This window comes from Pseudomonas syringae (genome assembly GCF_001698815.1).
Lineage (GTDB): Bacteria > Pseudomonadota > Gammaproteobacteria > Pseudomonadales > Pseudomonadaceae > Aquipseudomonas > Aquipseudomonas syringae_A.
The window spans coordinates 57,672-115,342 of sequence record NZ_LGSI01000049.1 but is presented as its reverse complement, the minus strand read 5'-3'; the positions used below and the strand labels follow the sequence as shown (position 1 = coordinate 115,342).

Annotated in this window: 39 protein-coding genes and 4 pseudogenes (1 of these 43 only partly in view); 28 read left to right on the top strand and 15 right to left on the bottom strand. The window is 57.5% G+C overall.

The window, feature by feature from the left end; all coding sequences use genetic code 11:
* Nucleotides 1–204: 204 nt before the first annotated feature.
* From AFK24_RS15625 to AFK24_RS15595, 6 genes are all read right to left on the bottom strand, one after another.
* Nucleotides 205–429 carry a hypothetical protein gene (locus AFK24_RS15625; protein WP_065834058.1) on the bottom strand — a complete coding sequence of 75 codons (225 nt, stop codon included), beginning with the start codon at nt 427–429 and terminating at the stop codon, nt 205–207.
* A 12-nt stretch (nt 430–441) separates the two neighbouring features.
* On the bottom strand, nt 442–2,388 hold the full coding sequence (locus AFK24_RS15620; protein ID WP_065834057.1) for an ATP-binding protein: 1,947 nt from the start codon (nt 2,386–2,388) through the stop codon (nt 442–444).
* Nucleotides 2,385–3,707: a DUF4255 domain-containing protein gene (locus AFK24_RS15615; RefSeq protein ID WP_065834056.1), complete on the bottom strand. Its 1,323-nt coding sequence runs from the start codon at nt 3,705–3,707 to the stop codon at nt 2,385–2,387. The genes AFK24_RS15620 and AFK24_RS15615 overlap by 4 nt, the downstream gene beginning before the upstream one ends.
* A 731-nt stretch (nt 3,708–4,438) precedes the next feature.
* The gene (locus AFK24_RS15605; RefSeq protein WP_065834054.1) at nt 4,439–5,236 is read right to left on the bottom strand and encodes a hypothetical protein; all 798 of its coding nucleotides are present in this window, start codon (nt 5,234–5,236) and stop codon (nt 4,439–4,441) included.
* Nucleotides 5,237–5,284: 48 nt separating this feature from the next.
* Nucleotides 5,285–5,809, bottom strand: a complete 525-nt coding sequence (locus AFK24_RS15600) for a phage tail protein (RefSeq protein WP_065834087.1) — start codon at nt 5,807–5,809, stop codon at nt 5,285–5,287.
* Between the two features lie 13 nt (nt 5,810–5,822).
* Entirely contained in the window at nt 5,823–7,835 is a 2,013-nt protein-coding gene (locus AFK24_RS15595) for a phage tail sheath family protein (RefSeq protein WP_065834053.1), read from the bottom strand.
* Nucleotides 7,836–8,078: 243 nt separating this feature from the next.
* Here AFK24_RS15595 and AFK24_RS15590 point away from each other — a divergent pair, with 243 nt between their 5' ends.
* The 10 genes from AFK24_RS15590 to AFK24_RS15540 all read left to right on the top strand — a co-directional run bounded on the left by AFK24_RS15590 (nt 8,079) and on the right by AFK24_RS15540 (nt 22,768).
* Nucleotides 8,079–8,735, top strand: coding sequence for a hypothetical protein (locus AFK24_RS15590; RefSeq protein WP_065834052.1), 657 nt, complete (start codon nt 8,079–8,081; stop codon nt 8,733–8,735).
* 297 nt (nt 8,736–9,032) lie between these two features.
* Nucleotides 9,033–10,166, top strand: coding sequence for a phage late control D family protein (locus tag AFK24_RS15580; RefSeq protein ID WP_065834050.1), 1,134 nt, complete (start codon nt 9,033–9,035; stop codon nt 10,164–10,166).
* A 59-nt stretch (nt 10,167–10,225) separates the two neighbouring features.
* Nucleotides 10,226–10,942, top strand: a complete 717-nt coding sequence (locus tag AFK24_RS15575; RefSeq protein ID WP_065834049.1) for a phage baseplate assembly protein V — start codon at nt 10,226–10,228, stop codon at nt 10,940–10,942.
* A gap of 5 nt (nt 10,943–10,947) precedes the next feature.
* Entirely contained in the window at nt 10,948–11,220 is a 273-nt protein-coding gene (locus AFK24_RS15570; RefSeq protein WP_065834048.1) for a hypothetical protein, read from the top strand.
* Nucleotides 11,221–11,224: 4 nt separating this feature from the next.
* The gene (locus AFK24_RS15565; protein WP_065834047.1) at nt 11,225–11,593 is read left to right on the top strand and encodes a GPW/gp25 family protein; all 369 of its coding nucleotides are present in this window, start codon (nt 11,225–11,227) and stop codon (nt 11,591–11,593) included.
* Nucleotides 11,590–14,235: a hypothetical protein gene (locus tag AFK24_RS15560; RefSeq protein ID WP_205884872.1), complete on the top strand. Its 2,646-nt coding sequence runs from the start codon at nt 11,590–11,592 to the stop codon at nt 14,233–14,235. Before AFK24_RS15565 ends, AFK24_RS15560 begins: the two co-directional genes overlap by 4 nt.
* A gap of 1 nt (nt 14,236) precedes the next feature.
* Nucleotides 14,237–16,873, top strand: a complete 2,637-nt coding sequence (locus tag AFK24_RS15555) for a putative baseplate assembly protein (protein WP_080482166.1) — start codon at nt 14,237–14,239, stop codon at nt 16,871–16,873.
* Nucleotides 16,870–19,146, top strand: a complete 2,277-nt coding sequence (locus AFK24_RS15550) for a hypothetical protein (protein ID WP_065834044.1) — start codon at nt 16,870–16,872, stop codon at nt 19,144–19,146. Before AFK24_RS15555 ends, AFK24_RS15550 begins: the two co-directional genes overlap by 4 nt.
* Before the next feature lie 27 nt (nt 19,147–19,173).
* On the top strand, nt 19,174–22,398 hold the full coding sequence (locus tag AFK24_RS15545; protein WP_065834043.1) for a DUF6519 domain-containing protein: 3,225 nt from the start codon (nt 19,174–19,176) through the stop codon (nt 22,396–22,398).
* Between the two features lie 10 nt (nt 22,399–22,408).
* On the top strand, nt 22,409–22,768 hold the full coding sequence (locus AFK24_RS15540; RefSeq protein ID WP_065834042.1) for a hypothetical protein: 360 nt from the start codon (nt 22,409–22,411) through the stop codon (nt 22,766–22,768).
* Between the two features lie 591 nt (nt 22,769–23,359).
* Here AFK24_RS15540 and AFK24_RS15535 read toward each other — a convergent pair.
* Nucleotides 23,360–24,733 (bottom strand): annotated as a pseudogene (locus AFK24_RS15535) (transposase).
* A gap of 509 nt (nt 24,734–25,242) precedes the next feature.
* Between AFK24_RS15535 and AFK24_RS15530 the strand changes: the two are divergent.
* Nucleotides 25,243–26,160, top strand: a complete 918-nt coding sequence (locus AFK24_RS15530) for a hypothetical protein (protein WP_065834041.1) — start codon at nt 25,243–25,245, stop codon at nt 26,158–26,160.
* Between the two features lie 388 nt (nt 26,161–26,548).
* Here the strand turns inward: AFK24_RS15530 and AFK24_RS15525 are convergent, their stop codons facing one another.
* Complete coding sequence (locus AFK24_RS15525; protein ID WP_065834040.1) at nt 26,549–26,956, bottom strand: hypothetical protein; 408 nt, start codon at nt 26,954–26,956, stop codon at nt 26,549–26,551.
* A gap of 1,012 nt (nt 26,957–27,968) precedes the next feature.
* Nucleotides 27,969–28,550, bottom strand: coding sequence for a hypothetical protein (locus AFK24_RS15510; protein WP_065834037.1), 582 nt, complete (start codon nt 28,548–28,550; stop codon nt 27,969–27,971).
* 98 nt (nt 28,551–28,648) lie between these two features.
* Here AFK24_RS15510 and AFK24_RS29985 point away from each other — a divergent pair, with 98 nt between their 5' ends.
* Nucleotides 28,649–29,155 (top strand): hypothetical protein, encoded by a 507-nt coding sequence (locus AFK24_RS29985; RefSeq protein WP_205884871.1) that lies wholly within the window; start codon nt 28,649–28,651, stop codon nt 29,153–29,155.
* A 203-nt stretch (nt 29,156–29,358) separates the two neighbouring features.
* On the opposite strand, the pseudogene AFK24_RS29980 reads toward AFK24_RS29985, so the two are convergent.
* Nucleotides 29,359–29,499, bottom strand: a pseudogene (locus AFK24_RS29980) (abortive infection family protein); the annotation flags it as partial.
* Between the two features lie 1,098 nt (nt 29,500–30,597).
* Between AFK24_RS29980 and AFK24_RS15495 the strand changes: the two are divergent.
* Nucleotides 30,598–31,527, top strand: a complete 930-nt coding sequence (locus AFK24_RS15495) for a DNA-binding protein (protein WP_065834034.1) — start codon at nt 30,598–30,600, stop codon at nt 31,525–31,527.
* On the opposite strand, the gene AFK24_RS15490 is transcribed toward AFK24_RS15495, so the two are convergent.
* A complete protein-coding gene (locus AFK24_RS15490) occupies nt 31,520–32,419 on the bottom strand; it encodes a hypothetical protein (protein ID WP_139110509.1) in 900 nt (299 codons plus the stop codon). The two genes, AFK24_RS15495 and AFK24_RS15490, sit on opposite strands and share 8 nt — an antisense overlap.
* Nucleotides 32,420–32,828: 409 nt before the next feature.
* Here AFK24_RS15490 and AFK24_RS15485 point away from each other — a divergent pair, with 409 nt between their 5' ends.
* From AFK24_RS15485 to AFK24_RS15455, 9 genes and pseudogenes are all read left to right on the top strand, one after another.
* The gene (locus AFK24_RS15485; protein ID WP_065834032.1) at nt 32,829–33,482 is read left to right on the top strand and encodes a hypothetical protein; all 654 of its coding nucleotides are present in this window, start codon (nt 32,829–32,831) and stop codon (nt 33,480–33,482) included.
* A 2-nt stretch (nt 33,483–33,484) separates the two neighbouring features.
* On the top strand, nt 33,485–34,228 hold the full coding sequence (locus AFK24_RS15480) for a hypothetical protein (RefSeq protein WP_139110508.1): 744 nt from the start codon (nt 33,485–33,487) through the stop codon (nt 34,226–34,228).
* Between the two features lie 121 nt (nt 34,229–34,349).
* Nucleotides 34,350–36,248, top strand: a complete 1,899-nt coding sequence (locus tag AFK24_RS15475) for a DDE-type integrase/transposase/recombinase (protein ID WP_065834030.1) — start codon at nt 34,350–34,352, stop codon at nt 36,246–36,248.
* Nucleotides 36,249–36,574: 326 nt separating this feature from the next.
* Complete coding sequence (locus AFK24_RS15470) at nt 36,575–37,474, top strand: TniB family NTP-binding protein (protein WP_170826340.1); 900 nt, start codon at nt 36,575–36,577, stop codon at nt 37,472–37,474.
* A pseudogene (locus tag AFK24_RS32065) lies at nt 37,471–37,869 on the top strand (TniQ family protein); the annotation flags it as partial. The gene AFK24_RS15470 and the pseudogene AFK24_RS32065, both read left to right, overlap by 4 nt.
* A gap of 444 nt (nt 37,870–38,313) precedes the next feature.
* Complete coding sequence (locus AFK24_RS31595) at nt 38,314–39,330, top strand: hypothetical protein (RefSeq protein ID WP_240500393.1); 1,017 nt, start codon at nt 38,314–38,316, stop codon at nt 39,328–39,330.
* A gap of 238 nt (nt 39,331–39,568) precedes the next feature.
* Nucleotides 39,569–39,886, top strand: a pseudogene (locus AFK24_RS15465) (response regulator); the annotation flags it as partial.
* A gap of 327 nt (nt 39,887–40,213) precedes the next feature.
* Nucleotides 40,214–40,840 (top strand): response regulator transcription factor, encoded by a 627-nt coding sequence (locus AFK24_RS15460; RefSeq protein WP_065834028.1) that lies wholly within the window; start codon nt 40,214–40,216, stop codon nt 40,838–40,840.
* 8 nt (nt 40,841–40,848) lie between these two features.
* Nucleotides 40,849–44,523, top strand: coding sequence for a transporter substrate-binding domain-containing protein (locus AFK24_RS15455; RefSeq protein ID WP_080482162.1), 3,675 nt, complete (start codon nt 40,849–40,851; stop codon nt 44,521–44,523).
* A gap of 79 nt (nt 44,524–44,602) precedes the next feature.
* Here AFK24_RS15455 and AFK24_RS15450 read toward each other — a convergent pair whose 3' ends face one another.
* Entirely contained in the window at nt 44,603–44,947 is a 345-nt protein-coding gene (locus AFK24_RS15450; protein ID WP_020290150.1) for a YggL family protein, read from the bottom strand.
* A gap of 320 nt (nt 44,948–45,267) precedes the next feature.
* Between AFK24_RS15450 and dacB the strand changes: the two genes are divergently transcribed.
* On the top strand, nt 45,268–46,737 hold the full coding sequence (gene dacB, locus AFK24_RS15445; RefSeq protein WP_065834027.1) for a D-alanyl-D-alanine carboxypeptidase/D-alanyl-D-alanine endopeptidase: 1,470 nt from the start codon (nt 45,268–45,270) through the stop codon (nt 46,735–46,737).
* A 42-nt stretch (nt 46,738–46,779) separates the two neighbouring features.
* Here dacB and AFK24_RS15440 read toward each other — a convergent pair whose 3' ends face one another.
* Together AFK24_RS15440 and rlmKL are read right to left on the bottom strand one after the other, a co-directional pair.
* Nucleotides 46,780–48,783 (bottom strand): sensor domain-containing diguanylate cyclase, encoded by a 2,004-nt coding sequence (locus AFK24_RS15440; RefSeq protein ID WP_065834086.1) that lies wholly within the window; start codon nt 48,781–48,783, stop codon nt 46,780–46,782.
* Nucleotides 48,784–48,918: 135 nt separating this feature from the next.
* Nucleotides 48,919–51,189 (bottom strand): bifunctional 23S rRNA (guanine(2069)-N(7))-methyltransferase RlmK/23S rRNA (guanine(2445)-N(2))-methyltransferase RlmL, encoded by a 2,271-nt coding sequence (gene rlmKL, locus AFK24_RS15435; protein ID WP_065834026.1) that lies wholly within the window; start codon nt 51,187–51,189, stop codon nt 48,919–48,921.
* Nucleotides 51,190–51,786: 597 nt separating this feature from the next.
* Here rlmKL and rmf point away from each other — a divergent pair.
* Entirely contained in the window at nt 51,787–52,002 is a 216-nt protein-coding gene (rmf, locus tag AFK24_RS29965) for a ribosome modulation factor (protein WP_080290409.1), read from the top strand.
* Between the two features lie 109 nt (nt 52,003–52,111).
* Here rmf and AFK24_RS15430 read toward each other — a convergent pair whose 3' ends face one another.
* Nucleotides 52,112–53,143, bottom strand: coding sequence for a quinone-dependent dihydroorotate dehydrogenase (locus tag AFK24_RS15430; RefSeq protein ID WP_065834025.1), 1,032 nt, complete (start codon nt 53,141–53,143; stop codon nt 52,112–52,114).
* Between the two features lie 306 nt (nt 53,144–53,449).
* Here AFK24_RS15430 and AFK24_RS15425 point away from each other — a divergent pair, with 306 nt between their 5' ends.
* The 4 genes from AFK24_RS15425 to AFK24_RS15410 form a co-directional block, all read left to right on the top strand.
* A complete protein-coding gene (locus AFK24_RS15425; RefSeq protein ID WP_065834024.1) occupies nt 53,450–54,661 on the top strand; it encodes a CmpA/NrtA family ABC transporter substrate-binding protein in 1,212 nt (403 codons plus the stop codon).
* A gap of 11 nt (nt 54,662–54,672) precedes the next feature.
* Nucleotides 54,673–55,248, top strand: coding sequence for an ANTAR domain-containing response regulator (locus AFK24_RS15420; protein ID WP_020290156.1), 576 nt, complete (start codon nt 54,673–54,675; stop codon nt 55,246–55,248).
* Nucleotides 55,249–55,634: 386 nt separating this feature from the next.
* Complete coding sequence (locus AFK24_RS15415; RefSeq protein WP_065834023.1) at nt 55,635–56,846, top strand: nitrate/nitrite transporter; 1,212 nt, start codon at nt 55,635–55,637, stop codon at nt 56,844–56,846.
* Between the two features lie 8 nt (nt 56,847–56,854).
* A protein-coding gene (locus AFK24_RS15410) for a bifunctional protein-serine/threonine kinase/phosphatase (protein ID WP_065834085.1) crosses the window boundary here: on the top strand, nt 56,855–57,671 show its 5' end (the start). The gene runs 836 nt beyond the window's last position; only the first 817 of its 1,653 coding nucleotides appear in the window; the start codon lies at nt 56,855–56,857; its stop codon lies off the right edge, out of view.

Below are 57,671 nucleotides of genomic sequence, written 5' to 3'. Positions count from 1 at the left end.
GGATCCCCTCTGGACGCATCGCTGCGTCGGCCATCCGGTCGGCTTCCGATTCGGAAGAGGATCTCAGAGGAGACAGTGTCAAGCCGGCGGCGGACGCCCGGATCGGGGATTGCTTGCGCGCCTCAGGTCGAGAGGTCCGATTGGCGTCGGCCTTCGAAGTGGAGGCGACAGCGCGCTTCGCGTCGTATGTCGCCTGGCCCCCCATTAGCGTTCTCCCAGCGCATCGGCCAGCGCGCGCGCAATTGCCCGCGCGTCAGCACCCGCCTTGAGGTTCAATCGCAATGTCCGTTGTTCATAGGGATTAAGGCGTCCAGCCAATGCCGCCTTGCCGAGCGCCCTTTCGATGGCAGCGCCGAGCGCCCTGGCAGTTGCCGCATCGACGCCGCTGATCGAGAGGCGATCAATCCGAATTCGGGTATTGGTATCCATCAGCGTGCTCCTTCAACCCTGTCCAAGACCTGAGGCATCGCGATCAAGCTTGCGATATTCTGCCGCGATTGCGGCATGCAAATGACGCATTTCAATCACCCCGCCATCCGCGCACGCGCAGTAAGCGGCGTTGGTCGCGATGGTCGAAATATTGCCGCCGGACAAATCAAGCCGGGCCAGTTGCTGCCAATCGATCACGCCCTGCGGGGCTGTCTGCGGAATTGCGCGCTGCCACAAAGCGAGTCGCGCGGCGACGTCGGGCAGAGGAAAGTCGACAATCATCCGCAAGCGGCGCAGGAACGCCGTATCGAGATGAGTCTTGAGATTCGTCGCGAGAATCGCAAGCCCGCCATAGGTCTCCATGCGTTGCAGCAAATAGCTGACCTCCGCATTGGCATAGCGGTCGTGACTGTCCTTCACCTCGCTGCGTTTGCCGAACAGCGCATCGGCCTCATCAAAAAACAGCACCACCCCTCCCCGCTCCGCCGCATTGAAAATTCGCCGCAGGTTTTTCTCCGTCTCGCCGATGAATTTGCTCGATAGGCGGGCGAGATCGACGACATGGAGATCAAGCTTCAACGCGCCCGCGATAATCTCCGCCGCCATGGTTTTGCCGACCCCGCTCGGCCCCGCAAACAAGGCACTGATCCCGGTCGCACGTCCCAGTACGTGACGCAATCCCCACGCCCCATTCACCTCGGCTCGCCCCGTGACTTGCGCGACGAGTGCATCCAGCGCGGCACGAGTTTCAGGCGCAAGAACAATATCATCCCAGTTGCGCCGTGGTGTGATATGCGTCGAAAGCGCCTCGAGATCACGCGCACCGAGATCACGGCACGCTGCCCATAATCCACCCGCAGCGAGTCCCGGTTGCCGCGCGATGGCCGCAATGCGGCTCGGGCCGAGCGCAAATTGTTCGGCCACCGTCAACACCTCGGTTACAGGCGCATCCACGACCACACGCCACAAAGCGGCGCGTTCAACAGGAGAAATGGAATCGGTCCGGGTGACAGGTACGTGCTCCATCTCCTCGATGGGCGCTTCGCTGACCATCAGAAGAGGTTGCGGTAAAAGCCGGTCTAGCCGCTGCGCTAAACCCTGCGTGCCATCTGCATCGACGTTCAGAATAATGCCGCATCCCGCAAGCACCGCATCGCGCGCCAGCGCCAATTCCGATCCAGCGAAACTCGCCTTGACGCTCCAGGCACCAACGCCAAGTCGTGCAAGAATTTCGGTCGCAAGCGCCGTGCGACCGGCACCAGACTGTCCGATAATCTGCAACCGCAAAGGAACACCATCGATTTTGGCGAGCCGCGTCGCGAGATTCTCCAAGCGCTGGGGCAGCGGCACGGGTGCCAGCGGTTCCACACCTTCATCGATGCCCATTTCATGCCCGCCAAACCCGCAAAGAATATTGCGCATTCTTTCGGGCAATTCAATCGCCGCCCCCATCGGCAGCGAAGAATCTGGCTCAACGCTTAACAGCGCGTGTCGCCGTAGCGGAGCCTCGCTCGACAATCGCTGCATGGCCTGGGCAGGCAGCCGGTCGGAGTAGAAAAGCAGTTTCGCCAGCACATGCGGCGTGCAGGGCGAGGCCGTTACCAGGCCCTGCAACGCCCCATACCGTGGACCAAAAGAACCATCGATGGCCGGCGCTAGCGCCAGCAACAATACATCTTCATCCCAACGTGCGAGGCAGAAGCATTGCGATATGAGGTCGAGCGCCGAGGGCTGCCCCAGGTCGATCATCGCGTCGCGTGCGGCAAGATAGGCCGATCGGCTATCCGCATCGAACGCCCCAGCCAATCGGTCGTCGGCCCACTGCAGGCCCAGCCGCAGCACATCGTCATTCAATGAAAGCCAGTCCGTGTCCTCGTGCACGGCGGCCTGCTCTTCGTCAGTTTCCTGCGGCGGGCCATCGTGCAGCCCTTGCGTTGTTGCCGTCGTTTCGGAATTCATGGGTCGAGCCTGAAAGTCAGTGCGTTCTCGCGGCTACGCACGCCATTTGTCTGGGCCGCGACTCGGTAGGGTGTCGCACGCGGGGGAAGCAGACCCGCAATTGCGCTGACGGGAATTTCGACTTGCACGGACGTTGGTGCCGCCCATTGATCGCCCGGTTGCGGGGGCCGAACGGGCACTGCGACATCCGCCATCAGGACCTCACTGGGCAGCGTATCCGCCCAAAGGCGCTGGCCAGTGAGACGCAGGATCGCGCCTGCGTTCCCGAACGTTGGCGACGCGGTTGCAACAAGCGGGATCAATTGCATCAGCACGCTGTTGGACGTAAGCATGCGGTCGGTCGAGACCGGCGTTCCTCGGTCAAGACCGCCTTCAACACCGCTCACCGCAGTAGCCGACATCAAAACGACTTCCAGTGGTCCGGGTTGCAACTGGGTCTCCGGCGGGATGGGCCGCACCGCCAGGTGATCGAGATCTATCGGATAATGCGCGTCGGGGACAAGGATGCGGATGATCCCGTACGACGGCAGAGCAACGCGAATCGGCTCAAGCGACCCTAAACAGACATAAAGCCGCTCGGCGGTCGTGGGCAGATGCTCGATCGTGATCTCCTCGCCAATCCCGATGCGAGCATCGCGCAAGGAAGTAGCGGTGGGCGGGGCTGTCCGATAGGCGTCGACAAGAACGGGTGGTCTGGCGATTGAAGCCAGAATCCGACGCCTCAACACGGGCTGCGCCTGACGATGCGGGAGCCGCCCCTCGATCTGCACGACGCTGGCCTCGTACACGACCGACCGGCGTAGATTGGCCTCGGGCATTGCCGACCACAGCTTCGATACTTCGTCGAAGGGAATGGGATGCAAGACCAGCTTTATCCGCTCAAATTCGGATTGCAGTACGGGATCAAGAACCGGGTCACCGATGGCCCCTGCCCGGTTGGTGAGAAGGAGCATGTTCTCCATGCGCGCGCCGAAATCGTGCAACACCAGCATGGCGTCGCCGAGGATGGATTGGGCGATGATATCCGAGTCCTGCTGGTCCTCGGAGCTGGCGTAGCTGCTGACAAGAAAACGCATGGTCAGTGACAGCGGTGGCTGACCGAAGGCTGCGGGATGCTCGTGACCGGGAATTGACTGGTTCTTGAGCTGCGCCTGCTCCAGCACCTGATAGAGGTACAAATTGACGCGGGGTCCGTTGACGCCAGCAATCGTCACATCTGGCGGGGCGAGTGTGACCGACACACCAGCACTTGCCATACGGTCAAGCAACAACCGCCGAAGGGTGCGGGATACGGCGGCAATCGCGTTGAAATTCGCCATCGAAGCTCCCTATCGTTCCTGTCCACGACGAATGCGACTGTAGCCGGCGAACCCCTGCGAACGAGGTAGGCCTGTCTCCCGTGATGGACCAGGCAGCGGCGGAGCAACTGAGATATCAATGCGACCAATGCTGACCAACGGGGGCACAGACGTCTCTTCCAGGTTGTCGCTGCGCTGTTCGACAGAGTTAGGCGGAGTCTGCATTGGCTGAGGCTCGCGGGTTTTGCCTGGTCTGCCTTCATCACGAAAAATATGGTCGATCACCGATTGCAACGTGATGGGCTGGCTGGCAAATGCATGCGCGGTTTTGTCCAATGGTCGCTGGACAATGCGGGGTTCAATCGGCGGAGTTCTCTCTTCGATGCGCAGGTCCGAAGCAGTGGCGGTTTCCTCCCTCGCGGCGCGCTGGCTTGTGGTTTTCCGCTCAGAGGGTCCTGTCGGCGACATTTCCGAATGCGCCTGAAGCTGCCGCCCGCCCCGCTCGTGCCGGGGTCGGAGCGGTTCTGTCGCATCATGCGATGGGGGAGGACGTGTCGCAGCCGCGCTGTGATTCTGAGGCTGCCCTATCCCAGGGTTGGCGCGCGTTTCGGCCTCTTGCGTCACAAGGTCCGCCTCGAAGCCGCCGCCCTCATAGATGGCACTCAGCGGTCGGACAAGCGGAGCCTCAATGTCGGGTTGCGGAACAACTGCACGGTCGACAAGTCGGGTGAGGAAATTACTCTGGCGGCCCATCATTCATTCGCCAAGGCACAGTAACGGCGACGGCGCGCGCGCGGGATCGCCAGAATGTCCTGTTCTCGCCAGCCATAGGCGCTTGCAAGAATATGGATCTGCCTGAAAATGCCACCCTCCGTGGCGAGTGCATGCCTGATCAACTCGAATCCATCGAGGTAGACCTGCGTCTCGTGACCACAGGCGGCACAGGTCAGATTGATCACCGTTTCCGCATTCGGGTCCAGCCGGGTCAGTTCCTGTGCAAGAACGTCGCAGGGCAGCGCATCATTACCGGTGCAGGCGTGACATAGCGATGACACCGGATCGTCTGTGCCCGCCGCCTCTTCCAGATCGGCACCGGTGAGCAATCGACAAGTAGCTTGCAGCCCCATGAATTCGAGATGATGGATCGGGCCCGGTTCAGGCGGCATTTCGGGAGCGATGGAGAGGTCAAGATCGAACTCGATGGTTTCGCCACAATCGCCAGGGCATGGCCGCCCCGACGCGACTTTTGGCGAAAACGTGCTGGAAAAAATTGCGCGAAACAGGAGTTCACGATCCCCCAGTGTCAGCGTCCGCGCGGCCTCTGACCCGAGAGCCGTTTGAGCGCCCTCCTCTGTTGCCAGGGAGGCGCATAGGCCTATCAGAAGAGTGCCCGCGCGCGCGACGCTGGCTCCGGCGGCAAGAGCCTCCTCCACAAGTATTTCGTCGTGGCCGGAGATTGGGCGAACCGCAATGGTGCAATAGCGCTGTCCAGCCTGCCAGAGCCCATACGGCAAGAACACCATTTGGAAAACAGAAGGGATCGTTTCCATCCGCAGCATCCTCCACAACGCGTGGTCTATTTGCTTTGGGTTTCTTGCTTACGCTGGCTCGTTGAAACGCGGCTCGGCGGGTTCGACGACCGCGTAATCCCTTTCCCAACCCTCTATTTCCAGCTTGATTATCTGGATCGCCACCGCGTTGGCATTGGCATCAAGATCAGGAAGCGCCTGATACTCTGACACCCAGCAGCGATAGAGCTGGTAAGACAAAACTTTCTGGCCCGCCTCATTGAACACGTCGAGGATCACGTCTTTACGGAAGTCGGCGAGCGACATTTCCGCCCCCGGGCCGGAACCAAAATTCCAGATCTTGTTAGCCCATTGCTCGAAATCGATGTCGTGCGTGACACCACGCTCCAGCGTCAGTGGCTCATACTTCGAGCGCCCGGGCGATTTGCGGCTGGTACTCGGGTCGCCGCCTTCCCGATGTTCGACGACTTCGGTCGTGCGCTTTAGAGCTGACACCTTGCTGATGCCGGCGACATAGCGGCCGTCCCATTTCACCCTGAACTTGAAGTTCTTGTAGGGATCGAAGCGTCGTGCGTTGACCGTGAACTGAGCCATCATTCAACCCCTTTCAAACCTCGGCGCGCCGTGCGATCTGATGAATTTTCAGGATGACGAACTCCGCGGGTTTGAGCGGAGCGAAACCCACCTCGATATTGACGATGCCGCTGTCAATATCGAACTGTGTCGTCGTCTCAGAATCGCAGCGCACAAAATAGGCGTCGCGCGCAGACGAGCCCTGGAATGCACCCTTGCGGAAAAGATCCTGCATGAAAGCCCCGACATTGAGCCGGATCTGCGACCAGAGCGGCTCGTCATTCGGCTCGAAGACCACCCACTTGGACCCACGATAAAGCGACTCTTCAAGGAACAAGGCTGTACGGCGGACCGGAACATACTTCCAGTCGGACGCAATCTGGTCGGCACCATCGAGCGTTCGGGCGCCCCAGCAGATACTGCTGTAGACGGGGAATGTCCGCAGGCAATTGATGCCAAGCGGGTTCAGCGCACCGTTCTCCCTATCAGTCATCGCATAGTCGAGGGCCTGCACGTTCCGTAGCCGAGCATCGGTGCCCGCGGGTGCTTTCCAGACACCACGCTGCGTGTCGGTGCGGGCATAGAGCCCTGCAATCGTTCCGCTTGCGCCAATACTCCGCAGCCGTCCACGCGACAGCGGGTCAGAAATCTGGGTACGTGGAAAATACATGGCTGCATTGGGGTGCCGCAGCGTTTCGTTGTCGGCGAGCCAGGCCTGCATTTGATCGAGCCGCACGACGCTGGCGTCGATATCAACCAGCACCATCGCGCGTCGCTCTTCGCAGTAGATTTCGCACTCGGTGTAGAGCGTCCGCATATCTGCACCCGCCATGGCAGCGGCGTCCGGGGCGCAAAGAATGTTGAACAGATCGATGTCTTCCAGCGCATAAAGCCCGGTCTTCGCGGCACGGACACCACGGTATGCGGTAACCGGTACAGCAGCGCTGCCATTTTGCCCGCTGGTTAATGGGTAGGATTGCGGCGACTTGACCGCTCTCGCTGCGACCGGACCAGTGGAGGAATTGAGCAGATAATCCGCCAGATCAGCTCCCTTGAAGTCCAACGTCGTATTGGTGTCGAAGGGGCGCGCCTTGCGCCCGGTGCGGATCACAAAACGCGCTGGGTTGAGTGCAGTGTTTTCGCCGACGATCTCGACCGTTGCCTCGGATAGATAAGGTTGCAACGGGAGCGGCAGAATCGCCGCTTGCGCGCGAATAACTGTCTGCAAATTGTTGGCCCAGTCTGCCAGGCGACCCGGAGCTGGCGTCGGCGGAATGACGAGCGCAATCGGGGGCTGCGCGACACCGCTAACAGTGAGGGTGAGCGTCAAATTGGTAGCAACTGCCGGTGCGGCGGTTGCTGCCGGATGAGGCCCACTGACAGTGCCGCTTGCGGCCGGTCGCGCATCGGTGGCGGGTAGCGCGGGCAGACCGGTTCGGTCCAGTTGAACAAGCGTTGACCCGGCGTTGATTGTGTCGAGCGCGTTATCTTGCCCAGCCTGCATCGTGAGATTGGTGTATCGCTCGCTTGCGACCGTGACAGTGCGGTCACCATCTACCCGGATGAGGCTGATCGTGGCGTTGAACAGTGTTCCCTTCTCGGCCGCGAGGGTTGCCGGGCGCGTTGCGAAATCGATATCGACCCGCAGCGAGTCTCCCCATGATCCGGGGTTCGTCGCTGATTGCCCGCGAATGCGCCGCCCGGCGGATACGTTGGCGATATCGATACCAAACCCATTCGGCAGAATTACGGCGGACGCCTGCGCGGCGGGGGCCGTGACCGTGTCGGCGACCCGGACGACGAAACATTCGGTGCCGCCATTCAGGAAGAATTGCTGGATGGCGTAACTCGTTTCGCTGGCGACATCGAGCCCGCCATATTCCCGCTCGAAATCCGCCAGACCAAACAGTTGCACTGCCTGGTTCAGGAGACCGCGCGGAAAGCTGCCGATGAATGCCGCGACCGATGTCGAGACACCCGCGATGGTTCTGATGCCGCTCGGGATCTCTTCGACATAAACGCCTGGATAAGTTGGGCGGACGGGCATTGGAGATACCTCCTCATTTCTAGCACGCAGAGCCTGCTGAAAACGTCAACGCCTACTCACTCTAGTCGACTTTTGAAAGCTGCACAAAAAATACAAAAGTCAACCCTCGCCTCTCTGGCAATCCAGGCCGAACTTGACATTGTTGAGAAGCTGTACTGACCTGAACGTACTCTTGTGATCTGCAATCGCCGATCACAGACCGGTTGCTGTGACTTTTCTTTATATAATCAAGAAGGTATACGCGTGCCATCACAATTTCCGCGCAGTCCCCGTCTGCGCAAGGGCGGCTTGGCCGCCTACCGTCCGCCTGCGTTGGTGCCGACGATTATCGTCTTTCAATACAATCCTGACGAAGTTTCGCGCAGCCTGACGGCGCGTGGAAGTCAAGGTTCGGGCGCGCGCGGTGAATCTCAACGGGCATCGGGGCCTCCCGACGAAACGCTCACCTTCACCGTCGAAATTGACGCCACCGACCAGCTTGAATTCCCGACAGATAACGCCACAACGGCGCGCATGGGCCTACATCCGGTCATTGCCGCCCTCGAGATGTTGCTCTATCCCGCGTTCCCGCTCGTGGTCATGAATGAAGCGCTTGCGCTTGCGGGCATGGCTTTTGTCGCGGCGGAACAAGCCCCACTCACGCTGCTGATCTGGGGTGAACGCAGGGTTCTGCCCGTTCGGGTCGAGAGTCTGACGATCAAGGAGCAGGCGTTCGATACGGCGCTCAACCCCATTCGCATCGCAGCCGATCTGTCACTTAGGGTGCAGACCTATCGCGATCTTGAAATCACGAATCCCGCTTACTGGGTCTACATGGCCGGATACGCGCAGAAGGAGGTGCTGGCAACCGCAAACACGTTTGGCAATGCATCGGCGATCGCCGATCTTCTGCCGCTGTGAGGCCACCATGTTTACGCGCGGCAGCCGCTACGAGCCCATAGGCGAGAGCGAGTACACGGCATCCGATGGCCGGGTGATCCGTCACAAGCGCATTCGTTTTTTGCCAACGCCGACGGGGTCGGCGGGAACCATCGTAGAACCCCTGGACCGGCCTGATCTTGCGGCCTGGCGAATTGCGCAAGACCCCGAGACATTCTGGCGCTTGTGCGATGCGAATCTCGTGGCGCGTCCCGCCGATCTGACGGCGCGACCTGGCGCGAGGATCGTCGTTCCACAACCTGGCAGCGAGGGCGCGTCATGAGCCTCCTGCCGTCCTTTTTCATGGTGAACCTGGGGTTCGCGCCTCTGCCACCTTTCATCACGAGCGCGCTCTCGGAGATCGAGGTCGAGACCTCGGTAGAAGGTGCGGCGATGTTCCGATTGCATATCGAACTCAGCCGCACGACGACGGGCGATCTCGATGTCCTGGTCTTCGATCTGTTCCGACCGATGATGCCAGTGCGCATCAGCCTGTCTTTCGGGCTTGGCCTGCCGTTGACCTTGATCAACGGCTATATCCGTGATGTCCAAATACACGTCGGGAGCGAGCCGGGGTCGGCACGGCTGGAAGTCGTGGGCGCTGATGCACTGGGAACACTGATGGGGCAAGTGCAAACGGCCTTCACCTGGCCCAACATGCCGGACGATGCGATTGCCTCAGCCATTTTCAGCAAATACGCAATCCTTCCCCTCGCCGAGGCGACGCCGCTGTTGCGAACGACACTGGATACGACGACAACGCAACGCGTACGCGACAATGCCTTTCTGGAGCAACTGGCGTCGAAATACGGCTACCAGCTTTATATTCAGCCCGATCCGCTTGCGGGTTTCAATGTCGGGCATTTCCATCCGCCGATCACGGTTGCGCCAGCCCAAGGCGTGCTTTCGATCGACTTCGGATCGCAATCGAATTTGCGCAGTTTCCAGATCAGCAACCAGATGTTGAAGCCCGCCACCGTACTGACGAGCTATGTTGACCCGCACACCCGCATGCCCGTCCCGGTTTTCGCGTCGACGCCGACGGAGCTGCCGATGGGGTTGGAACCATCAATTGCCCGCATGATGCCGCCCGCAATCGAAATGGATGAGGTGGGTGATGCATCGAGCCCCGCCGAGAAACTCGTTCGCGCGTTCGGCCGTGTCACACAGTCGAACCGCACGGTTTCGGCTAACGGTGAAGTCGATGGTCTGAAATTCGGCCGCCCTCTCCAGCCGGGTTTGCCCGTGCTGGTACGCGGGGCGGGGCGACAGCATTCAGGCCTGTACTCCGTAACAAGCGTCACCCACAGAATCTCGCGCGACGCGTATACGCAAAGTTTCCAGGCGATGCGCAACGCCGTCGGCCTGACCGGAGCGGAGGTGTTCATCGATCCGCTGGCGCCTGTCACCTGAGAGGGCTGTCACCATGAGGCCTGTCAGGTGAGCAGGCCTTCCAAAAGGAGGTCTATTGCATGCTTGAGTTCAACGAACAGTCTCAGCCCGGATCCTCGCATCGGGCCGGCATGTATGGAAAATATCGCGGCACAGTCTTCAATGCGCTGGACCCGCTGAAACTGGGGCGCATTCAGGCCATGGTACCCGAGGTACTGCAGGGCATTCCGACCGGATGGGCTTACCCTTGCGCACCGGTCGCGGGCCTGCAGGCCGGGTTCTTTGCCATACCGCCGCAAGGCTCCGGTGTCTGGATCGAGTTTGAGGGGGGCGACACGTCGCGGCCGATCTGGGTTGGCGGCTATTGGGCGACGCTCGAAGCCCCGAATGAGCCCCCTGCACTCACCCCGCCCCTGCCAACGCAAAAGATCTGGCGCTCCGACACGGGGCTGACCATTGCCATGGATGACACACTCCAGACAGTTACGATCAGCGATCCCCTCGCGCAGAACAAGATCGAAGTCAATGTCAAAACCGCGAGCGTCAAGATTTCGGGCATGGGTGTTGTCGTGCTTGAAGCCCCTTTGGTGCAGCACGGCAGTGGAACAGCCTTTCACCCGTCCGTTTTCGGGGACCAATTGATGACCTATCTCGGCCAACTGGTCGCCGCCTTCAATTCGCATGTGCATCCCGGCGAACTTGCGCTTGGTTTCATGCCCGTGGCTCCGGCGCTCCCGGTGCCACCGATGATGCTACCAACCCCCTCGCTCATCTCCCAGAAAGTCTTTGTGGAGTAACAAGCATGCCGCTTAAACCCGGGACACTCGACGATTTCGGCGCCTCGATGGCTGAAGCAATCGAAGCGCAACTCCATGACGGCCTGTTGGCAGATGGCTTACCGGGCCTGCCGAACGAGCCCGCCAGCGATGTACGCGACCGGCGTCGGCTGTTCGTGGCAATCGCGCGGGGCGTCGTCAAATACCTGCGCGACAATCAGGCCAGCATCGTCATCCACTACACGGACGGCGCGGTTACACGCACGACGACACCCAAGATTTCCACCACGGGAATTTGAAACAATGGCAACCCATCTCGATGTGCCATTCGGGTTTGACGCGCGGGGTCGCACCGCCGTGTCGGACGAAAACGAGCGCATTCTGGACGCGATCCGCGCTGTACTGTTCACCGCGCCCGGGGAGCGGGTCAATCGTCCCGATTTCGGATGCGGCATTCGCCAGCTACTCTTCGCACCACTCAGTGAGGCACTCGCCGCAACCACCCAGCACTTCATTCAAGGATCTCTGCTGCGTTGGCTCAGTGACCTCATCAGGGTCGAAGCTGTGGACGTGCGCGCCGATGATTCAACGCTCTTCATCACGGTCGTCTACACGATTAATGCAAGCTCCATACGACACTCAGCGGAGTTCAAACAGGCCATTGCATCATGATCTCGCGCGAAGAGCCCTTGTGGTGTGAAAACGAACGGCGCGACGCGATTCTCACGGTGCCTGTGCATCCATTGAATGGAGTCGATTTTGTCGAGTTCCGCCGCGACCTGCTGGCTGCGCCCCCTAAGCGCAACCGGCTTGAAATCCAATTCCTGAAGCCTCCGCCCCCTGCCCTCGTCGGCGCTCCCGTTTCGTTCAGCATCGAGGGCGGCATTCGCGTCGTCGACATCGAGCCAATTGCAGTGGTCGCCGATCCGGATCCCAATCGGCTGGTCCTGTTTCTGGATCGGGAGGGAGACTTCTCGACCTATTACCTGCGCGTTACTCATCCCGGCATCGATGAGGAACGCTGCGAGGCAGCGTTCAGTTTCAAGGCGGGTTGCCCTACCGAGTTCGATTGCGGCACACGACACGATTGCGAGCCGGAGCGTTTCATGGAGCCTGCGCTCGATTATCTTGCAAAGGACTACCAGAGCTTCCGTCGCCTGATGCTGGATCTGGCACCGCAGCTCAATCCCGATTTTGACGACCAAAATCCCGCCGACCTCTGCGTTGCGCTGATCGAGCTTTTCGCCTATGTCGGCGACTATCTAAGCTATTTCCAGGACGCTGCCATCACCGAGGCTTTTTTCGACACTTGCCGCCACCGTGTTTCGGCGGCGCGCCACACACGCCTGATCGATTACGCCATGCATAATGGTCGCAACGCATTCTGCTTTGTGCAATTCGATGCGAGCGCCGGTCCCGACGGTATTGTTCCGGCGGGAACGAAACTTCTTACGCAAGTCATTGAACCACTGCGCGGGCAAAAGGCACCACCTGGGCTGGTCATACCCACTGGCGTTGCCGACTTCGATGACGACAAGGCGCTGGCACGGACGGTTGTGTTCGAAACTTCGGCACCGGTGCGCGTGCTCGCTGGTCGCAACGAGATGCGCATCCACGACTGGGGCGACGCCTCATGCTGTCTGGCGCGGGGAGCACGAGAGGCCTGGCTCTACGTTACATCGCCGCAGGGCAATAACCTGCACGCCACCCGGCCCGACATAGCCCTTGGGGAGTATCTGCTTCTTGAGGAAATACTTGGCCCACGTACCGGCCTTGCTGCCGATGCTGATCCGCGCAACCGCCATGTCGTGCGGATCGAGGCAGTCGACGTCACGAGCGACCCGGTCTTCCGCGATCTGCTGGTCGATGGCGCACTCACACCCGCCGCATCCGGCGACGTGAAGTTGCCATTGCTGCACGTACGTTGGCGTGAGAACGACGCACCACCCTTGCCCTTCTGTCTTTCGGCTCAGTTACCAGAGACAAGGCAACTCATTGGGCCGGTGACGATTGTGCGGGGCAATGTCACGCCCGCAGACCATGGCCGTACAGTCATCCGCCGTCTACCTGATCCGACAGACCCATTGCGGGAACTGCCACCGATTGATGTGGGTACGGGCCGTTGGCCTATCGATCAGCAAATCCTGATCGATGCACCGCTCACCTTTCAGACGATGCCGAGCGATCCGGATTATGCATTCGATGGCAAGCTGTCCGCCGGCCGCCATGACCTCGATCAGCCAACCTCCAAGGCCATGCCCGCCGTTGTCGTTGAATACGGCTGGGCAGTGGGGGATACGGAGTTATTCCGCCCTGTTCCGACGCTCTTCGCAAGCGATGCCTATCATCCACATTTCGTCGCCGAAGTGGACACCGACCACAGGGTGCGCCTGCGCTTCGGCGATGACCAATATGGACGCTGCGTCACGCACCCCACCCAGCCTCTCACCGCCCGCGCCCGTTACAGGATTGGCAATGGTCGACTGGGGAATATCGGTGCAGGAGCGCTGACGCATGTCGTCATGCCCGATGCTATCGACCTGGTGGACCCGGCCAATCCCGGTGGCGGGCCGCAGCACTTCCCAGAGATCATAAAACTCAGGCAACCGCTCTCAGCACGCGGTGGTGTCGACCCGCAATCGATCGAGGAAGCCCGCCAGATTGCACCTGAGGCGTTCCGCGCCGAGACATTCCGGGCGGTGACGGAGGCGGACTACGAGGCCGTGGCCATGCGGTTGGAGTATGTGGCCGCGGCCAAAGCCTCTTTTGTCTGGACGGGGAGCTGGCACACCGTTTTCGTTGCGATCCATCCGTCAGATCCAGCCCTTCTTGACCGGATGCCGGGTGGCGCCGCCCGGCTGCAACCGGCATTCGCGAAGCACATTTGGGCAGTGCTGAACCGCTATCGCCTGGCTGGCTATGACCTTGTGGTACACGCAGCCATCTATGTTCCGATCGAACTTGAAGTCCAGCTTTGCATCGCGCGCGGCCATTTCCGTGGTGATGTTCTGGAAGCAGCGGCCAATGTGATGTCGAACCGACGTCTGGCCGGCGCAAGTTCCGGCTTCTTCCACCCCCTCAATTTTCGCTTCGGTTCGGCGGTCTATTCGAGCCGCATCTACGCGCTGCTGCAGCACATCGACGGTGTTGAATCTGCCCGCATTCTCGTGATGAAGCGCTTTTGGGACGCGCCGAATGGCGAGCTGGAGCGAGGCCTCGTTCCCATGGGACCGAGCGAAGTCGCGCGCCTGGACAACGATCGCAGCCAGCCGGAGTTCGGCGTGCTACGCCTGACCGCCGTGGGAGGGTTGTGAGATGACCATGACTCCCGATACCCGGTTCTGCCTGTGCTGCGAGCCGCATGAACCCGCTGCTCCCGCATCCATTTTCAACCGACCGGGTCTGAGCACGATTGTATGGCGAACTGGAAGCTACGCTACCTTCCGTCAGGCCATGATAGAGGCCATGGCGTCAGGCCCGCCCAATCCGCTAGATCCCGATGACACGCTGTGGCCTCTGCAGGTGTGCAACGCGCTTGCCAGGCTCACGACACGCGACGACACCGATCATGCAATCATGTGCATCGATCTTTTTGCCGCCGTCTCGGATGTGCTGAGCTTCTATAGCGAGCGCTACGCCAACGAAATCTTCATGCGCACGGCGCGCGAGCGGGACTCGGTGCTCCGTCTGGCCCGTTTGATTGGATACCGCGTTGCCCCGGGGCTGGCGGCCACCACATCACTTGCGTTCACCCTTGATCCCGGCGCCACGACCGTCATCCATTCCGGCCTGAAAGTCATGAGCGTCCCAGGTCAGGACGAAGTGGCACAGACATTCGAGACTATCGGCTCCGTGAGCGCCGACGCCCGGCTGAACGATGTCCCGCTTTATGGTCAGCCGCAGGCCGTGGTGCCATTCCAGCAAGGCCTTTCGCGCATTCCGATCCTGCAGCGACCCGAAATATTGCTGCGTAATGACACCATCGCCATCGTCGGGAACAACGAACTGCAAGTGACCAGTGTGCATAACGTCGAGACTGCATCGGATGGTGAATATGTGACTTTTACCACCCCGTTCGCCATTGCAAGCAGTGGCTCGATCGGGTTCAAGACCAAGCGCGCGCTGCGCTTCTTTGGCCACAATGTGCCACCGAGCTATTCCTTCTATGACATGAACCCGGCGACCCCCGTCGCGAAGCGCTGGACCATGAAGACCCTCGGCGTGGACTATTCCGCCAGTATTGCGGCAAGCCAGACCTTCTATCCGCTCGACGCGCGTATCGATGACCTGAATCCGGGCACCCTGCTGCTCGTCGATCTTGGGTCGGGTGCTGGCCGTTATGTCTTCGCGCTTGTCGGTACTGTCCTCCACAGCACGGTCACCCTCGGTCCCATGTCCGACACCGTTACCTGGATTTCACTCGCACAAGTCACGATTGGCAGCGACGATGTCCTGAATCACCTCGGCGGCACCGGACTGCCCGCCATAGCTGACCGCCGTCAGACGCAGATTTACGAAGTCGTTCGCCCTCAGATCGCCCCGCGCGCCTACCTCTACCCGGCGAGCTTTTCAGGTGGCACCGCCTGGATCCGCAGCGATCACGTCAACGATGCCCGCCTGCTCACCAAGAAGCAGCCTATTGCTATTGCTCAAAGCACGCGGCGGTACGTCGCAAGCATCGCGACCGTCACGCAATCACCGTCCGTGGGCGACGGCATTTCACACATTACTATCGGCTTTGATCCCCCCATCGGCACTCCGATGATATCCCCACGCATGAATGGCAATGTTGCACCTGCAAGCCACGGAGAGACGCAGCGTGACGAAGCGCTGGGCCACGGGAATGCGTCCGCCCTGTTCCAGCGCTTCAAGTTGCAGCGCAAGGATATGACGCGCCTGCCCGGTAGTGTGGGGTTGACGCCACGCGCCGAGCTGGCGGTTCGCGTGAACGGCGAACTCTGGAGCGAGGCCCCATCGTTTTATGGCCGCGGACCGAACGACCACGTCTACACGCTGCGAGACGATGATGCGGGCAACAGCATCGTCTCGTTCGGAGATGGCCTCACGGGTGCGAGGTTACCGAGTGGTGCAAGCAATGTGGTCGCGCGCTATCGGACGGGAATAGGTCTGCAAGGACGATTGGCTGCCGGGCAGCTTTCAACGCTTCTTGAGCGTCCGGTTGGCGTTCGCGGCGTTTCCAATCCACTGCCCACGGAGGGCGGAGTTGATCCCGAAACACTCGATCATGCGCGCGAGGCGGCACCTGTAACTGTCCGCACATTTGGCCGTGCCATAGCGCTATCAGATTTTGCGGATGTCGCGCGCCAGACAGGCATGGCGGCCGCGGCAAAGGCGACCTGGACCTGGATAGGGCTGGAGCAGGCGATCCAGCTCACGGTCTCGGGTGGTAACGGCCAACGCCTATCGCCCGACGCCCTCGCCGCTCTGCACAGTTCACTCACCCACTCGCGCGATCCGAACCATCTGCTGATAATCGGGAATTTGTGGCGCGTACCGATTGTGGTCACCGCGCGCATCCTGCGTGATCCCGTGTTCGAGAAGGACTCGGTGCAGCATGCAGCCCGCACGGCGTTATCAGACTTCATGCGGTTCGAGCGGCAACCGATGGGGTGCCCTCTCCATCTCAGCCAAATTATCGCCGTGCTTCAGGGCGCCCGGGGCGTCGCGGCGGTTGATGTGGACCTTTTTCAGATCAAGGGTTTTGCGGGTTGGACTGCCGCATGGTTGTCCCGTCGGGGTCTCACCGGCGCACCGGTGCAGCCGCATATCCGCCTGTTCGAAGCTCGGCCGCGCCCGCCTGTGGCCATGCTTGACCCAGCAGCGCTTGCGGGTCTGGCACTCGATCCCGATGCACTGGCGCTTCCCACCGAGCAAGCCTTTATCGAGGCACCCGACACCGATCTCACTCTGCATGTAGTGGAGACGCTATGACGGCCTATTCCAGAGAGAAGCGCGACAGGTTGTTCAACCTCCTCCCGGCTTATCTGCGCGAGCTGGATGGATTGGAACGGCTGCACCCGGACGATCCGCCGGGCCCACTGCAAGCCTTTCTGAGCGTAATCGAAATGCAGGCCGAAGCGCTTGATGGCGACATAGAGCAACTCCTGAACAACGCATTCATCGAGACATGCGAGCCTTGGGCAATTCCCTACATCGGCGATCTCGTCGCAATGACGCCGTTGTTCGACGAGAGCCGGATTCGTGGCGGCGACAGTGCCGCCGAGATCTTTTCGGACCTGAACGGGCCCTCGCTGCGACCCAACATAGGCCTGGGCAATCGGGCCGATGTTGCGAAGACGATCTATTACCGCCGCCGCAAAGGCACATTGCCGATGCTGGAGGAAATGGCGCGTGACGTGACCGGATGGCCCGCTCATGGCGTCGAGTTCTTCCAGCGCCTGCGATGGAGTCAGTGGATCCGCAATCACATCCGTATGCAGGCCCTGGAAACCCCTGATCTTCGTTCGGTCGTGCGGTTAGACACCCTGGAAGGCGCTTTCGATGAAACCTGCCGCACGGTGGACGTTCGCGCGATTGCACCCGATGAGGGCTGGTACGGCACCCGCAAAATCGGCTTCTTTCTCTGGCGTCTAAAGGCGCACCGTTTCGAGCAGATCGACGCGCGCCAGCAAGGGGCGGCAGGCGACTTCCGCTGGCGTTTCAGTCCTCTTGGCCAAGACGCTCCCTTGTTCTCCGCAGGACGGCGGGAAGACGATGAGACCGGGCTTAGCGCCCGCCATCACGTGCCGCAAGCGATCAGCCATGCCACGCTTTTCGAGGATCTCTCGCAGAGCCTCAGCCAGCCAGTGATCCCCGATTTTTCACAATATTACGGCCTCTTCGACCCATTCCCGGCCATGGTGCTGGCCGAAGACAGAGCGATGATGATCTTCATCGGCGGCCAGCCTGTGCCACTCTCGCGCATTCGGTGCCGCAACCTGGATGCGTGGTCGCAACCTGCCACGAATATTGTGTCAGTAGATACAGCCACTGGCCGCATTGCACTTGGGCCTGTAGCCGCGGCCGCCGGTCCCGTGACCGTCTGGTACCACCACGGTTTCCCTGGCGATCTTGGTGGCGGGCCCTATCGGCGTCGCGCATGGCAGATCAACGCGCCCGCCGGTACACAGATGCTGCCAGTCGACAACTCGGGTAATCCGGGAACTTTCAACACGATTAACGGGGCGCTGGCGCAGTGGGTGGCACTCGGTAAACCAAACTGCATCATCCAGATCCGCGATAACCGCACCTACAAGGAGGCGATTGCCATCGATCCTTTCGACAAGCGCTTTATCGCGATTGAAGCCAGCGACAGCAAATGCCCGCATCTGCTGCTTCCCGACCCACTGACCATCTCCGGCGATCACGACAGTTCCACCGTGACGCTGGGCGGACTGCTGATAGAAGGGCGAGTCGAAATCACCGGCTCACTGGGTGCACTGCGACTGATCCATTCAACGCTTGTTCCGGGCGAAAGCATCGCCGTACCGGACCCTGCCGTTGCGCCGCCTCCCGCACAGCCCACCCAAGCCAGCATCCTTGCCGCCATGACGCGCCCCGATGGCAGTCCGGCGAATAGGAAACTGCGCGTGGAAGCCGCCTTTTGCGTCATGGGACCGCTCCGCCTGCCGGAGCACGCGCAAGCGTTGGTGCTGCTCGATTGCATCGTTGATGGGCTCGATATCGCTGCTGTTGCCGGGCCAGCGGCCAACAGTTTCGGTCCCGCATCGCGCATTGAGCGCTCGACGCTGCGCGGTGCCATGCGGTTTCGCCAGATCGATCTCGCGAGCGAGAGTATTTTTGACGGTTCATTGACGGTGTTGCGACAGCAGGTCGGTTGCCTACGCTTCAGCTACGTGCAGGACAACGCACGCACGCCACGCCGCTACCGCTGCCAGCCCAGTCTGGCGATACGAAAGGCCGTTGATGCAGCAGGTCCATTGACGCCCGCCGAACTAGCACTGTTGCGACAGCAGGTCGCGCAGCGGGTGGCGCCCGAATATGTGTCCGAAGCCTATGGCCAGCCCGCTTACCTGCAACTCAGCGACAACGGCCCGATTGAAATCGGAACAGGCTCCGAGGATGGGGCCGAGATGGGCGTGTGGTGCCATCTCAAGCAACCCCAGCGGGCCGCCAACCTGAAGCTGCGCCTCGACGAATATCTGCCCTTTGGCCTCTCGGCCGCCCTGATCCACGCCAATTGAACGAATGACGCGTAGAGGAACAAAACAATGTCCGGCGACTATTCGCGCTTCACATTCGACCCGTTACGCCGCTTCGCTTCAGTACGTGTGCAACAAGGCCGCGTGCAACTGGATTCCGACTGGAACGAGCATTCAGATGTACTGCGCGAGCGCACCCGCCTGCTGGGTCTCGATAGCGGCGGTCCGGCATGGCTTCCGACGCTGACAACGCCCGATGCCTTCCTGATCGGTGCCATTGCCGGACCACCCGCCGACCTCTCCATTCAAGACGGCAGGATTTATGTTGACGGCAGGCTTGCCGAGATCTTTTCCAATGAAGGCGTTACCTACCTCAAGCAGCCCTTTCTTCCCGATCCACCCGCGCCAGATCCGACCATCGACACGCTGGTCTATCTCGATCTTTGGGAGCGCGAAGTCACGTGGGTGGAAGAACTGAAGCTGCTGGATACCGCTCTGGGTGGCGTCGATACCACCACGCGCATCCAGCAGGTCTGGCAGGTCAAGCTTTACAAACAGCCCGGGGCTCCGGCGGTATGCGGCGTTGATCTCAACGCCTTGTTTGCGCCCTCCACCGGCCGGCTCACCACCTCCGCTGTGGCGCCGCCCGCGCCGGATGATCCCTGCATCCTGCCGCTCAACGCTGGCTATCGGGGTATCGAAAATCGGCTCTATCGGGTTGAAATCCAGACGCCTGGCCCCTTGGGAACCGCGCTCTTCAAGTGGTCACGCGACAATGGCTCCATCGCCTCCCGCGTGACGAGCATCGCGGTCGCCGGCGGACAGACGCGCCTCTCGGTGAACCGAGTCGGACGCGACGCGCGCCTGCCGTTGCGCATCAATGACTGGGTGACACTGACCGACGACCATCGTGAACTCTGGGGTGAAGCGGGCCAGATGGCGCGCGTGATCGATATCGACGAGGCAAAGCGGATAATCGTGCTGGATCGTGCCGTACCGACAGCGGGACGTGCGTTCGGGGCAACGGCGGTTGATGTCGTTGCGCGCAACACGCGCTTGCAGCGATGGGATGAAAGCGCACCGCTGAACGTAATCAACGGTGACGGCCTAATGGCAACGGCGGCAGGCCCCATCGATCTTGAAGACGGCGTGCAGGTCAGTTTTACCACCGCTACCGCTGGCGGTCAGTTCAAGGTCGGCGACTACTGGGTCTTCGCGGCGAGAACGGCGAATGCCTGGGTTGAACCGCTCAATGCGGCACCGCCCCGCGGCATCCATCACCAATATCTTCAACTCGCCGCAATACCGGCCAATGGTGCACCCACTGACTGTCGACCCATCCAAATCGATGATGCCGGATGCTGTACCTTCGTGGTGCGGCCTGGAGAGGACATTCAGGCAGCCATCGACAAGTTGCCGAAGGTTGGAGGTTGCGTATGCCTGAAGGCAGGGTTGCATCCGATCGACCGCCCTCTGATCCTGCAGCGCGACAATCTCTGCCTGCACGGAGAGAGCATGGGCGCGATGGTCTTCAACCGGCGCGGAACCGGCGTCATTGTTGTTTCCGGCGCCAACCACGTTCACATTCACACGCTCGTCTTGCGACAGGGCGAAGCATCTTCCGACCCGATCATTGTGATTAAGGGAACAGAAGATTTGATCATTGACGAATGCAGACTGGAGACGTTCGCTCGTCCTGGCAGTGTGGGAATATTGGCCTTCGATGCAGCCAACATAACGGTGTCGGCTTGTATATTCGATAAGGCTGCCATCGGCGTCTGGTTCGACGAAGGCTCACGCGATGTCGTGGTGACTGACTGTGAAATTACCTTGCCAGACCCGGACACGAACCGCAAGACCACCGTTGGCATCATGGCCCGCACGATGCGCGGCTCCGTCACTGCCGAGAACAACACGATCGTCAATGCAGTGAACGGTATCCTCATCAACGACCAGCCAAACGACATGCCGGTGTCACGGGCCAATTTCTCGCGTATCGCGGGCAATCGCATTGAACTGGCCGAGAACAAGTTTCCCGACCGCTCGTTTGGCATTGATGTCGCGAGCCCGCAGACTATCGTGAGCAACAACCAACTGGTGCACGACGGGTCCAATCTCACTGCCATCCGCCTGTGCGGCAACGGATCAACTGCGATGGGGAACATCGTGGTGTGCCGCCGGGAAGCTCCCGACATCGCGCTGGCAATCGTGGTGGGCAACATTGGCCCGGCCGGCGCCGTGCTGCCGCTGGAGCGCATGATCGTCGCCGACAACATTATTGAAGGCGGCCAACACGGCATCCTCATGATCGGTGCCGTGCGAAGCGCCATTCGAGGCAATGTCATGGGACAGGGAAGCGTGCGCTTCGGTTTTGCGACCACACTCGTTCAGGTCGCCGACACGCTGATCAGCGAGAACATCGTCTACCAGGCGATGATCGGGATTTTTGCCACACAGGGTGCACGCAATCTCATCCGCGATAATCGGATCGAGGCAGGACAAGTCGGTATTTTCATGCATGAAGAGGCCGCCCCGACCCTGCACGGCAATCACCTGACAGATCTCGAACGCCTGGGCCTTCTGGTTTTTCAATCGACAGAGCGCTGTGACATCACGTCCAATCGAGTGATCCGTTGCGGTACGCGTACCGGTCTCGCTCTGGGGATCGCCGCCATCGCGATCTTTGGTGAGTTGAACGTTCAGGGCAATGAAGTTATGGACACAGGTGTGGCGGCTACCGGAGGTGGCATCTCCCCGCTCGCCTTCGGCATCACGGGCTTCACCGTGCTGGAATGCAGGATAGACAGTAATCTCGTCACCTACTCACGACCAGGCTCTCGCCCGCCGACGAATGAGGACCGCGCGCTGCTGCTGCAGGGCATGATCGAATATGAGATCAAACTGCCCGCAGGCTCTACCGTGTTCGGGTTCCCGGTGCAGATTACGAACAACAAGTTCATCGGCACCGGAGCGACCGCTCTCGTCGAGTTGCGGCAAACAGTATTTGCGAACGTGAAGGCACGGTTCGAGCGGGTGATGTTCAGCGACAATTACTGCTCGCATTTCAGCCTACCCTTCAACGACCAACGCGCAGCAACAGTGTCGATGGCGGGCAGGCTCTGCACCGTCTCTGGAAACCAGGTGAAGGCGGCCACCCCCGACTTCCGCTCCTATGACCTGCACGGCATGCCCGGCCCGTTCATCGGCAACATCTCGCATGGCCCAACATGGGACCGGCTCAACAGCGCCTCGTGGTTTCCGAATCCCGAGTTTAATTACAACCTGAAAGCCTGAGGAGAGATCGATGGATATCGAAAAACTGATCGCGCGACAGGACAAGCTCCTCGCCGAGGCCACGGCGCTCATCAACAAACGCAATGTTTCCCCGAGCATGTTGAACTGGCCGATTGCCTCGCAGGAAGCGCGTATGGGCCGCCTCCAGCAGCGAATCGAAACCCTGCAGAAGATGAAGGCGGAACATGCACGTCAGATCGATTCCGAGATCGAAATGCTGTCCACCGAATTGTCACAACTGAGCGAGAAAATCGAAACCGCTAGGAGAACACTTGAGCCCGGAACTCTGCGGACATCGTCCGAACCATCCGAAAGGTCTCGTGCCAAGGGGAAAAGGAAAGGAGGGCCGGGAAAAAACAATGACGGTTGATCAGAATTGCGTAGCCGATCGACGTCCCCCCAACGCCAAGAGGGGGGTTGTCAGAAGCTGGATTAGCAAGTACCTCCAGGGGCGATCCTGATTCGCGGCTGATACTGCCTTTTTCAATAGAGTCGACCGGTTTTCGCCCGCTCGCGAGTGTCCGCTTGGGGTCCAGGCTGTGTGAAAACGCGCTAAATACGTCGAAAACTGAGAGTCGCGAGGATTGCCGGTGGAATAAGCAGGCGGAAGCGCGAATTACGTTAGTCAGCCTACATAGACGTTCGTAATGCCGTTTGGGCCGCGTTTGAATCGCGCCGCTACGATCTCGACGATCAGAGGTTAGACAATCACTGGCGTTTCACACAGCCTGGGTCGGTTTCTGCCTCTGCTGACCTGCAGCTAAGAGTCGATTTCTGCCTTCATGACGGGCAGAAATCGGCCGATTCTGTTGAAAAACTCGGATTTTCAGATCACCTGAACTCAGGCACGGCCACCACCGGAGAACCTACTCACCACATTGAGTGGTTTCTCGGCCCTTCGTTGACCTTTGCTGCTCTGTTAATGGGTTAGTTTTAGGTTTTTGGCTTCGTGCAGGCGCACCTATCCCGTAGAAGGTGGCCCTTGAGATGCAAGTTTGGCCAGACGTCGCAGGTTCTGTACCGCGGCCGCCAGCGTGAACTCATCGGACGCGCCACTCATGCCACGTAGTCGCAAGCGATCCAGTTTCAGGATGCGCTTGAGGTGGGCAAACAACATTTCGACCTTCTTACGTTCGTGGCGGGAGCGCACGTACTCCGGCGTCGCCGCGATGCGTCGAGCCACATCACGAGCGGCTTCATGGACGCTACGGACGATCTTGCGAATCGAAGTGTTCGGGCAGCACTTGGCTTTCATCGGACATGTCGCGCAGTCGGTCTGTCTGGATCGGAAGATGATGGTGTTGGCTTTTGTGACGTGCGAACGCTCGTTCTTGAAGGTTCGCCATTCACTGCGTAATACGTTGCCGGCTGGGCAGCGGTATTCCTCAGCCTCTTCATTCCAGTGGAAATCGTTACTCGAAAAGCTGTCGTTCTTGCGCTCAGTTTTGTCCCACACCGGCACATGCGGTTCGATGTCTTTTTCCTCCACCATCCAGGCCAGCATCGGCGCTGTGCCTTAAGCGGTGTCGCCAATGCGGCGCTCTGGCTTGATGGCAAACTGCGCTTCGACCCGATTGATCATCGTCTTGGTGCTCTCGACTTCTGCGCTTCGATGAGCCGGTGTGGGTTCCACATCCATGATCACGCCGTGCTCGGTATCGATCAGATAATTCGTGGAGTAAGCGTAGAACGCTGGGCCACCTGGAGCTGCGGTCCAGCGGGCTTGAGGATCAGTCAGCGATAGGCGCTTTGGTAGCGTTTCGGCCAGAGCCTCTTCATCGAGTGCCTCAAGATACTCACGAACGGCGCGGGTGCTCAGGGCCGGATCGCTCCAGTTGACCTGTTCATCACCCGGTACACCGCGCTGCCGGCTGGCATCCGCTTTGATGATGCTGGCGTCCACGGCAAAGCCTTCACCTTTGACCAAGCCTGCGTCCATGCAACGACGCAGCACTTCATTGAACAGCCAGCGAAACAGATCGCTGTCCCGAAAACGGCCGTGTCTATTTTTGGAAAAGGTCGAGTGGTTGGGGACTTCATCTTCAAGGCTTAACCGGCAGAACCAGCGATACGCCAGGTTCAAATGGGCCTCTTCGCACAACCGCCGCTCTGAGCGAATGCCGTAGCAATAGCCCACGATCAGCATGCGGATCATCAGTTCAGGATCAATCGACGGACGCCCGATCGGGCTATAGAAATCGGCGAGGTAATGGCGCAGGTCGCTCAGATCGAGACACCGATCAATGCTGCGTAGAAGGTGATTGGCTGGAATGTGATCTTCAAGGTTGAACGAGTAAAACAGCCGATCCAGCCCACTCGATAACTGTCCCATCATGCTGCGTGCTTCCCTGCTGGCCAATGCAGATATTTTGCCGCAGGCCAGATAGGGGAGCTACTTTTTCAACAGAATCGGCCAGAAGCAGACGTTCGTCGGCGATTACAATGAACGGGGGGCCGCCTATACATCGCCGAAATTGACAGCAAGTTTTCTAGCTCCCTTGGCAGTTTTTTCTTTAAGGCAAGAAAGAAATAATCAGCACTCAGAACCCTGCGGTCTCCTGATGAAGCTAGGTTCAAACTCCCAGCAAACATCGATTCGTACAATTTTCAGATTCAGAGACTCGTCTTTCACTGCTCTCGATGCGTATGTCGGGTGCCGTTTCAATGCGTTGCGAAGAGGCTGTATGCCCGAGTATCTATTGATCTTAAGATGTTGAAAAGCAGGGAAATTTGTCGTAAAAATAGCACTGAGCAATTGAAATCTCATAAATTGATTTTTAGATAAACTCTTGACTCGAACGACTTGCAAAGCAGTCAAAATTAAATCACAGGAGCATGGAAGGAATGGGGATTCCAAGGAATTATTATCTCAAGGGATATGTTGATTACTCAAAGCCTGGCCAGATTGAAACCTTGTATAAGGAGGGGTTTGCCAGTGAAGTAGAGATACTGACGTCTTGTGTACTCTCTCCTCAAGATGTTTTCGTTCTTGTCGAAAGGCTATCTTGGACGTCAATTGATGGGGATATAGTTTATCATCTTGATGGTGACTCTTCTCATGTGATGGTGACGTATCCATTTTCTCGGTTTTGGGGGGCGATAACCGACTTATTTTATATTGGCCAGTACTCTGAAGAGTATTCAGTAGCATTCCATCTTGTGTTGACGAAAAAACTTCAGTTAGCCGATTTTAGATTCCCCCATTTTATTAGAATAAAATTGCCAACCCATCAGCTTGGCGAGGAGTTTGACGCTATCAAATTGGCGCCTCATGACGCTGACATTGATTCGTTTGAATGTCGCGCAGATATTATTTCTCATGCTACTTATATCGAGGGCATGCTATACAAAATAATTATTGATAGTCGCAAGCGGGCGACTAAACCTATCAAGGAAATGACATATAACGATAAGATTAAATTTTGCAGGGATGAGAAGCTTCTGAGTCGTGATCTTCTTTCAGTTGTGAGGGGGTTGAAAAATTTGAGGAACGAAGCCGCTCATCAATTCTCCTTCGAAAGTAGCGGCCCTACTGGAAATTACTTAAAAGTCAACCCAGTTAGTGATAAGTTACTAACTGACATAAAGGTATTTGTTGATGTTTGCGAGAAGCGATATTCATTAAGTGCAGGCAGGATAAATCGTTTTCATAACTGCCTCCGAATGCTTGCAGGGGAACTGAATAAAAAAGCCGAATTATCCCAGCAAATTACTATAGGAAAGCAATATCCTGAAGACTTATCTAGTTACTTCTATGGATAGGCCTGCCTCCATCGCAAATGATCACACGGTTCGGGTCCCGGGCGGCCGCTCTCAGGGGGAAGCAATCGGCCCGGACTTCGTGAAAACGCCACCGATCAGATGTAGCGCTCGAAAGCAGAGTATCTCACTTCTACGCAAAATCTAATTCCGTTCACTCGCCAAACGTTCACAGATTTTAAGTAGAAGCGCGGAGTTAAAACAAGTGCGAGCGTTTTTACACAGCCAGAGCCAGAAGCAGCCCTTCGATGAGGTCTAAATTCGACCCAAAACTGTCTTGCACGAGGGGTAGCTAACGCCCAGAAGCGGCCACTAACGATTAAGCTAATGGACAGACAAAAGTGTAGTTTTTGTCTGTCCGGTGAACGAAGTAAGCGTCTTGAAAGTATTGTTATGTGCCGCTTGCAAAGAGCTTTTTAGCATGTGCGTCAAGCTTGTATCGCTTTGCGGGTTGATCATCAAAGCAAAATACACCTTCTGTGTTCCATACAGCTACACCACCTTGAATGTTTGGGATCAAGGAAAGGCTTGGCACAGACTTTATCCAGTGCATATTAATTCTTACATCTCCTTTGACTATGACTTTGCCAATGGCTTTTGCTATGCCTGTTTCTGAGGTACGATTAAAATTTGCGAGTAGAACGAAATCGCCGATCTTGATGTCTTCAAAGATTTTTTCGGGAGAATTGTTTTTTGCTTTTGGCCACTTACTGAGGTCGGGAAAAGCTAGTTCGTCTGACCTGAGTATGGAAGTGAGTTCATTCTCTTCGTAGGCGAATCGCCAGAATTTTGTCCGCATATTATTTCCGAAGGTGTATAACGCCTGAATTAAGCCGAGCCGCGAAGCGGCGTCGGCTTGAATAAATTGTTAGGCTTCAACGACCGGTTCTCGGAGTGTGATCTGCAGGGAGCTGGGCGAGATAAGGCTCGGTGCCCGATGATTGATGCTGTTGGGGCTGCTCATGCGAACGCTAAATCCGTGTCGAGCCAGAATCCCAAGCTCTCGGATGGACTCAACGCGAACGTAGTCCTTCTCAAAACGGGTCATGCTTGCGACATACTTTCCATCCTCGTGCAGGTGCGGGACAAGAACAGCCCCGACCTCGTCGCCGCGCGACACGGTGTAAGACATGGCGATTGCTTCTGACACTTTGAGATCCCCTGTGGTTGAGGCCTAACGTTTGGTTAAGGAGCGGGCTTTAGCCAGTCCCAGCGAGCGGATCAAACGTTGAATCCACCGCCAATTTCTACCTGTCCTGACGGGCCGCAATTGACCGTAGCTTTGTAAAACGTAGCCACTGCTTCGAAGTCTGAGTCGCAGCGTGAAATCTGTCCAATCGCGACCGTTCATATGTGCCGTTCACATATGTCCGTTTGAAGATTAGGACAAGCGCGCCGGCGCGATTCAGGGTGTAGCTGAGACGCTCGACTTCGGCGTCAGAACTATCGCGCCGTTTATCACTTCAATGGTGAGTACTTCGCCGATTCTCATTCCTATACTGGCAAGTAGGTCAGGCGGCAAGTCAATTATGACGTCACCGCTTCCATCCGCAGGATCTTGGCATTTCACTGTCAAGCGCTGGGCTTCGGTCATGATGTTACTCACGCTTTGGTCTTGGCGGGGATGATTTATGATCGCAATGTCTTCGCCGGTTGAAGCGTGATGCTGACTGCGATGGGCCGTTTTCTGTCTACCGTGAGGGGCTCCAACCGACCCGTTGCGGCCAGTGGCCAAGCGTTCGTCTGATTGCTCACAGGCTCACAGCTGAGCGCTCACTACAGTCCGGATAGTCCATACATGAATGGTTAGCCTAATCCTCCCTCAAGTGACCACGAGGGCCAATATGCAAGCCCTCAGACAAATAGACCTCGCTGCATCCATCGCCAACGATGGCTTCATAGATGTCTGACAGGTCATTACTCAAGGCGTCGCTTGCTGTCACGTGCTGCTTCTTGCCCTCTGTGTAGTAGCCAATCTGAGTTGGTGAGTAGTAGCCATCCTGCATGCGGATGATAGGGACAAGCTTTGCTTTACCTTTCTCGTTGCATTTTGAGCAATGGAGATGTTGCTCAATGGCAAAGATATCCGAAATGTACTTGTTCCCTGGGTCGAGATTTTCAACTGATTTTTTCACTTCATGTCCACATGGACACCAAATGTAAGGACGAAAGCCGCTCCTGTTCCACGATGACAAATGACGAATATGAAGACGCATTTTTGCGAAGTTGGCGATCATGCTTTCAATGTCACTCTCAAATCCTTCTAAACCTTCCACTGAAAGTAGCTCAATAGTAACATCGCTATTGTCCAACCAGGCACGCTTGAGCTCTTCGGTTGTGTGTGTATAGCCATCCTCAGATTCAATTTCTGACAGAGTAGAAATACCTTTCATCGGCGATAATCGAGAATTGCAATTTCCAGAACTTCATGCTGAAGGTTCGAGTGAAGGGGTTATACATGGGCGCTTTGTAGCAAGTGATGCTTCGCTCAATGGTCGTCAGTCCACCACTAGACCTTGATAAGCTGCCACCATCAGATAAGATATTCGAGAACATCGCAAAAACTATCGGAGAAAAAGATCCCAATAATGCGTTGCGTATCGCATTGATACGAGGCATTAACAGGCAGAATGCTGCGCATTATCGAGTAGCTGTTACAAGTAATCTTGATCGATCTGATGATGGATCCTCGAAAGTCCAAACGGCACTTTCTAGGCTACATACCATGACGCCGAGTTCTTCTGAAAATATTGACAGATTTTTGAAAGATTACGAAGTACATAAGAGGTGTCATGTTGCTACGGTGAACTCCAAAGGGAAGCTCGTTAGGCATCTAATAACTTCTGGCGTCGTTGTCATGCATGCCTGGGAGATCGATGAAAACGACCAGGAGATTTCGGCGATCCAGCCTGACGACGATATCCTTGTTCCGGCAGGTATGGAAAATCCTCCAATCAGCCGCGCGTTGGCGAAGATTCGTTCATTTGAAGCCAGATAATGATTAGTAATCTGCCTTAGGCGTCCGATCGATGGCGCCTGGGGAGCTTTGTGCCTTTGCGACGAACGACGCATTCGGTTGATATTGGTCCGAGTATCCGCTTCTGGCCGAAAGCCGCTGTTCACGACCGCAGCCTTCGGCCAAACGGGAACGGCTGGTTTATTAATCGTGGGGAGCGCACATAGACTCAAGCAGTTTGCGCTTTAGCTGTCATCTCCGTTAAGGCTTTCTCGATACCGGTAGGTTTCTGAAACGAAATCAATGAAGGCCACCGCAGAAGCAACGGCTAGCCGGGCATGTCTTGGCTGCAAACCGCGATGCTGTCCATCTCGTCCATGCCCGGTACCGTAACCATTTTAACCTTTAGCATGTCGACGACTGTCTTCGAAATGGGTGGGAATGCGTTCCCATTTCGCGCCCTGGTAGCTACGCTTGGTGTCAACAATTGCGCGATCAAAGTGGAAACCTTGCCATGAGCAGTATTCCTGACCTCCAAACTAGCCCAGACTTAGTCCACAACGGTGACCCTGAACCAGACGCGCTCCTGTCGCCCGAAGAGGTGGAAGTACGGCTCGCCATAGCTGATTACATTGTACGTCGGGTTGCTGGGACTCCCGCAGGAACTGCAATATTTGATGCCCTTCTGCCACGATTCGAAAACCGCTACCCCCATCATAAATTGCTCGCTCATTGCCTCACTTCACCTGACTACATAGATACAGACGACGAACAGTAGCGGGTTGAACGGGCGTACACCGCGAACATTTGGCAGACGAAGTTCCAGCCTTACTGGCACCCGCAGTTGTCCGCGGTCGGACATACACCGTCGCCCGAGCCGGTTGTTCAGCTCCGCCTACTCGGTCTAATTGCTGAATAGGCTGCTGCCTAAGGCGCTCTTCCTTTTACAGTGCCGGGCTTGCAGGAGTAATTGGATGAGGGGCTGAGGCAAGGTCATTGACGTGCACGTGCCGAACCTGAACATGATTCACGGGTGCAGCCCACCAAAATACGCATGGCCCAACCCCGCAATCCTCTCATGAGATTGAGCGTCCACACGCATCAAGAGCTAGGTCATTGCCTAGCGCTCATCGGCTTTTTATTCCTCCCCATTGGACCTATAACCCGGTCTGCCAGTGCGCGGTTAACCCCAGCCTAACCACACGCCCCGCATTACCAACCCTGACAGGTGCCGAGAAACGACCGGGCACTCCTTTCGCGGTGTACCTCGGATGGCCTCACCGGCCCTCGGCGCGTCCTGAGGTCAGCAACCGAAGAGGCCATAACTGCTACGGAATTAGTACCAAAGCGACCAACGGTCGCTGACACGGGATAACGCCGACTTATCCCACCTGACGAATGGCGACGAGCAAGCCGGCAAATGGCTCATTGATAGCCTGTAATTACATGAAACGTAGCCTGGTACGATATCGTCGGAGGACGCGATGGCTCGGGGTGCCATCAATAAGGTCGTGGTGCAAAAAGCGCGCGCGGCCCTGCTCGCGGAAGGCAAGCATCCGAGCATCGATGCAGTGCGGGTGAAACTCGGCAACACGGGGTCCAAGACCACCATTTCTCGCTATCTCAAGGAACTGGAGCCGCGGATGTCAGGGACGCCTTGGAATGAACGAGTCAGCCAGGCCGTGCTGGCGCTCGCCGCGCAATGGGGCGAGCAGTTGGCCACGGAGGCTCAGGCCATCGTCGATGACGCTAAGGCCTCTTGGGAAGCGTCTGCTGCAGCGCTGCAAGCGCAACTCGATAAGGCCGAGGTGGCCCTGTCGCAAGCGCGCCAAGCCGGCGTCGGATTGGAACGCGCGCTAGCAGAAGAACGCGATCAGCGCGCCCTCGACGCAAACCACACTGCCGCGCTGAACGCGTCCCTTACGTCCGCCCGGGCGAACCTGCAGGAATTCAGTACGCGGCTGGAGGAAAAACAGCTGGCCATTGACCTGCTGGTCACGCAGGCCAAACACAACCAGGACAACCTTGAGCATTTTCGTCAGGCGAGTGAGGCGCAGCGCGCCGAACTGGTGCACCAGCATGAACATCAAGTGCAACAGCTGGCCCGCCAAGTGCGGTCGACCGCGCTGACCTTGGCAGGCGCCCAACAGCAGTTGATCGATTTAAACCGGGACAACGCCCGACTCGTCGAAGACCTCAATCAACGCCGCCACACCCATCAGCAAAACGCCAAAGCATTGCGCGATCTGCAGCAACGCTTCGAACGGCTGAGTAGGGAGCATGCTCAGCTGTCAGGGCAAGCCCAAGCGCACAGTTCCCGGGTAACGGGATTGCAGATAGCCCTGGACGAGAAAACAGCCGAGTGTGAAAGCCTCAAACAGGCGGCGGTCCAATGCACTGAGGCGACTAAATGATCCGCTCCAATTGTTCCAGCGCCGAGGCAGCCCTTCGATCCAGCGCATTCATTTGCGTATATAACTCAAACAACAGTGGGTGACCGAGGAGCGGTCGGGGAGTTTGGTGATGCTGAAGGAGCGCATTCGCCAAAGCACGGCGGTGCAGCGGAGTGGCGCGTTCAACAATCGCGCAGAAGAGTGCCCACTCGGACTTGCTGACAGTCAGAAATAACGGGGGACCAGAACCCAACTCCTGAAGCGTTCGGTATTGCGCAATAAGCTTATCTAACTCGTCGGCGTTGGTCGGATCATGAACTAAGCCGCAATAACGCGGGTCGTCAGTCGGCAGTTGATCTTGGAGTAAAGACTGCAGCACATACCGCGCGGCGTACCAACCAGGTTCCAGGCTAAGTTTGGCCAAGCTGTTGATAACCCCTCGACGGTAACTAACGCTGTCCAGCCAGGAACATGAGGGTATTTCTTTGAGCAGGATCAGCAGACTCGTCAGATGGTCTGGCTCGGGTAGCGTGGGTAACAACTGGACGGGGTGCGCTAACGTAAGCGCAATGCTTTTGGCACAGCACGGGTCACGGCTGCCCACCTGCTTTAACCAATTGGCCCGCGTTTGGGATGGGCTTTTCAGCACCTCCCATAACAGCAATTCTCGCAGCGCTTTCAGATCTACAGAGAAGGTCGCCAGCATCGCCGCATGGCCCGGTGAGGCCCGCTGGCCGGCCAACTCGGCGGCCCAACGCTCAGCATTTTGGCTGCCACACGCGGCCCGGGTTCGCCGCTCATAGGCCCGAGCCAGCGCATAGCCGCCCGGTTCTATGTTGGCCAGCTCGGCCCACGCGTGTGCCATCACCATGTTTTGTAAGTGTTGACACTTAATTGCCACCGCGCGGGACATGCTTCGCCCTTCGCCCACCTTCCCACTCGCCCGTCTCATCAGCGCAATCATCGCACTGGCCCTCTGACCATTCCTTTTAGTCATGCTACGCCCAAGCCAAGTTCCCGATGCGAACGTTCAGTTCAACAATTGGTACGTACTCCTATCTTTCTATAGCACGAGTGTCCTCACCGTGGAACGCTCACTGTTTTGTCGGGCCTTGGATCTATCAGCACTTCAGCGGATCTTGGGGCGCACATCAGGTGCATGGGTAGCGGCTAAAAAATTACATACCGTCGGCGTAACCTGATGACTCGGACACTGAAGCTCCCGTCGTGGTCAGCACTCCAACCAAGCTACCAGCAACGGTACCGCTCATGTTCTCGCTCTGGGCTTGCCCAGATCAGGCCAACGCTGGGGAGGAATCGCCATGTGGGATGAACTGAAGTGGCTCGAGCAAGGGGCGATTCCTGCCCGCGACATTCATCGGGGCCGTCATGGTCGAAACACCATCTACTTCCCTTCAGTCAAGAACCAGGGTCAAGTCATTTGCGAAAGTGTCCTGGAAGCCAGTTACTGTATTTGGCTGGAGTGGGACGTCGATGTCAAAAGCTATCATGCGCAACCGCATACTTTTCGCTGGACATGGAACACTGCAAGGTTTCAATACACGCCTGACTTCTATGTAATCCATGAACTGGCGGCCAATCACTTTACCGAGGTGAAACCGGACTTTACGAGAGCACCAGCTAAATACCGCATCACCCTCAGGGAGTTTATTGACCATTGCGACCGGGAGTCAATCCGGTTCAAGTTAGCCGACGCTGGCAGTATTCAGCGGGCGGTACGGCTGAGTAACTTAAAGATGCTGTACACCCTTATCCACCGGATCACCCAATGGGAAGCCGACTATTGCTCGGCTTTTCTTTCGCAGCAAGATACGACCTTAAGTTTACGTGAAGTTTGCTTGCACCCAACGCCGCCCTCCCTGCGGGCTCTCGCCAAAGCTATCTTCAGCGGAGAGTTGCTCGCCGATCTGGATCGTCCGCTGACGCTGGACAGCAAACTGACCAAGAGGATGTAACCATGAACGTCCGTCAATGCCGCACTCGCCGCACCCTGCGTAACGGAAAACAACCTGGCCTGGGAACCGTGAAGCCTTCGCCAGCAGTATTAGCCCGCAAGAGGGTCATGGGCCGTGCAAAGCGCGCTTATCAGAGCACGTTACTTCCACCCGAGCTGGTTGTGCTCGCCCAGTCCCAACCGATGGTGCCTCCGCCTCAAGACGCAGCGCAACATCATCACGCCGCGCAAATCGGAAGCCTCGTCCTCGACCAGCTCATCGAAAACGTATGGCACTCACGACCGCACGCCTCCTTGTCCAAGCTGTACCTGATGATCTGCCAAGAACCCGCGCGCGCCGATGCCGTTCGATCCACAGTCAGATTGCCGGCGCTGGGCGCGAGCCCCCCGACTAGGGTGTTACGAAATGCCCGTCGGCTAGCAGAGGGGGATCAGCCTGAAAAGAAAAAAACGCTGGGCGGCGCAGCGCCGCAACATCATCGTGGACAAAGCCGTCTTAACCTAACCCGCAAAACGTGCCGGAGGCATTACCGCTATGCCTGTGCCGACATCGACGTGAAGTTAAACACTGGCGCGGGCGCGCTGGTACGCAGGGGTTATCTGCACACGATAGTCGACACGTTGAGTGGCGGCGTACTCTTCGCGGAGGTGCGACTGACGCCCCTGTCCTGCGAGGCTATTGCTCGATGGCTAATTACCAGTCAACAGCGTGCATTCGGTTGGAACCGTCGCAACGATGGTCACTGAGCGCACCGCCGACCGACCAATTGATTGGACGGTCGGCGCTGAGTCACCACACCCCATAGCACATGGGCGGTAACCACTGTCTGGCCGTGTGCTTCACCCTTGCTTAACGGAATAGATAATCATGGACACACCGCTGCCGCCGTCCGTCGGCTCTCAATACATGATGGACGGCCGAGTGTACGAAATAATCAACCTCACGCCCGAACTGGTATCGCTGCGCGATGTGGATGGCAAACGGGCGCAGTACCTCGCGCTCGCAGACTTCGAAAGGCTGCTGTTCTGCAAAGAGATTATCTTGTACCAATCAGCGCCCCTGCAACAATCCAACGCTATATACTTTCTCGACTCGAACGCGCCGCGCGTGATACGCGCGCGGCGCAAATACTTCTATGTTGAAGGATTGCGGAAAGCCTTTTCCGACCGGTTACCCCGTGAGGCGTGCGCCTCGGAGCTGAAAAAGCTGGCCGTGCAGTATGGGGATGCCAAGCCCCCTAGTTATTCCAGCGTCTGGGCGTGGAGCCGCCGCTGCCGCCAGCATGGCGGTTCGCCATTTTCTCTACTCAAGCTGAAAAGCCAACGGCCGAGAGGCAAAATAACAGCTGAAGACACTTCGCAGATCATTCGCAGATACATCGACGAAGCATATCTCTCGGATCAAAAACCCACCGTCGCGCATGTCTACAAACTTATCTGTGGGCAGATCATCCACGATAATATTTTACGCCTTGAAAACAATGCCAGTTGTATAGCCACGCCGTCGTTGAGTACCGTCTATCGACGCGTTCATCAACGTTGTCGTCTACTGCAGGATACCCGTCGGTTAGGAGCACGCCGAGCTCAAAAAAACAACAAGTTTGGCATCAAATGGGCAGAACCAAGCCGCCTACTGGAGCAGGTCGAGCTGGACTCAACGCCACTGGATTTACAACTCGTAGATGTTGCGGGTGAACCCATCGGACGTATCGGCCACCTGCAGGCGGCCATCGAGGTTAAGTCCGGTAAAATCATTGCCTATGATCTCTCCCTGACCCCGCCATGTGCAGAAAAGACCCTTCGCGTATTCAAAATGGCCTTAACTGCGGTGGAAGGCGAAGAGCTGCAGCGGGGTAAAATGCAAGAACTGATAGTGGATAATGGAACTGAAGTGGCGAACGAAACTGTGCGAGTCGCGGCAGAAGTTCTGGGTATTCAACTGCGCTACGTCCCTCCCAACACCCCTGATGCCAAACCGCATATAGAGCGATTCTTCGAAACACTCAACAGCTCGTTCACCCACACGCTACCCGGTACAACATTCTCAAACCCGGTCGCACGAGGGGATTATGACTCAGCCGCCAAAGCCTGTTTTACCATCGAACAGGTACAAGCTTACTTTCGGACCTGGCTCGAGGGTTACTACCACAACCACTGCCCTAGTAATACCAAACAGTCACCGAACGCGATATGGGATCGGGAGATGGCTAAACAGTTTCCGCCACAAAAATACGCACAAAAGGATTTGGATCATTTGACGCGCCGCATTGAGAGACGAAAAATCAACGGAGGGAGAGTGAGTATTCTCAACTTGAGTTGGACCGGCCCAGGGCTGGCTGAAATGCAAAACCGATTAAGGCCCGGTAAGCAGGCCATCATCTACTATGACGCCTCTAATCTAGCGGAGGTCTTCGTAGCACTGCCAGAGCGCCCAGACGAGTTGTTTCGTGGCGTGGGCACCTGGCCGGCGTACCAAGAACACTTGACCCACTATGAACACCTATTGGTGCAACAACGACTGAAGCACCGCGGTGAACAGTTAACAGAAAGGGTGGCACTTCTAGCCTTATGGCAACTTCGCAAAGAGCTCAGCGCAGCGGAGATCGACTTCATTACGCGTAAGCGTAAGCGCCCAGCCCCAAAGCCTAACCATCAGGTTCGCCTCACACCCCCTGCAGAGCCCTCCCCCTCCTCAAGGGACTTTGATAATGTCTGTACTGCACAAGAGGACTACGACACGTTCTATCTTTCAGATCAAAACACATAACTTGGAGCCAACAACGTGAATCTCATAAGTGAAGTTCAAGGGCACGCTCCCTGGTCTAGGTGCGCTGTTAAGTAAAGGCACTTTTAATTAACCGCCCGTAGAACGCCACGATGAAATTCGCCGGACCGCGACTGCGAATCTAAGGATGGACTAGCGCGCGTTGGGACAAGTGCCGCAAGGCAGGCCAGTTGGCAGCCTAATGCAAAGCAGACTGAAACGGCCGAATCAAAATGAACCCCCTATGTCCCGTAGTCCAACAAGCATGATCAAGGAGATACGACATCAACAGCACGTCGGATATCTTAAAACAGTTTAGATTGTTTACAGTGGAACATCCTCAGTTTAAAGGAGCAGTACACGGCATTCTCGAAAGCTTAGACAACACGGCAGAAATGGACGATCCCGCATCTGCCATGTTATTGGGGCTTCCGGGCACAGGAAAGTCCAGGGTCTGTGCAAGGGTGCAGGAACAGATGAGCCATCCTGGAGAACAGGAGGATGCCAAAGGTTTGACAAAGATCATCCCTTGCCTTTATTGCCGAGTTCCCGCACACGCCACAATAAAGGAGTTGTCCCTGACGATGTTACACGATTTGGGCTCCAATGCTACAGCGCGGGAGAGTGCAACCATGCAACACACTATCGTACGATTACTCAAAACATGCCAAACCCGCTTGGTCATTCTTGATGAGTTTCAACACCTGGCGGAGAAAGGTGCCGATAAAACCCGGGCGATCATGTGTGACTGGGTTAAAACACTCTTGAATGAATCAGGAATACCTGTTTTGCTCGCCGGAACGCCCGCCTTTGAAAAAATCGCCGACAATAACGCCCAGTTAAGTCAGCGGTATCCTTGTCGCCTGCGAATGGAAAATTTCCGCTATGGGCCTGCGGGCGCTAATATCGGCGCTGAATGGCGACAAGTGCTTGCAAAATTGACCAGCGAAATGATCAGATTGGGCGAAATCCAAAACTACATATTTCTATCAGACGATTACTTCGCGTTAGCCACCTACATTTACACCGGCGGCAACATGCGCGGCCTACGACATTTACTCCATGCGGCTTTTAAATCGAGCTTGAACAGAGGGGATCACACCCTCATTCAAGCAGATTTTCTTGCTGCGGCCGACCGACTGACCTTTCTAGGTCAAATAAAGCTTTCGAAAAATCCATTTGCGGCCAGCGAAGCTGAGCTGCACAAAATTTTGCATAAACTCATATGAAACTCTTAGCCTACGTGCCTCGCCCACAGCCGATGGAGAGCCCGACCAGCTTGCTCATACGGTGCGCTAAAGCCAATGGCTTTTTCAATGTCCAGCACATGTGTCGCGCATTCGGTGATAAGGGTGGTCAACGTCATTTGGACTTACGCCTTGTAAATGGACCGTGGTGTGAGATTTTATGTCACGAGGCCCCCCAGTTCGCTGAAGAACTCCGGCTCGCTTTTTACCGCCAGCCACATAAAAACTTCAGCCGTATCAGTAAAGTATGGGTCGGCGGAAAAGCAGTCTTACGTCCCGAAATTTGCACAGATTTTCGCCCTTGCCCATTTTGCGTGACCGAAGGCTTTACTCGTTTTACTCAAGATTTAAAGGCATTCGATTATTGTCCTATCCACAATATTCCACTACTCACCCGATGCTGCAACTGCGGACGTACGAGCAAATGGAATACAATCGACGGCTTCAGCTGCAAATGCGGTTGCCCTTACAGCGAGGGCTGCCTGACATACACGTCAACCGGGTTTCAGTTTTCGTCTAGTTTCGGCCCTCGTAGCGCTGCGTTCGCACTGGATCACGCGTTGAAAGCTAATGGAATAAGGCTACAGTACCAAGATCAATTACCCAACCCGTTGGCACCGTTTCTTTTCCCCGTGCGAAAACTAAAGAAACTTATTATCAACGACATGCGGCTTTATAGAGGCTTACCAGTGACTGTCTTTGAGGCGCCTTGGCTAACTGTAACGGAACCTATGTTTCGCGCACGAGTTATAGAGCTAGTCCGATCACTGCATAAAAATGAAAGTTGCACATGCGAAAAGGATTGCTGCGGCGGATTGCGAATGACTCTTTCAGAGCTAAAATATGCGGCAAACGTCAACAATTATCGCGCCCGACAACTGGCATATGAGAACCTTCACGATGGACATTCAGTGCACGCAGACAAAAACCACTTTAAAATACCACGCTTGTGCGAAGTGATCCGGCGAGAAATTTCGGCCCGTGTTAAACTTGATAAGACGGGGTATCCTACCGAAAACTTTTATTCCGCAGTTGATGCAGCCTACAAACTTCACACTAGCCCCCAATCCGTCATCAGCCTCATCCGGGCAGGGGTTTTGGATAGGATATGCGTCGCGAAGGGAAAGTATTACATTGAGGCGCCGGCTGTGCAACGCTTCTTCGATCACTACATTCTTGCTTCAGAACTGGCCATCCGTTTTGAGACAAGTAATAAAGCAATTATAACAACGCTACGCAAAAAAAATATATGCAAGGCACTTTCCTCATTAGGACCTTGGATCCCAGCTTATTATTTTAGGCGCGAGGTTTCAACAATTCAGGCCGAAGACTTCGCGGCATTAAGAATTAGGAATGTTCGCATAAAAAAAGCCGGAAACTGCTGGCTCGCCAGCAAGGCTCGATACCTATCCATGCCACCGAGAGACCTAAGAGACTTAGCTGTTAATCACTTCAAATGTAATCAGTCGCTCCGTGATATCACTCCAACCGACGAACAAAGCTTAATGGCGTGGCGGACTAGTCACTGCTCGGTGTCGGAAGCCTGCGCTCAACTTAACATTAATCGCAGTCTATTTTCTTCACGATTTATTTCCACAAACTTGATCAGCACTGAACACTGGGGAAAAACGACCTACGTTTCTCAATCCGATGTAAAGATGGCTGCACAGCATTTAGCCACCTATTATTCTGTACGCGAGGCTGCTGCGCGCTTCTCGCTCGGAGTCAACACGGTCAAATCGCTACTAAGCGCAGAAATACTTAAACCCGGCAAACCGCTTGTTGCAAAGACTCACACACAGAAATTTATACTTAAATATAATCAACCTGAATCCTAAAGCATATTCTCTGTATCGCACTACTCCCCACCTTACACATAGTCTATTGATTGCCAATCACACTAGGCGCAATCCAATCTGCGTGCGCACAGACTATTGAGCGAACATTCAATTTATTCTGACAGCTTTCAAACCCAATCCAATTACTGATGAAACTTTCAATTCATCTTCTGTTGAAACCCACGATGCAAGGGCTCTAGTGTAGGCACGCGATTTTCGTTTCTAAGGAAACTTCACGCAGGGGTATTTCCTGCTGACCCCCGTCCTCACAGCCAGCGAGGCACTGGAAGCCATGACCCGTACTCCCAAACCCTACGACCTGCTGCTTTGCGACCAGGGTCTGCCGGACTTCCAGGGGTTCGACCTGATTGAACGGGCCCACAAACGAGGCTTCGTCCGCCGCGCCATACTCCTCAGCGGACTGGGCGACAGCCAGTTGCACGCACTTGAACAGATGGCACTCGAACGCGGCCTTCCGCTATTGGGCTGCCTGAGCAAACCCCTGCACGGCCCGGATCTGTGCCGCATGCTTGATGCCGCCCTCCCGGACGCATGATTGAGCCAAACGCCGGACGAGACAGTAGTGAAGCGATAAGTAGATGGCGATGAAATCAACCAGTGAAGGCTGTAGGCGAACATTCCTTAGTTTGCAGGAAATTTCCCAACCGAAATAAACAATGCATTTTTTTATAACTGAATTCTCACGATATGCCGTTGATAATTTAAACACTAACGCAACGAAAAATGGGCATTCTCGTACTCCGATACTTTAATTGTTGTAGGACATTTCCTATATATACCCTGCAGCGCAGTCTGTTCATGGGCCTGCTTGAACATCTGAGCTAAGGTGCGCGCTTTCTTCGCAGCTTGTATGGATTGAATCATGAACTCAGTTTTTATCATCGACGATCACCCGGTTATTCGCCTCGCCGTTCGAATGCTCCTGGAAAACGAAAATTATCAAGTGGTGGGTGAAACCGATAACGGCGTGGATGCCATGCAGATGGTCCGCGAATGCATGCCGGATCTGATCATCCTCGACATCAGCATCCCCAAGCTCGATGGCCTGGAAGTGCTGGCCCGGTTCAATGCCATGGGTCTGCATTCGAAGATTCTGGTCCTGACTTCGCAGACCCCCAGCCTGTTCGCCATCCGGTGCATGCAATCGGGTGCCGCAGGCTATGTCTGCAAACAGGAAGACCTCAGTGAACTGCTCAGCTCGGTGAAAGCCGTTTTATCCGGCTACAATTACTTCCCGAGTCAGGCGCTGACCAAAGCTACTGGCGAAAACGGCCAACCCAGCGAAATCGAACTGTTCAAGTTGGTGAATGATCGCGAACTGATGGTATTGCAGCTGTTTGCTCAGGGTCGTACCAATAAAGAAATCGCCAAGGGAATGTTTCTCAGCAATAAGACTGTCAGCACTTACAAAACACGCCTGATGCAAAAGCTCAGGGTTAAAACCTTGGTAGAACTTATCGAGATGGCAAAACGCAACGCGCTCGTGTGAGGGACCGGATGTCCACGCGCATTAAACATTATTTGATACTGGTCGCCTGTGTCTGCGCTAGTTGGAGCGCACAGGCGATTCCGGCTGACGGCGAATCCTACCGCCTGCTGAGTCGCTCCAGTCCCGGACACATGGACGTCAAGCTGGACAAGGCGCAGTGGCAGTGGGTACACGAAAAGCGCGAGCTGATCCTCGGCACTTCTGCCCCTGATTACCCGCCGTTTGATCTAACCCAGTCAGGTCGAGAGTACGAAGGCTTCACCGCCGACTACGCCGGCATCATCTCCGTAGCGCTGGACCTGCCCGTCAAGGTCCAGCGCTATGATTCCAGAGCTTCGGCCATCACCGCCCTGAAGGAAGGCAAGATCGATCTGCTCGGCAGCGCAAACGGCTTCGAAGCGATCGATGGCAGTCTCAAGCTTTCTACACCCTATGCAGTGGATCAGCCGGTTCTGGTGACGCGCGTCGGCGAGACGCGCGCACTGAACCAGGGCCTGGAGGGCATACGCCTGAGCATGGTCTATCACTATCTACCGGAGTCCAGCGTCGCAACCCTCTACCCGGGGGCCACATTGAAGACTTACCCGTCGTTCCAGAGCGCAATCAACGCCGTTGCTTTCAATCAGGCCGACGTCTTTCTCGGCGATACCATTTCCACCCAGTACCTGATCAACAAGGGCTATCTGAATAACGTGCAGATGGCTAATTTCGGCAAGCATGAAGCCAATGGTTTCAGCTTTGCGGTGCGCAATGACGGTACGCCCTTGTTGCACATACTCAATCAGACCCTCAAGTCCATCAGTGTCGATGAGCGTATCGCCATCTCCCGGCGTTGGGGGGCTGACGATCTGATGTTGACCGATCAGAAACTGCAACTGACCCAGCGTGAGGAGCGCTGGATCGCGCAACACCCAACCGTACGCCTTGTTATCAATGAATCCTACGCACCGCTGACTTTTTTCGATGCCAACGGCAACTTCCGTGGCATCACCGCCGACCTGCTGGAACTGGTGCGCCTGCGCACCGGGTTGCGCTTCGAAGTCAGTCGGTCGCAAAGCCTGTCCGACATGCTGAACCGGGTCAGTCAGGGTCAGGCCGACATGATCGGAGCGCTGATCCCCAGTGAAGAGCGCGAAGACCAGCTCAGTTTCAGTCGTCCTTACGTCGATAACTCATTCGTGCTGGTGACGCGCAAATGGCCAGACAATCCGCCCCGACTTGAGCAACTCAACGGCAAACGAGTGGCGATCAACGTGGGCAGCCCGCTCACGGCTTACCTGCGGGACAATTTCCCGGAGATCGTGCCCATCGAAGTGGACAACCCTTTCCAGGCCCTGGACATGCTTGCCCAGGGTCGAGTCGAAGGCGCGATCACATCTTTGCTGATCGCCAATTATTTTCTTTCTTCCGGCGTATTCGAGGATCGCCTGCAAATGACCGCGACGGTCGGCAACGAGCCGGCCCTGATTTCCATGGCCACTTCGCGCAAGGCCACTGAGCTGAGCGCCATTCTCGACAAGGCGCTGTCGAGCATCGCCCCGCAGGACCTGGCGGTGATCAACAACCGCTGGCGCTCATATACCCCGGCCGGAGGCAACTGGCACGACTATCAGCGCCAGATCTATCAGATCCTCATCGGAGCCGGACTGTTGTTGCTCGGTTCACTGGCCTGGAATGCCTACATGCGGCGCCAGATCAAACAGCGCGAACGGGCCGAGCGCGCGCTCAGCGATCAGTTCGAGTTCATGAGCGCCCTGGTTAACGGCACTCCGCATCCCATCTATGTGCGCGACCGCGAAGGACTGCTGCGCATGTGCAACGACAGCTATCTGGAAGCATTCTCGGCGCGGCGCGAAGACATTCTCAACAAAACCGTCACCGAGGGCATTCTCAGTGATGTCGACGAAGCCCACGAATATGCCGCCGACTACAAACGGGTGATGGCCAGCAGCACTCCACTGATCCTCGACCGCACGCTGCATATCGGCGACCGACATCTGACGATCTATCACTGGATCCTGCCGTTCCGTGATTCGCTGGGTGAAGTCCAGGGCGTCATCGGTGGCTGGATCGACATCAGTGAGCGGCGCCAGTTGATCGAGGAACTTCGCACCGCCAAGGATCAGGCCGATGACGCCAATCGTGCCAAAAGCACCTTTCTGGCGACCATGAGCCATGAAATACGCACCCCAATGAACGCGGTGATCGGCATGCTCGAACTGGCCCTGCGCCGAGCCGACCAGGGTCAGCTGGATCGTCCGGCCATCGAGGTGGCCTACGGCTCGGCCAAGGATCTGCTGGAGCTTATCGGTGACATCCTGGATATCGCGCGCATCGAATCCGGACGCTTGACCCTGAGTCCGGAGCGGGCAAATCTGCGTCAGCTGGTCGAATCGGTATTTCGCGTTTTCGATGGTCTGGCCCGGCAAAAGAGCCTCGGCCTGTTGCTTGATCTGGACCCCGGCATCAACACGGATGTCCTGATCGATCCGCTGCGCTTCAAACAGATTTTGTCCAATCTCATCAGCAACGCGATCAAGTTCACCGAGCAGGGTCAGGTGAGAATCAGCCTGCAGACCGATACCAGCCCGGACCCACAACAATTGCGACTGCACGTGCTGATCCAGGACAGCGGCATCGGCATCAGCGCAGAGGATCAGCAGCGGCTGTTCGAGCCTTTTGCCCAAGCGGAAAACACCGGTCAACAGGCACGTACCGGCGCCGGACTGGGGCTGGTGATCTGCCGTCACCTGTGCGAAATGATGGGCGGCACATTGACCCTTAGCAGTGAGCCCGGCGATGGCACGCAAATACACATGACCTTTGATCTGACGACTCTGGAGCCACTGGAAATCGCCGCGCCTGCAAAGGAAGCACCACCCCAGGAAACGACTGCGCTGGACATTCTCATCGTTGACGATCATCCAGCGAACTGCATGCTTCTGTGTCAGCAGCTCGAATTTCTCGGTCATCACTGCTCGACTGCCGAACATGGTGCCCAAGGTCTTGAGCTTTGGTCGCCGGGACAATTCGATCTGGTGATCGCTGACTGCAACATGCCGGTGATGAATGGCTACGACCTGACCCGCGCAATACGTAACCATGAGCAGGATGAAGGTCGCCAGCGCTGCACGATATGGGGCTTTACCGCCAATGCTCAACCGGAAGAGAAGCAGCGCTGTCGGGATGCCGGCATGGACGACTGCCTGTTCAAGCCCATCAGCCTCAAGGCGCTCAACGAGCGATTGGACAAGCTTCAGCCTCGCGCCCGGCAACGCCCCGAGATATTAGCTCCCGAAGTATTCGATATGGGTAGCGTCAGCCTGTTGACCGGTGATCGTCCCGATAGCGTTCAGCGGCTATTGGCGCAACTGCTGCTCAGCTGCGAACAGGACCGCAAGGAGCTCACCGGCCTGGAGGCAGCGGCGAATCAGGCAGATATTCGTCAGATGGCACACAAAATCAAGGGCGCAGCGCGGATCATCCGGGCGGTTCAGGTCATCGACAGATGTGAAGCGCTGGAAGACGCCTGTAGCGAGGACGAACCTGTGGAGATTATTGAGGCGTGCCAGGCAGCCTTGGCCGCTGCAATGAGTGTTCTGGAGACAGCCTTGCGCAACGCGCTCCATCAGAAAGATGAATCGGGCAACCGCAACGGGGGAAACGAGGGGATCCACGACTAGACGGGGATCTACATCTACAAACCGGAAGGGAAACGCAGTAGAACAAGGAGGCAGGCGCGCGGCCTGCCTCCTCGGAACATCAGGCTACCGGATTGATTGGTTTTTCCGGGTACCAGACGTCGATCAGCGGGCTGACGGTTACTTCGGTCAGTTCGCTGCGGCCTTTGAGCCAGGCTTCAACAGCAGCGCGCTGCTCTTCGTTGACCGAGCCACGCTTGATGAGGCAAACCAGACCGAAGTCATCGCCGCCAACATAACCCAGACCATTGGCTTCCATGGCGTCCTTGAGGAACTCCTCGAGGAACGCGTCGATCGCCTTGTCATCCAGATCTTCCTTGAAGTCCAGGTTCAGCTCAAAACCCAACTCCTGGAATTCATCCACGCACAGCTTTTTGCGCAGACGCTGGGAACGGTTAGTGGCCATTGAACAAATCCTCATAAGTAATATCGGGCGGCACTTTAGCAGTTTGGACGGCCAATTGCCTGCCTAACACGCCCCAGCTCGGGTATTGCCGATAAACAGGCTTCTGCGGCCCAGCTCGGCACTTGATAAAAAATAGCGGTCGAGACGCTCGCGCCGGAGCACAAGTCACCGCTGGTTGGGGCATAATGCCGTCTATTCGACCTCCATAGACTGTCCAGGCGACTTTTTTCAGCAACCGTCGGCGTCAGCTACTTATTTTGTCGAGGGAATCCATCCATGCCCTCTTATTTCTCCCCCTCTTTGCAGTAGGGTTTTATTGAATGATCAAATCTTTGCGTCCTCTGTTTTTTTTCGCCCTTCTGCTGCCACTGGGGCTGCCTGCTCAGGCCGCGGTGATCAATACCACGCTGCCTCCCAAGGTTCAGCAAGCCCTGAAAGCCAGCAAGCTTGGCGATGATGCACTGTCGCTGGTGATGTTGCCGCTTAACGGCCCTGGCAATCCGACGGTTTTCAATGCCGACGTATCGGTCAACCCGGCGTCGACCATGAAGCTGATTACCACCTATGCAGCGCTGGAAATGCTCGGCCCGACCCATCAATGGAGGACCGAGTTCTTTACCGACGGCACCCTGAACAACGGCGTGCTGCACGGCAACCTTTACCTTAAGGGCGGCGGCGACCCCAAGCTAAACATGGAAAAGCTCTGGCTGCTGATGCGCGATCTGCGCGCCAATGGTGTCCAGCAGGTTACCGGTGATCTGGTTCTGGACCGCAGCCATTTTGTGCAGCCGCAGCTGCCGGTGTTCGACGATGATGGCAACGACAAGAACAAGCCGTTCCTGGTCAAACCCGACTCGTTGATGATCAACCTCAAGGCCCTGCGTTTCATCACCCGCAACGATGGCGGCAAGATTCTGGTTTCCGTGGAGCCGCCGATTGCCAGCATCCGCGTGGAAAATCAGGTCAAGGCAGTGTCCTCCAAGCAATGCGCCGGCGACGTGCGTTACAGCCCGATCCCGCAGGCGGACGGCACGGTCGTCGTCACAGTCAGCGGTCAATTGGGCGATGGCTGCAATTCCCAGACCTATCTGTCATTGCTCGACCACCCGACCTACGCAGCAGGCGCTGTTCGCGCGATCTGGCAGGAGCTGGGCGGCAGCATCCTTGGCAAGGACCGCGTCGACGTTGTGCCGGGCAGCGCGAAACTGTTGGCCAAGGCGTTCTCGCCAGACCTCACGGAAATCATTCGCGACATCAATAAATTCAGTAACAACACCATGGCGCAGCAGTTGTTCCTGAGCCTGGGTTCGGAATATCGCAACGAAGCCGATGGCGATGACGCCAAGGCCGCGCAGCGGGTGATCCGCCAGTGGCTGGCGAAAAAAGGCATCACCGCTCCACACTTGGTCATGGAAAACGGTTCCGGCCTGTCCCGTGCAGAACGCGTCAGCGCTCGTGAAATGGCGATCATTCTGCAGGCCGCATGGCGCAGCCCTTATGCCGCCGAGTTCATGAGTTCGATGCCGCTGGCTGGCATGGATGGCACCATGCGCAAGCGTCTCAAGCGTACGCCGCTGCTGGGCGAGGCGCATATCAAGACCGGTACGCTGAACACGGTTCGCGCCATTGCCGGCTTCAGCCGCGACAGCAATGGCAATACCTGGGCGGTGGTGGCCATCCTTAATGACCCGCGCCCATGGGGTGCATCGTCGGTGCTCGATGAGGTGCTGGTCGAGTTGTATCGCCAGCCGAAGCTGGTCAACAACACCGTTTCGATTCAGCAGCAGTAATCAAAAGGGGGCTGTCGCAAGACCGGCCCCTTTGCTGAAGACTTAAAGCTGCTCCGGCTCGACCCGGTCGCGCCCCGCCTGCTTGGCTGCGTAGACCCGCGAATCCACGCGCAGCAACAATGCATCGTCGCCTTCCCCTTCGCGCCAGCCAGCAACGCCGAAACTCGCGGTAATGACACCAATACCATCGACTGGCTGACTGCGCAGCTCACGCCACAAATCCAAGGCCAGTTGATACGCCTGAACGGCATCGGTGCCAGGACAGAGCACCATGAACTCTTCCCCGCCCAACCGACAGAACACATCATTGCTACGCAGCCGCAGGCTGATGCGCTGGGAGATGGCCTGCAACGCCCAATCGCCCATGGCATGCCCAAGCTGGTCATTGATCCTTTTGAAATGATCGACATCCAGCATGATCACCGACAGCTCTCCCCCATTCCCCTGGACCCGGCCTAGTTCAACCGCGAAGCGTTCCTGGAAATAGCGACGGTTAAACGCTCCGGTCAGCGAATCAGTTACCGCTAGCCTGCGCAATTCTTCCTCGACCCGTTTGCGCTCGGTGATGTCAATACAGACAGCCAGGTAGCCGACCCACTGGCCTTGCTCGTCCCGCACGGCCGTCACCAACATATTGACTGACAATGTGCTGCTGTCACGCCGCACAAAAGTCCACTCCCGAGACTGGTGGATACTTTCCTGGCTGGCTTCGACAAAGAGGGCTTCGCCCGCTGAAACCCGCGTGCCATACCCGACACTCAGGCGCTCGGCGTGCTCTTCGAGCTCCGCCGTCACTTGCAAATCCCTCAGCGTGAAGCGCCCCACGACCTCGTCATGGGTGTAACCGAGCATTTTCTGTGCGCCAACATTGAACGTACTGATCACACCATTCAGGTCGGTGGCAATGATTGCCACCTCGGTGGCGGCATTGAGCACATTGCGCAGCTGGCCGTGGGTGCCGCGCAATTGCTGCTCGCGCTGGCGCAGCTCCGAAGTGCGTTGATCCACCAGACGCAAGGCGCGCTGACGCTGGCCGACGAGACTGTAGAGCAACGCGCTGAGCATCACGCTGAGCAGGCCACCCAGAAGGATCACGTTGACCCTCTGCGATTGATTGCTGTTGAGGAATGCCGGGGTTGGGCGGATCTCCAGCAGATAATCGCGATCGGCCATCTTCAGCAGCGTGCTGACCCGCAAATCACTCTCGGCCGCCACAACGGGCGACTCATACAACAAATTCGACTGTTCAGGCGCAGCCAGATCGCGCAGGGTCACGGCGAGGTTTTCGCGGGACGGCAAGCCTTCAGTCATCAACGCGCTCACGCTGATCACCGCCGTGACAAAGCCGGTTACGTCGTCCGCCTGTGTTGAAAATCTGGCGTCTCCGACCAGCACCGGGGACAGCAACAGGATTCCAGTGGCGTTGATGGGCTCCAGACCCACCAGCCGTAGGCGCGGAGTCGCGACCATGGTGCCCAGCTGGCGCCCCCGCTCCAGCGCTTCGTGGCGCACCTGTTCGGAGGCAATGTCGAAGCCCAGCGGCAATGGCAATGTGCTGCGTGACTGAGTGAAGAGTACCGGGAAATATTCCGCCCTTACCGCAGCTTTCTGCAGCGCGCCCGCAGCGTCCAGCTCCCGCACGCTGAAGCCGTTCAGACCTTCGGTCACCGCCTGACGCTCGAAGGGCTCGCGCTCGGACTCGACGATCCTCGGCGCCCACGAGTAGGCTTGGGTGCCAATCAGCAACGGCGCGGCAAAACCATTGAATTCCGCGCGGCTGATCTGATCGGAAAAGACAAAAAAGCGCCGCAGACTGTCCAGGCGATAAACCTGGCCGTCAAGGCGCTCCTGAATACGACTGAAATGCTCGTTGGCCAGCAGACCGAAGCGCTGGATCAGCTGGCGTTTGTAGAGTTCGAAATTGGCAAGAGCGAGGATGATCGTCAACACTGCCCCCAAAACCAGGGCCGTTATTGCAACAACCCAAGGGGAAGCGTGCTCGCTGATAAAGCCAAAAATCTTCCGGCGGACAGGAATGGACGGCATACGCAGAACTCGCGGCGCCAGCACAGTGAGAGATCATGCTGATCGTCGCTCTGTTATAGCTATTCGCCACTAATTTGCCTAGCCTGAAATCGCATTGCGCACGATGGATTCGTACGCAATGCACATCACTCGCGCTTAGCGAGCCATGATTTTCCAGGCGCGGTGGATCTTGCCGTTACGAGCGAAGTCCGGGTCCACGGTCTGGGCAGTGATTTCCTCCACGGCATAACGCTCGCCGAGATTCTCATCGAGCACGAACTTGCGGAAGTTGTTGGAGAAATACAGCACGCCACCGGGCGCAAGACGCGCCATGGCCAGATCGAGCAATTGCACCTGATCACGCTGCACGTCGAAGATCCCTTCCATGCGCTTGGAGTTGGAGAACGTTGGCGGATCAATGAAGATCAGGTCGTATTCCTCACGACATGCTTCCAGCCACGCCATCACATCACCCTGCTCCAGACGGTTCTTGTCAGAGAAGCCGTTCAGCGACAGGTTGCGCCGCGCCCAATCCAGATATGTCTTGGACAAATCGACGCTGGTGGTACTGCGCGCGCCGCCCTTGGCCGCATGCACGCTGGCCGTTGCGGTATAGGCATACAGATTGAGGAAACGCTTGCCCGCCGCTTCACGCTGGATGCGCATACGCATCGGACGGTGGTCGAGGAACAGGCCGGTGTCCAGGTAGTCAGTCAGGTTCACCAGCAGCTTGACACCGCCTTCGCTGACTTCCCGGAACTGGCCCTGGGCACTTTGCCGCTCGTACTGTTTGGTGCCGCTCTGGCGCTCGCGACGCTTGATCACCACACGGCTCTTGTCGATGTTCAACGCTTGGGGAATGGCCGCCAGCGCATCGAACAGGCGCGCCGAGGCTTTCTCCGGATCGATGGACTTGGGCGCGGCGTATTCCTGAACGTGAACCCAATCGTGATACAGGTCGATGGCCAGGGAATATTCCGGCATGTCGGCATCGTAGACGCGATAGCAATCGATCCCTTCGCGACGGACCCACTTGCCCAGCTGCTTGAGGTTCTTCTGCAAGCGGTTGGCGAACATCTGCCCGCCTTCGCTCAAGCGCGGCTGCTCGACAACCACTGGAGCCGGTTTGATCGGGTTGCCATTCTTGTTGTACTTCTCGTATTTGCCTGGAGCTTCCAGCGCGCCGGTATCCTCGGGCTCGACCTGCTCACGCTCGATCTGGCGCTGCTCGGCAGTGCGCCGCTCGCCGGTGACGAACTGGTCGGGAAGCACTTTGATCAACAGCAGCTTGCACGGCAAAGCGCCGTTCCAGAATGCATATTGCTTGTGGCTGCGGATCCCCATGCGCTTGCCCAGATCCGGAGCGCCGGTAAACACCGCCGCCTCCCAGTTCAGACAGGCCTGACGCAGACGTTCGCCGAGGTTCTGGTAAAGATAAAGCAGGCTTGCCTCATCACCCAGACGCTCGCCGTACGGAGGGTTGCAGATCACCAGGCCTTTCTGGTTCTGGTCCGGGCGCGGCTCGAAGGTGGCGACTTCGCCCTGATAGACCTTGATCCAGTCACTCAAACCCGCGCGCTCGATGTTATTACGCCCCGGCTGGATCAGGCGTGGGTCAGCTTCATAGCCGCGAATCCACAGCGGCGGTTTGGCCAGACCGGCCTGAGCGCGAGCCAGCGCATCGTCATGCAACTTGGTCCACAGCGCCGGGACGTGTCCCAGCCATGCCGAAAAACCCCAACGCTCGCGCTTGAGGTTGGGCGCGATGTCGGCAGCCATCATGGCCGCTTCCACCAGGAAGGTGCCCACGCCGCACATCGGGTCAGCCAGCGCGCCACCTTCAGCGGCAATGCGCGGCCAGCCGGCACGGATCAGGATCGCTGCTGCGAGGTTTTCCTTGAGCGGCGCGGCGCCTTGCTGCAAGCGATAGCCACGCTGGTGCAGGCTGTGACCGGACAAGTCCAGGGACAGAATTGCTTCGCCGCGATCCAGGCGCAAATGCACCCGCAGATCGGGATTGAGCTTGTCGACAGAAGGCCGCAGACCATCCGGCGTACGCAATTTGTCGACAATGGCATCCTTGACCTTCAAGGCGCCAAAGTGGGTGTTATCAATACCCGAACCGTTACCGCTGAACTCCACCGCCAGCGAACCATCGGCTTCAAGATGATCCTGCCAGTCGATATCCAGGACGCCGTGATACAGGTCTTCAGCGTCTTTCATCGGGAAGCGCTTGAGCACCAGCAGCACACGGTTGGCCAAGCGCGACCACAGGCATAACCGATAGGCGGTTTCCATGGTAGCGATACCACGGATGGCCGAGGTGTGTTCCCGGGTCTCCTCAAGGCCTAGCGCGGTGGCTTCCTCAGACAGCAGGCCTTCGAGGCCTTTTGGACAAGTGAGGAAAAGTTCGTAACGTTCGGACATGAATATTCCAGGGCCGTAGCCATAAGCGGCGGGCAACGCATTGCCCAACCAGATTTAAAACAAGCGTCTTTCTTGGAGAACGCCTGCGTGGCACACACATTGTGCCGGTCCACCGCATGAGGTTATGACGTCAATGCGGCAGTTTTTACCTTGAATCCAATCTGTCTGCCCTTCAGCCCGCAATGGCCAAAAGACATTGGTCTGAAAGACACCCATTCAGCATGACAACTGCCGTAATAAAAAGTCACATCGTGACCCTTCGTCGAAAAGCCTCTGAATGCATTCAGCCATCACCCGCACTTGAGAACCTGTCTCAGCTTGCGCCGAAACCCTCGACATTGCGGGCTTGTAGAAAATATCAAGTTTGAAACACCTTAGCGCTTATGTCCCTGAGGTCACAAATGTTACGTGCTTATGACAAAACGATCATTCACAGCGTCCAATCCATTGGTTAGAACTCATCTCAGGTTGTTACTGCAACGGTAACGACACCAAGCCCGCGACGCCGGCAGCGGGTACCAACGGCAGAAAATTTTCTGCCCGACCTCAGCACGAGGTCCCAGGGACATTACAGTCAACAAACGAGGGCAACACCCTATGAGAAGACTTAAGCGTGATCCGTTGGAAAGAGCATTTTTACGCGGATATCAATTTGGTGTTCATGGAAAATCCCGTGAGCTTTGCCCTTTTACTCTACCGTCAGTACGCCAAGCGTGGATCAATGGTTGGCGAGAAGGACGCGGCGACAACTGGGACGGTATGACCGGCACTGCGGGAATCCACAGACTCAACGAACTTCACGCGGTCGGGTAATCAGGTAACTTCCGACCAGTCCAGCAAATCTCTGAAAAAAATGACCTAACCAGGCGCGTCCTATCCGGGCGCGGGGCGAAAGCCCAGGGGCTCCTCAGGAGCCCCTTTTTTATGCCTGACGTTTGGGCATTGCCGCGATGGCGTCCACCGATTGGCGAATCAGTGCCGGGCCTTTATAGATAAAGCCGGAGTAGATCTGCACCAGACTGGCACCGGCGGCGATTTTCTCAGCCGCGTGCCTGCCTTGTGTGATGCCGCCCGTAGCGATGATCGGCAGACGCCCGGCCAGTTCGCCAGCCAGGATCTTCACCGTATGCGTGCTCTTCTCGCGAACCGGCGCACCTGACAACCCGCCCGCTTCGTCACCGTGGGGCAAGCCTTCAACGCCCTGGCGGCTGAGTGTGGTGTTGGTGGCGATGACGGCGTCCATGCCGGATTCGATCAGCGCGGCGGCAACCAGCACGGTTTCTTCATCAGTCATGTCCGGAGCGATCTTGATCGCCAACGGCACGCGCTTGCCATGCAACTGGGTCAGCGCCTGCTGACGGATGCTCAAGGCTTCCAGCAGTTGCTTGAGCGAATCGCCGAACTGCAGGCTGCGCAGCCCCGGCGTGTTGGGCGAGCTGACATTGACCGTGACATAGCTGGCGTGGGCGTAAACCTTGTCCAGGCAAATCAGATAGTCATCCACGGCGCGCTCGACCGGCGTATCGAAATTCTTGCCGATATTGATGCCCAGGATACCGGTGTATTTCGCAGCCTGAACCCGGCTGATCAGATGATCGACGCCCAGATTATTGAAGCCCATGCGATTGATGATCGCCTCGGCGTGCGGCAGGCGAAAGATCCGTGGTTTCGGATTGCCCGGCTGTGGACGCGGCGTGACGGTGCCGATTTCAACAAAGCCGAAACCCAGCTGGGCGAAACCGTCGATGGCCGCGCCGTTCTTGTCCAGCCCTGCCGCCAGCCCGACCGGATTGGGAAACTCCAGCCCCATGACAGTCACCGGCAGGCGCGCAGGCGCCTTGCTCAGCAGGCGGTTGAGCCCCAGGCGTCCGCCGGCACCAATCAGGTCCAGCGACAGGTCATGGGAGGTTTCCGGGGAAAGTTTGAACAGTAACTGGCGGGCCAGGTTATACATGGGCGGGCGCGACTCGTCGAAGCTGAATTCAGGGCGGCGATTATAGACGCCTGGGCGGGCGGGCGCGAGGCATGCGATCAGCTTTTAACAGGACGGCGTCGCGGCGGGCGCTCGCGCTGGCATATCGCTTGCTTGGAACAGTCATCAGCACTCGTTCCAACGGTGGAGCGCGGCACAGACAATGGCGTCGTTTTCGTCCTTGCTTTATGCAACGGCTTGAACGACGCTTTTTTTATGGAAGATCCCGTCATCGGGCCAGGCACAAACGCTCCCGAGACAGGCTTTTCCGGAAAGGAAGACACGCTTATGAATACCTCCACGAACGACCCGCTCGCCTGGGTGAATGGCAGCGACGCGCCAGAGATGAACAGCCTCGACCTGGGCTTCATGGCGTTGTCCGACAGTGCATCGTTGGTGGTGGCCGCCACTCAGGGGTTCGCCCAGCCTTATGGCCTGACCCTCAATCTCAAGCGCCAGGCTTCCTGGGCCAGCTTGCGTGACAAGCTGGTTAGCGGGGAGCTGCATGCAGCCCACAGTCTTTACGGTCTGATCTATGCCGTGCAACTGGGTATCGGCGGCGGTCCCGCGACGGACATGGCGGTATTGATGGGTCTGAACCAGAACGGCCAGAGCATCAACCTGTCGCGCCCGCTGCAAGACGCAGGCGTGATCACTCCTGAGGCACTGGACCGGCGCGCGCACCAAAGCGGCCCAAAGCTGACCTTCGCCCAGACCTTCCCCACCGGCAATCATGCGATGTGGTTGTATTACTGGCTGGCCAGCCAAGGCATTCATCCACTTCACGACGTGACCAGCGTTGTCGTGCCGCCACCGCAAATGGTTGCGCATCTGCAAGCCGGGCGTATCGACGGCTTCTGCGTCGGCGAACCCTGGGGGGCCAGTGCCGTGCAGCAGCAGCTGGGTTTCACTTTCGCGACCAGCCAGGCGATCTGGCCGGATCACCCGGAGAAAGTCCTGGGTTGCACCCGCGAGTTCGTCGAACAGAACCCCAACACCGCGCGCGCGCTGGTCAAGGCGGTTCTGGAGGCCAGCCGTTTCATCGAAGAAAATCAGGAAAACCGCCGCAGCACCGCGCAGCTGCTCAGTGGCAAAGACTATCTGGATGCGCCGGCCAGCTGCATCGAGCCGCGCTTGCTCGGGGAATACAGCGATGGGCTGGGCAATAAATGGCAGGATAACCATGCCCTGCGCTTTCATGGCGGCGGCGAAGTGAACCTGCCTTACCTGTCCGATGGCATGTGGTTCATGACCCAATTCCGCCGCTGGGGCTTGCTGCGCGAAGACCCGGACTATCTGTCGGTCGCCACGAGCGTTCACCAACTGGAGTTGTATCGCCGGGCGGCGGGTGAAGTGGGCATTGAAGTAGCCGCTTCGGCCATGCGCAGCAGCCAGTTGATCGACGGCAAAGTCTGGGACGGCAGCGACCCGGCGGGCTACGCGCGCAGCTTCAAGCTGCACGCGCTGGCCGATACCGCCCCCGCCGTTGTCAGTCGCTGAGGGCCGCAATCATGCTACGTATCCTGTTGATCAACGACACACCGAAAAAAGTCGGACGCCTGAAAGCGGCGCTCTCCGAAGCGGGATTTGAAGTCATCGACGAGTCCGGACTGATCATCGACTTGCCCGCACGGGTTGAAGCGGTGCGCCCCGACGTGATCCTCATCGACACCGAATCCCCGGGCCGCGACGTCATGGAGCAGGTGGTGCTGGTCAGCCGTGACCAGCCGCGCCCTATCGTGATGTTCACCGACGAGCACGACCCCGACGTGATGCGCCAGGCGATCAAGTCCGGGGTCAGCGCTTACATCGTCGAGGGTATTCTTGCCCAGCGCCTGCAGCCCATCCTCGATGTCGCCATGGCACGATTTGAGAGCGATCAAGCCTTGCGTGCCCAACTTCAGGCACGCGATCAGCAATTGGCTGAACGCAAACGCATCGAACTGGCCAAGGGCCTGCTGATGAAAATGAAGGACTGCAAGGAAGAAGAGGCCTACACCCTGATGCGCCGCCAGGCCATGAGCAGGCAGCAGAAACTGATCCAGGTGGCCGAACAGATCATCGCCATGAGCGAGCTGCTGGGGTAAAGGCCACACACAGAACACAGAGACGGGGACCGTGGGAGCGGATTCATCCACGAAGGCAATTTTACCGCAGACAGATGTGTATCGAATGCGCTGGTCCCTTCGCGAATAAATTCGCTCCTACAGCATCGAATTCACGCTCCCGGTCAGACGATGGCCCAGCTTTTGCTTAGCTAATCACACAGGTAGCCAACGGCGGTTGCCCCACTCACGACAAAGACGTCGCACACCTCTTTCGCCAACGCGAATCGGGTTGCGGCGTTTTTTGCGTTTTGGCCCCAGTGATTGGGGCCGGTGGAGCCACCGAAGTTATGGATGCTCCACCTGCAGGTCTTCGCCCGCTGTAGTTCACGAACCGACAGACTTCCTTTATGCAGATGAGGTGTTCAATGAATACAAGTTTCTGGAAAGCCGGCCACAAACCGACTCTGTTCGCTGCCTTCCTGTATTTCGACCTGAGCTTCATGGTCTGGTACCTGCTTGGCCCCTTGGCCGTGCAGATCGCTGCCGACTTGCACCTGACCACGCAACAACGCGGCCTGATGGTGGCAACGCCGATTCTGGCTGGCGCCGTGCTGCGCTTCGTAATGGGTTTGCTGGCTGATCAACTGTCGCCGAAAACCGCCGGCATCATCGGTCAGGTCATCGTCATTTGCGCCTTGTTCGGCGCCTGGAAACTGGGTATTCACAGTTATGAGCAGGCCCTGATTCTCGGCCTGTTCCTCGGTATGGCGGGCGCTTCATTCGCTGTCGCCCTGCCGCTGGCCTCGCAATGGTACCCGGCCGAGCATCAGGGCAAGGCCATGGGCATCGCCGGTGCGGGCAATTCCGGTACGGTTTTGGCCGCGTTGATTGCACCTGTCCTGGCCATGGCATTCGGCTGGAGCAACGTGTTCGGCTTTGCCGTCATCCCATTGGTCTTGACGCTGATTGCCTTCTGCCTGATGGCACGCAATGCACCAGAACGCTCCAAGCCCAAGTCCATGGCCGACTATCTCAAGGCATTGGGTGATCGTGACAGCTGGTGGTTCATGTTTTTCTACAGCGTTACCTTTGGTGGTTTCATCGGCCTGGCCAGTGCCCTGCCCGGCTACTTCAACGATCAATACGGCCTGAGCCCGGTCACCGCCGGTTACTACACCGCTGCCTGCGTCTTCGGCGGCAGTCTGATGCGCCCATTGGGCGGCGCGCTTGCCGATCGATTCGGCGGGATTCGCACCTTGTCCGGCATGTACGCCGTAGCCGCCATCTGCATCGCTGCCGTAGGCTTCAACCTGCCCAGCTCGTGGGCGGCATTGGCCCTGTTCGTCGCGGCCATGCTCGGTCTGGGCGCGGGTAACGGCGCGGTATTCCAGCTGGTTCCACAACGTTTCCGTAAGGAAATCGGGGTCATGACCGGCCTGATCGGCATGGCCGGCGGCATCGGTGGCTTCCTGCTGGCAGCCGGCCTGGGTGCAATCAAGCAAAACACCGGTGACTACCAGCTCGGCCTGTGGCTGTTCGCCTTCCTTGGCGTCCTGGCCTGGTTCGGCCTGCTCAACGTCAAGCGTCGCTGGAGAACTACTTGGGGTTCGGCCGCGGTTACCGCCGCCCGCGTCTGAGGTTGGCAATGAGTCTGCAACTGAGTTTCGCCCAGTGCAGCGCCAGTGGCCCGCGACCGGAAAACCAGGACGCTCTGCGCCTGGTGACACCGGTCCCGGCGCTCGCCGCCAGCAAGGGTTACCTGTTTGCGGTTGCCGATGGCGTCAGCCAGTGCGTCGATGGCGCACTGGCGGCGCAATCCACCTTGCAGGCCCTGGCGCTGGACTATTACTCCACGCCGGAAACCTGGGGCATCGCCCAGTCGCTGGACCGTCTGCTGCTGGCGCAGAATCGCTGGCTGCTGGCCAATGGCTTGCTGACCACCCTGAGCGCGCTGGTGTTGCGCGGCCGCCGTTTTACCCTGGCCCACGTCGGTGATTGCCGGGCCTATCGCTGGCACCGGGGTGAATTGCAGCGCATTAGCGAGGACCACGTCTGGGAACAACCGGACATGCAGCATGTGCTCAAGCGCGCACTCGGGCTGGATCAGTACGTGGTCATGGATTACCTGGACGGCGAACTGCGTGAAGGTGAGCGGCTGCTGCTGGTCAGTGATGGGGTTTGGGCCACGCTGGGCGATGCCAGCATCCGCTCGATTCTCACCGAACAGGACGATCTCGACAGCGCGGTGCAGACCCTGGTCAATGCTGCGCATCTGGCAGGCAGTCAGGATAACGCCAGCGCCCTGCTGATCCACATCGATAAGCTGGGCCAGGACGATCTCGGCGATACGCTGGTGCAGCTTCAGCAATGGCCGCTGCCGCCAGCGCTGAAAGCCGGTCAGCGTTTCGAGGGCTTTGAAGTGGTCAGTCTGCTGGCGGAATCGCGGCAGTCATTGCTCTATC

Coding starts and splice junctions, on each gene's coding strand:
- AFK24_RS15625 (WP_065834058.1), bottom strand. CDS start 429: ATGGATACCAATACCCGAATTCGGATTGATCGCCTCTCGATCAGCGGC.
- AFK24_RS15620 (WP_065834057.1), bottom strand. CDS start 2,388: ATGAATTCCGAAACGACGGCAACAACGCAAGGGCTGCACGATGGCCCG.
- AFK24_RS15615 (WP_065834056.1), bottom strand. CDS start 3,707: ATGGCGAATTTCAACGCGATTGCCGCCGTATCCCGCACCCTTCGGCGG.
- AFK24_RS15605 (WP_065834054.1), bottom strand. CDS start 5,236: ATGGAAACGATCCCTTCTGTTTTCCAAATGGTGTTCTTGCCGTATGGG.
- AFK24_RS15600 (WP_065834087.1), bottom strand. CDS start 5,809: ATGGCTCAGTTCACGGTCAACGCACGACGCTTCGATCCCTACAAGAAC.
- AFK24_RS15595 (WP_065834053.1), bottom strand. CDS start 7,835: ATGCCCGTCCGCCCAACTTATCCAGGCGTTTATGTCGAAGAGATCCCG.
- AFK24_RS15580 (WP_065834050.1), top strand. CDS start 9,033: ATGAGCCTCCTGCCGTCCTTTTTCATGGTGAACCTGGGGTTCGCGCCT.
- AFK24_RS15575 (WP_065834049.1), top strand. CDS start 10,226: ATGCTTGAGTTCAACGAACAGTCTCAGCCCGGATCCTCGCATCGGGCC.
- AFK24_RS15570 (WP_065834048.1), top strand. CDS start 10,948: ATGCCGCTTAAACCCGGGACACTCGACGATTTCGGCGCCTCGATGGCT.
- AFK24_RS15565 (WP_065834047.1), top strand. CDS start 11,225: ATGGCAACCCATCTCGATGTGCCATTCGGGTTTGACGCGCGGGGTCGC.
- AFK24_RS15560 (WP_205884872.1), top strand. CDS start 11,590: ATGATCTCGCGCGAAGAGCCCTTGTGGTGTGAAAACGAACGGCGCGAC.
- AFK24_RS15555 (WP_080482166.1), top strand. CDS start 14,237: ATGACCATGACTCCCGATACCCGGTTCTGCCTGTGCTGCGAGCCGCAT.
- AFK24_RS15550 (WP_065834044.1), top strand. CDS start 16,870: ATGACGGCCTATTCCAGAGAGAAGCGCGACAGGTTGTTCAACCTCCTC.
- AFK24_RS15545 (WP_065834043.1), top strand. CDS start 19,174: ATGTCCGGCGACTATTCGCGCTTCACATTCGACCCGTTACGCCGCTTC.
- AFK24_RS15540 (WP_065834042.1), top strand. CDS start 22,409: ATGGATATCGAAAAACTGATCGCGCGACAGGACAAGCTCCTCGCCGAG.
- AFK24_RS15530 (WP_065834041.1), top strand. CDS start 25,243: ATGGGGATTCCAAGGAATTATTATCTCAAGGGATATGTTGATTACTCA.
- AFK24_RS15525 (WP_065834040.1), bottom strand. CDS start 26,956: ATGCGGACAAAATTCTGGCGATTCGCCTACGAAGAGAATGAACTCACT.
- AFK24_RS15510 (WP_065834037.1), bottom strand. CDS start 28,550: ATGAAAGGTATTTCTACTCTGTCAGAAATTGAATCTGAGGATGGCTAT.
- AFK24_RS29985 (WP_205884871.1), top strand. CDS start 28,649: ATGGTCGTCAGTCCACCACTAGACCTTGATAAGCTGCCACCATCAGAT.
- AFK24_RS15495 (WP_065834034.1), top strand. CDS start 30,598: ATGGCTCGGGGTGCCATCAATAAGGTCGTGGTGCAAAAAGCGCGCGCG.
- AFK24_RS15490 (WP_139110509.1), bottom strand. CDS start 32,419: ATGTCCCGCGCGGTGGCAATTAAGTGTCAACACTTACAAAACATGGTG.
- AFK24_RS15485 (WP_065834032.1), top strand. CDS start 32,829: ATGTGGGATGAACTGAAGTGGCTCGAGCAAGGGGCGATTCCTGCCCGC.
- AFK24_RS15480 (WP_139110508.1), top strand. CDS start 33,485: ATGAACGTCCGTCAATGCCGCACTCGCCGCACCCTGCGTAACGGAAAA.
- AFK24_RS15475 (WP_065834030.1), top strand. CDS start 34,350: ATGGACACACCGCTGCCGCCGTCCGTCGGCTCTCAATACATGATGGAC.
- AFK24_RS31595 (WP_240500393.1), top strand. CDS start 38,314: ATGACTCTTTCAGAGCTAAAATATGCGGCAAACGTCAACAATTATCGC.
- AFK24_RS15460 (WP_065834028.1), top strand. CDS start 40,214: ATGAACTCAGTTTTTATCATCGACGATCACCCGGTTATTCGCCTCGCC.
- AFK24_RS15455 (WP_080482162.1), top strand. CDS start 40,849: ATGTCCACGCGCATTAAACATTATTTGATACTGGTCGCCTGTGTCTGC.
- AFK24_RS15450 (WP_020290150.1), bottom strand. CDS start 44,947: ATGGCCACTAACCGTTCCCAGCGTCTGCGCAAAAAGCTGTGCGTGGAT.
- dacB (WP_065834027.1), top strand. CDS start 45,268: ATGATCAAATCTTTGCGTCCTCTGTTTTTTTTCGCCCTTCTGCTGCCA.
- AFK24_RS15440 (WP_065834086.1), bottom strand. CDS start 48,783: ATGCCGTCCATTCCTGTCCGCCGGAAGATTTTTGGCTTTATCAGCGAG.
- rlmKL (WP_065834026.1), bottom strand. CDS start 51,189: ATGTCCGAACGTTACGAACTTTTCCTCACTTGTCCAAAAGGCCTCGAA.
- rmf (WP_080290409.1), top strand. CDS start 51,787: ATGAGAAGACTTAAGCGTGATCCGTTGGAAAGAGCATTTTTACGCGGA.
- AFK24_RS15430 (WP_065834025.1), bottom strand. CDS start 53,143: ATGTATAACCTGGCCCGCCAGTTACTGTTCAAACTTTCCCCGGAAACC.
- AFK24_RS15425 (WP_065834024.1), top strand. CDS start 53,450: ATGAATACCTCCACGAACGACCCGCTCGCCTGGGTGAATGGCAGCGAC.
- AFK24_RS15420 (WP_020290156.1), top strand. CDS start 54,673: ATGCTACGTATCCTGTTGATCAACGACACACCGAAAAAAGTCGGACGC.
- AFK24_RS15415 (WP_065834023.1), top strand. CDS start 55,635: ATGAATACAAGTTTCTGGAAAGCCGGCCACAAACCGACTCTGTTCGCT.